The sequence below is a fragment of the Pseudomonas putida genome (genome assembly GCF_028682455.1).
GTDB lineage: Bacteria > Pseudomonadota > Gammaproteobacteria > Pseudomonadales > Pseudomonadaceae > Aquipseudomonas > Aquipseudomonas putida_AA.
This window is the reverse complement of record NZ_JANHLD010000001.1, coordinates 1,239,594-1,294,552: the sequence shown is the minus strand read 5'-3', so window position 1 is coordinate 1,294,552 and position 54,959 is coordinate 1,239,594. Positions and strand designations below refer to the sequence as shown.

61 protein-coding genes and 1 pseudogene (2 of these 62 cut by a window edge) are annotated in these 54,959 nt (G+C 64.8%); 54 read left to right on the top strand and 8 right to left on the bottom strand.

The window, feature by feature from the left end:
• Positions 1-273: the beginning of an aminodeoxychorismate/anthranilate synthase component II gene (locus NPS58_RS06310; RefSeq protein WP_274114470.1), read on the bottom strand. The gene continues 324 nt to the left of window position 1, outside the view; the window shows 273 of its 597 coding nt (coding positions 1-273); its start codon is at positions 271-273; the stop codon falls past the left edge of the window.
• 1,205 nt (positions 274-1,478) lie between these two features.
• Here NPS58_RS06310 and NPS58_RS06305 point away from each other — a divergent pair.
• From NPS58_RS06305 to NPS58_RS06045, 53 genes and pseudogenes are all read left to right on the top strand, one after another.
• A complete protein-coding gene (locus tag NPS58_RS06305) occupies positions 1,479-2,225 on the top strand; it encodes a hypothetical protein (RefSeq protein WP_247735662.1) in 747 nt (248 codons plus the stop codon).
• Positions 2,226-2,343: 118 nt separating this feature from the next.
• Complete coding sequence (locus tag NPS58_RS06300) at positions 2,344-2,556, top strand: AlpA family transcriptional regulator (protein ID WP_009876569.1); 213 nt, start codon at positions 2,344-2,346, stop codon at positions 2,554-2,556.
• Positions 2,557-2,598: 42 nt separating this feature from the next.
• Complete coding sequence (locus NPS58_RS06295) at positions 2,599-3,474, top strand: ParA family protein (protein WP_247735661.1); 876 nt, start codon at positions 2,599-2,601, stop codon at positions 3,472-3,474.
• On the top strand, positions 3,458-3,718 hold the full coding sequence (locus NPS58_RS06290) for a hypothetical protein (RefSeq protein ID WP_247735660.1): 261 nt from the start codon (positions 3,458-3,460) through the stop codon (positions 3,716-3,718). Before NPS58_RS06295 ends, NPS58_RS06290 begins: the two co-directional genes overlap by 17 nt.
• Positions 3,711-5,375 carry a ParB family protein gene (locus tag NPS58_RS06285; protein WP_247735659.1) on the top strand — a complete coding sequence of 555 codons (1,665 nt, stop codon included), beginning with the start codon at positions 3,711-3,713 and terminating at the stop codon, positions 5,373-5,375. Before NPS58_RS06290 ends, NPS58_RS06285 begins: the two co-directional genes overlap by 8 nt.
• Before the next feature lie 15 nt (positions 5,376-5,390).
• Positions 5,391-5,951, top strand: coding sequence for a DUF2857 domain-containing protein (locus NPS58_RS06280; RefSeq protein ID WP_073664028.1), 561 nt, complete (start codon positions 5,391-5,393; stop codon positions 5,949-5,951).
• A gap of 3 nt (positions 5,952-5,954) precedes the next feature.
• Positions 5,955-7,205, top strand: a complete 1,251-nt coding sequence (locus tag NPS58_RS06275) for an STY4528 family pathogenicity island replication protein (protein ID WP_247735658.1) — start codon at positions 5,955-5,957, stop codon at positions 7,203-7,205.
• A 331-nt stretch (positions 7,206-7,536) separates the two neighbouring features.
• On the top strand, positions 7,537-8,316 hold the full coding sequence (locus NPS58_RS06270) for a PFL_4669 family integrating conjugative element protein (protein WP_247735657.1): 780 nt from the start codon (positions 7,537-7,539) through the stop codon (positions 8,314-8,316).
• Positions 8,313-8,840 (top strand): DUF3158 family protein, encoded by a 528-nt coding sequence (locus NPS58_RS06265; RefSeq protein ID WP_247735656.1) that lies wholly within the window; start codon positions 8,313-8,315, stop codon positions 8,838-8,840. Before NPS58_RS06270 ends, NPS58_RS06265 begins: the two co-directional genes overlap by 4 nt.
• A gap of 73 nt (positions 8,841-8,913) precedes the next feature.
• A complete protein-coding gene (locus NPS58_RS06260; RefSeq protein WP_023106357.1) occupies positions 8,914-9,354 on the top strand; it encodes a single-stranded DNA-binding protein in 441 nt (146 codons plus the stop codon).
• A 278-nt stretch (positions 9,355-9,632) separates the two neighbouring features.
• Positions 9,633-11,654, top strand: a complete 2,022-nt coding sequence (locus NPS58_RS06255) for a DNA topoisomerase III (protein WP_247735655.1) — start codon at positions 9,633-9,635, stop codon at positions 11,652-11,654.
• 532 nt (positions 11,655-12,186) lie between these two features.
• Positions 12,187-13,767, top strand: a complete 1,581-nt coding sequence (locus tag NPS58_RS06250) for a DNA cytosine methyltransferase (protein WP_247735654.1) — start codon at positions 12,187-12,189, stop codon at positions 13,765-13,767.
• A 243-nt stretch (positions 13,768-14,010) separates the two neighbouring features.
• Positions 14,011-14,568 carry a hypothetical protein gene (locus NPS58_RS06245; RefSeq protein ID WP_247735653.1) on the top strand — a complete coding sequence of 186 codons (558 nt, stop codon included), beginning with the start codon at positions 14,011-14,013 and terminating at the stop codon, positions 14,566-14,568.
• A gap of 335 nt (positions 14,569-14,903) precedes the next feature.
• Positions 14,904-15,116 carry a hypothetical protein gene (locus NPS58_RS06240; protein WP_247735652.1) on the top strand — a complete coding sequence of 71 codons (213 nt, stop codon included), beginning with the start codon at positions 14,904-14,906 and terminating at the stop codon, positions 15,114-15,116.
• A 21-nt stretch (positions 15,117-15,137) separates the two neighbouring features.
• Positions 15,138-15,530, top strand: a complete 393-nt coding sequence (locus NPS58_RS06235) for a hypothetical protein (RefSeq protein WP_247735651.1) — start codon at positions 15,138-15,140, stop codon at positions 15,528-15,530.
• 214 nt (positions 15,531-15,744) lie between these two features.
• Entirely contained in the window at positions 15,745-16,482 is a 738-nt protein-coding gene (locus NPS58_RS06230; protein ID WP_247735650.1) for an ABC transporter substrate-binding protein, read from the top strand.
• Between the two features lie 96 nt (positions 16,483-16,578).
• Positions 16,579-16,857: a uridylate kinase gene (locus NPS58_RS06225; protein WP_247735649.1), complete on the top strand. Its 279-nt coding sequence runs from the start codon at positions 16,579-16,581 to the stop codon at positions 16,855-16,857.
• A gap of 289 nt (positions 16,858-17,146) precedes the next feature.
• On the top strand, positions 17,147-17,974 hold the full coding sequence (locus tag NPS58_RS06220; protein ID WP_247735648.1) for a GTPase: 828 nt from the start codon (positions 17,147-17,149) through the stop codon (positions 17,972-17,974).
• Between the two features lie 142 nt (positions 17,975-18,116).
• Entirely contained in the window at positions 18,117-18,470 is a 354-nt protein-coding gene (locus tag NPS58_RS06215) for a DUF3085 domain-containing protein (RefSeq protein ID WP_247735647.1), read from the top strand.
• Between the two features lie 365 nt (positions 18,471-18,835).
• Positions 18,836-19,765, top strand: a complete 930-nt coding sequence (locus NPS58_RS06210; protein WP_247735646.1) for a DUF3577 domain-containing protein — start codon at positions 18,836-18,838, stop codon at positions 19,763-19,765.
• A gap of 152 nt (positions 19,766-19,917) precedes the next feature.
• On the top strand, positions 19,918-20,745 hold the full coding sequence (locus NPS58_RS06205; protein WP_011871441.1) for a DUF932 domain-containing protein: 828 nt from the start codon (positions 19,918-19,920) through the stop codon (positions 20,743-20,745).
• A 95-nt stretch (positions 20,746-20,840) separates the two neighbouring features.
• A complete protein-coding gene (locus NPS58_RS06200; RefSeq protein WP_247735645.1) occupies positions 20,841-21,530 on the top strand; it encodes a DUF3275 family protein in 690 nt (229 codons plus the stop codon).
• A gap of 94 nt (positions 21,531-21,624) precedes the next feature.
• Positions 21,625-21,948 (top strand): hypothetical protein, encoded by a 324-nt coding sequence (locus tag NPS58_RS06195; RefSeq protein WP_247735644.1) that lies wholly within the window; start codon positions 21,625-21,627, stop codon positions 21,946-21,948.
• Positions 21,949-22,050: 102 nt separating this feature from the next.
• Complete coding sequence (locus NPS58_RS06190) at positions 22,051-22,458, top strand: hypothetical protein (protein WP_247735643.1); 408 nt, start codon at positions 22,051-22,053, stop codon at positions 22,456-22,458.
• Between the two features lie 16 nt (positions 22,459-22,474).
• Positions 22,475-22,735 carry a hypothetical protein gene (locus NPS58_RS06185; protein WP_100773603.1) on the top strand — a complete coding sequence of 87 codons (261 nt, stop codon included), beginning with the start codon at positions 22,475-22,477 and terminating at the stop codon, positions 22,733-22,735.
• 76 nt (positions 22,736-22,811) lie between these two features.
• Entirely contained in the window at positions 22,812-23,462 is a 651-nt protein-coding gene (locus NPS58_RS06180) for a hypothetical protein (RefSeq protein WP_009876587.1), read from the top strand.
• A gap of 64 nt (positions 23,463-23,526) precedes the next feature.
• Positions 23,527-24,636: a DUF6094 domain-containing protein gene (locus tag NPS58_RS06175; protein WP_247735642.1), complete on the top strand. Its 1,110-nt coding sequence runs from the start codon at positions 23,527-23,529 to the stop codon at positions 24,634-24,636.
• 50 nt (positions 24,637-24,686) lie between these two features.
• Positions 24,687-25,007, top strand: a complete 321-nt coding sequence (locus tag NPS58_RS06170; protein WP_100773606.1) for a methyltransferase — start codon at positions 24,687-24,689, stop codon at positions 25,005-25,007.
• 89 nt (positions 25,008-25,096) lie between these two features.
• Positions 25,097-25,402 (top strand): hypothetical protein, encoded by a 306-nt coding sequence (locus NPS58_RS06165; RefSeq protein WP_247735641.1) that lies wholly within the window; start codon positions 25,097-25,099, stop codon positions 25,400-25,402.
• A 138-nt stretch (positions 25,403-25,540) separates the two neighbouring features.
• Positions 25,541-27,820, top strand: coding sequence for a helicase-related protein (locus tag NPS58_RS06160; protein ID WP_247735640.1), 2,280 nt, complete (start codon positions 25,541-25,543; stop codon positions 27,818-27,820).
• A gap of 191 nt (positions 27,821-28,011) precedes the next feature.
• Positions 28,012-28,611, top strand: coding sequence for a PilL N-terminal domain-containing protein (locus NPS58_RS06155; protein ID WP_247735701.1), 600 nt, complete (start codon positions 28,012-28,014; stop codon positions 28,609-28,611).
• Positions 28,608-29,258, top strand: a pseudogene (locus NPS58_RS06150) (hypothetical protein). Before NPS58_RS06155 ends, NPS58_RS06150 begins: the two are co-directional and overlap by 4 nt.
• Positions 29,259-29,272: 14 nt before the next feature.
• Positions 29,273-29,998 carry a TIGR03759 family integrating conjugative element protein gene (locus NPS58_RS06145; RefSeq protein WP_066126875.1) on the top strand — a complete coding sequence of 242 codons (726 nt, stop codon included), beginning with the start codon at positions 29,273-29,275 and terminating at the stop codon, positions 29,996-29,998.
• A complete protein-coding gene (locus tag NPS58_RS06140) occupies positions 29,980-30,570 on the top strand; it encodes a transglycosylase SLT domain-containing protein (protein ID WP_247735638.1) in 591 nt (196 codons plus the stop codon). The genes NPS58_RS06145 and NPS58_RS06140 overlap by 19 nt, the downstream gene beginning before the upstream one ends.
• Positions 30,567-31,115, top strand: a complete 549-nt coding sequence (locus NPS58_RS06135; protein ID WP_247735637.1) for an integrating conjugative element protein — start codon at positions 30,567-30,569, stop codon at positions 31,113-31,115. Before NPS58_RS06140 ends, NPS58_RS06135 begins: the two co-directional genes overlap by 4 nt.
• Before the next feature lie 4 nt (positions 31,116-31,119).
• Positions 31,120-33,306 carry a type IV conjugative transfer system coupling protein TraD gene (traD, locus tag NPS58_RS06130; RefSeq protein WP_247735636.1) on the top strand — a complete coding sequence of 729 codons (2,187 nt, stop codon included), beginning with the start codon at positions 31,120-31,122 and terminating at the stop codon, positions 33,304-33,306.
• Entirely contained in the window at positions 33,303-34,052 is a 750-nt protein-coding gene (locus NPS58_RS06125) for a TIGR03747 family integrating conjugative element membrane protein (protein WP_247735635.1), read from the top strand. Before traD ends, NPS58_RS06125 begins: the two co-directional genes overlap by 4 nt.
• A gap of 461 nt (positions 34,053-34,513) precedes the next feature.
• Positions 34,514-34,894 carry an RAQPRD family integrative conjugative element protein gene (locus tag NPS58_RS06120; protein WP_247735634.1) on the top strand — a complete coding sequence of 127 codons (381 nt, stop codon included), beginning with the start codon at positions 34,514-34,516 and terminating at the stop codon, positions 34,892-34,894.
• Positions 34,891-35,124 (top strand): TIGR03758 family integrating conjugative element protein, encoded by a 234-nt coding sequence (locus NPS58_RS06115; protein WP_003050225.1) that lies wholly within the window; start codon positions 34,891-34,893, stop codon positions 35,122-35,124. Before NPS58_RS06120 ends, NPS58_RS06115 begins: the two co-directional genes overlap by 4 nt.
• 16 nt (positions 35,125-35,140) lie before the next feature.
• The gene (locus NPS58_RS06110) at positions 35,141-35,500 is read left to right on the top strand and encodes a TIGR03745 family integrating conjugative element membrane protein (RefSeq protein ID WP_009876604.1); all 360 of its coding nucleotides are present in this window, start codon (positions 35,141-35,143) and stop codon (positions 35,498-35,500) included.
• A 12-nt stretch (positions 35,501-35,512) separates the two neighbouring features.
• Entirely contained in the window at positions 35,513-35,923 is a 411-nt protein-coding gene (locus tag NPS58_RS06105; protein WP_003158639.1) for a TIGR03750 family conjugal transfer protein, read from the top strand.
• Positions 35,920-36,609: a PFL_4703 family integrating conjugative element protein gene (locus NPS58_RS06100; protein ID WP_009876605.1), complete on the top strand. Its 690-nt coding sequence runs from the start codon at positions 35,920-35,922 to the stop codon at positions 36,607-36,609. The genes NPS58_RS06105 and NPS58_RS06100 overlap by 4 nt, the downstream gene beginning before the upstream one ends.
• Positions 36,606-37,523, top strand: coding sequence for a TIGR03749 family integrating conjugative element protein (locus NPS58_RS06095; RefSeq protein WP_247735632.1), 918 nt, complete (start codon positions 36,606-36,608; stop codon positions 37,521-37,523). Before NPS58_RS06100 ends, NPS58_RS06095 begins: the two co-directional genes overlap by 4 nt.
• On the top strand, positions 37,513-38,943 hold the full coding sequence (locus NPS58_RS06090; protein WP_274114423.1) for a TIGR03752 family integrating conjugative element protein: 1,431 nt from the start codon (positions 37,513-37,515) through the stop codon (positions 38,941-38,943). Before NPS58_RS06095 ends, NPS58_RS06090 begins: the two co-directional genes overlap by 11 nt.
• Positions 38,924-39,364, top strand: a complete 441-nt coding sequence (locus NPS58_RS06085) for a TIGR03751 family conjugal transfer lipoprotein (protein WP_003158644.1) — start codon at positions 38,924-38,926, stop codon at positions 39,362-39,364. Before NPS58_RS06090 ends, NPS58_RS06085 begins: the two co-directional genes overlap by 20 nt.
• Positions 39,364-42,246 (top strand): conjugative transfer ATPase, encoded by a 2,883-nt coding sequence (locus tag NPS58_RS06080; RefSeq protein WP_247735630.1) that lies wholly within the window; start codon positions 39,364-39,366, stop codon positions 42,244-42,246. The genes NPS58_RS06085 and NPS58_RS06080 overlap by 1 nt, the downstream gene beginning before the upstream one ends.
• A 24-nt stretch (positions 42,247-42,270) precedes the next feature.
• The gene (locus NPS58_RS06075; protein ID WP_003050104.1) at positions 42,271-43,035 is read left to right on the top strand and encodes a DsbA family protein; all 765 of its coding nucleotides are present in this window, start codon (positions 42,271-42,273) and stop codon (positions 43,033-43,035) included.
• A 176-nt stretch (positions 43,036-43,211) separates the two neighbouring features.
• Positions 43,212-43,706, top strand: coding sequence for a JAB domain-containing protein (locus NPS58_RS06070; RefSeq protein WP_003050103.1), 495 nt, complete (start codon positions 43,212-43,214; stop codon positions 43,704-43,706).
• 163 nt (positions 43,707-43,869) lie between these two features.
• Positions 43,870-44,316: a TIGR03757 family integrating conjugative element protein gene (locus tag NPS58_RS06065; protein WP_087747799.1), complete on the top strand. Its 447-nt coding sequence runs from the start codon at positions 43,870-43,872 to the stop codon at positions 44,314-44,316.
• Positions 44,317-44,342: 26 nt separating this feature from the next.
• A complete protein-coding gene (locus NPS58_RS06060) occupies positions 44,343-45,260 on the top strand; it encodes a TIGR03756 family integrating conjugative element protein (protein ID WP_199917180.1) in 918 nt (305 codons plus the stop codon).
• Between the two features lie 10 nt (positions 45,261-45,270).
• Positions 45,271-46,665: an integrating conjugative element protein gene (locus tag NPS58_RS06055; RefSeq protein WP_003050095.1), complete on the top strand. Its 1,395-nt coding sequence runs from the start codon at positions 45,271-45,273 to the stop codon at positions 46,663-46,665.
• Positions 46,662-47,009 carry a hypothetical protein gene (locus NPS58_RS06050; RefSeq protein ID WP_003050094.1) on the top strand — a complete coding sequence of 116 codons (348 nt, stop codon included), beginning with the start codon at positions 46,662-46,664 and terminating at the stop codon, positions 47,007-47,009. The genes NPS58_RS06055 and NPS58_RS06050 overlap by 4 nt, the downstream gene beginning before the upstream one ends.
• A gap of 15 nt (positions 47,010-47,024) precedes the next feature.
• On the top strand, positions 47,025-48,548 hold the full coding sequence (locus tag NPS58_RS06045) for a conjugal transfer protein TraG N-terminal domain-containing protein (RefSeq protein WP_087747801.1): 1,524 nt from the start codon (positions 47,025-47,027) through the stop codon (positions 48,546-48,548).
• A 6-nt stretch (positions 48,549-48,554) separates the two neighbouring features.
• Here the strand turns inward: NPS58_RS06045 and NPS58_RS06040 are convergent, their stop codons facing one another.
• The 3 genes from NPS58_RS06040 to NPS58_RS06030 all read right to left on the bottom strand — a co-directional run bounded on the left by NPS58_RS06040 (position 48,555) and on the right by NPS58_RS06030 (position 50,270).
• Positions 48,555-48,914 carry a DUF3742 family protein gene (locus NPS58_RS06040; RefSeq protein ID WP_003050090.1) on the bottom strand — a complete coding sequence of 120 codons (360 nt, stop codon included), beginning with the start codon at positions 48,912-48,914 and terminating at the stop codon, positions 48,555-48,557.
• 84 nt (positions 48,915-48,998) lie between these two features.
• Positions 48,999-49,631 (bottom strand): RES family NAD+ phosphorylase, encoded by a 633-nt coding sequence (locus NPS58_RS06035; protein ID WP_003050087.1) that lies wholly within the window; start codon positions 49,629-49,631, stop codon positions 48,999-49,001.
• A 12-nt stretch (positions 49,632-49,643) separates the two neighbouring features.
• Positions 49,644-50,270, bottom strand: coding sequence for a hypothetical protein (locus tag NPS58_RS06030; protein ID WP_003050085.1), 627 nt, complete (start codon positions 50,268-50,270; stop codon positions 49,644-49,646).
• A gap of 315 nt (positions 50,271-50,585) precedes the next feature.
• Between NPS58_RS06030 and mobH the strand changes: the two genes are divergently transcribed.
• Positions 50,586-52,448, top strand: a complete 1,863-nt coding sequence (gene mobH / locus NPS58_RS06025; RefSeq protein WP_003050081.1) for a MobH family relaxase — start codon at positions 50,586-50,588, stop codon at positions 52,446-52,448.
• A gap of 50 nt (positions 52,449-52,498) precedes the next feature.
• On the opposite strand, the gene NPS58_RS06020 is transcribed toward mobH, so the two are convergent.
• The 4 genes in view from NPS58_RS06020 to NPS58_RS06005 are tightly spaced (at most 55 nt apart) and all read right to left on the bottom strand, a layout consistent with a single transcriptional unit that may run on beyond the window.
• A complete protein-coding gene (locus tag NPS58_RS06020; RefSeq protein WP_013520789.1) occupies positions 52,499-52,981 on the bottom strand; it encodes an AAA family ATPase in 483 nt (160 codons plus the stop codon).
• Positions 52,982-53,028: 47 nt separating this feature from the next.
• Positions 53,029-53,298 carry a hypothetical protein gene (locus NPS58_RS06015; protein ID WP_003050070.1) on the bottom strand — a complete coding sequence of 90 codons (270 nt, stop codon included), beginning with the start codon at positions 53,296-53,298 and terminating at the stop codon, positions 53,029-53,031.
• Entirely contained in the window at positions 53,295-53,501 is a 207-nt protein-coding gene (locus tag NPS58_RS06010) for an IS66 family transposase (RefSeq protein ID WP_199917100.1), read from the bottom strand. Before NPS58_RS06010 ends, NPS58_RS06015 begins: the two co-directional genes overlap by 4 nt.
• A gap of 55 nt (positions 53,502-53,556) precedes the next feature.
• Positions 53,557-54,959 carry the 3' portion of an esterase/lipase family protein gene (locus NPS58_RS06005; RefSeq protein ID WP_018715741.1) on the bottom strand. The gene runs 538 nt beyond the window's last position, so only the last 1,403 of its 1,941 coding nucleotides appear in the window; its start codon lies beyond the right edge, outside the window; it ends in the stop codon at positions 53,557-53,559.

Genomic DNA, 54,959 nt, shown 5'->3' with positions numbered 1-54,959 from the left:
GCCAAAGGCCTGGCCGATGGACTGGTGGCCCAGGCACACGCCAAGAATCGGCAGCTTGCCAGCAAAGTGCAGGATAGCTTCGATGGAAACACCCGCCTCGGTCGGCGTGCACGGGCCGGGTGAGACCACAATGCGCTCGGGGTTCAGGGCTTCGATCTGGGCGATGGTCAGTTCGTCGTTGCGAATGACCTTGACCTCTGCACCCAACTCGCCGAGGTACTGCACGACGTTGTAGGTGAAGGAGTCGTAGTTGTCGATCATCAGGAGTCTCATGATTTTAAGTCCTTGATTTTATTGAATATTTTCATTACACACGGACCCCATTACACACTTCATTACACACATCGGCGATCGATTGCGATGGAGGAAGCGCACGCAAGTGCTGGCACAGGGTAGCAACGGGTTTTGAGTGAAGCCGCAGAGTGCGCCAACGCGGTGTGCCGAGGAAGCGTTTGCGCCGGCATGGCTGGGACAAGTGCGCAGACAAGACGGGCAAGCTTGTACCCCACGGCGGCGCAGCGCGCGGGGCATCAGTTCGACGACGGGGTTGGGATGCTAAGGGCATCGGGCAATCTCCTCAAATCTTGGAGCCGCCGTGCCGGGAAGCCTTCTTGAAACCTTGCCTGCCGGTACGGCGGCAAGGTGCGGTCAAGACCGCAACGACATGCCGCTTCCTATTGGAAGCGCCACCACAGAGCGATGTTGGTCGAAGCAGTACGGGTCATGGTCAGACCAAAGTATTGAATTAAAAAGCTAGAACCCAGTCCGAGCGCACAGGAACGGAATTCCAATAAAACCTTCGGTATTTTACCACGAGCATGGCAGGCAAAGTCCACTTCTTAACAGAACGGCGAGATCACCTTGGACGTCGCCAAGTCAGCGCACTAAAAAAGGGACGAGCGGAAGAGGACCTGGGTATTCGACCTGCGCTGGACAAAGCCGACATAGCCCCCGTCGCTGGCTGTGGGCGTCGTAAGCGCCCCGCCTGCTTGATGGAACTGAAATGCATCCCGAGAAGCGATGCGAGGACGGCTGTCCCACAGTGGAAGCCAGCCGCGTGGCTTAGCCCGTAGATGCTATGTCGATATATCAGGATGCCGAAACAAGCATGACATGCGCGGATTTCTCCAAGTCCCTCTAGACGTGGAGCAGCGGATGCAATCCCGTGCGCCTTGTGAAACCGTGGGGATTATCAGACCATATCGAATCGGTCTTGATGGGCTTGACGCACCCCATGACGCTGGCACCGTGAGCGCCATTGTCGAGCGTGCTTCTTCCTTGTTACTCGACGGGCCGGCAACTGGTCAATTCTTGCACATCGAGCAAGAGAGAACCACCTGTGACGGGTGCCATGATCTCTTCTGTCCATGTTCCAGGGCATCGCCCCAGGCATCAACCACAGGCATAACGACACAACAGCCCCTTGGCGGGGCAAGAAAGGAGCCGGTGACGTAGCGCTTCCGAAAGGAGACGAAAACATGCACAAGGAGCCACCACTATCAAAGGTGTTCTATCGTCCCATCGAAGCTGCCATACGGTGGGCTGGGTTGTTGCGGTACGAGGCGGTGATCGTCGCATCGATCGCATCACCGCGTTGTCTGCCGCAGATGTTGGACTGCCCGCGATGGAACGAGTGTCGGCTGTACTCGGAACGCATCTACGACGGTATCCTCAACGCCGAACTGCCCTTCGGCAAGAACGGGATCACGCTTAATGACCCAGATCTGGTGAGTTCACCCGATCTGACCGTCCGCCATGTCGATCTGAAGCGGTGGATGCGCACCCACTATCCCGAGCATCGGCCGGGATTTCTGTTCAGTCGGGGCGAGCGCATGGTGCATCCCTTCATCACCATCGAAACAGGACAGGCAATCCTGCTGGAACGGCTGGCTCTGCAGGCCGCGCTGGACCATAGCCGACGCGAGATGCGCGAACTGCAACAGCAACACGAAGTCTTGCTAAAGCAGTCCGCCGTACTGCTGGCTCCCAAGCAGTGCGTGATCAGTGATCGGGCGGAAACTACATACCTGAACATCATCGGCGGCATGCTGACGCTGATGCTGAGCCAATCCCCATCCGGCGTGCCGTACTCCAGCTTCAAGACGCAGGAGGCCATCGTCACCGCATTGCTCGCCCACTATGGCGGCACCATGGGCATCACGGAGCGAACCTTGAACGGCAAGTTCGCCAATGCCAGGAAGAATGTCCGTAGCGCAGCCGCGTGAATTCTTCCATCTTGTATGTGCAGTCGCGGAGATTGCATTTGCAATGTTTTTCCGCAGCCATGTCTATTGAATAGAGGTCACGCCAACAAACGCCACTGAGCGTTCAGGAGTGACCGCCATGTCGCAAATACCTGTACTGCCACCGCACGAGCGCCGCATCCTGCGGCTCGATGAAGTTGAAGCGAAGTCCGGCTTCAAACGCGCCCACATCTACAACCTGATGAAGAAGCGCCAGTTTCCGCAGGCGTTGCGCCTGGGCGTGCGCGCCGTGGGCTGGGATTCGGTCGAGATCGACCAGTGGATCGCCGAACGCCTCAACAACCGGACCTGACCCGCTCCCCCTCGATTTTCCCATCGCCAAACGGAGAGCGCCATGCAGGTCGTATCCATCATTTCAACGAAAGGCGGCGTAGGCAAGACGACTACGGCCGCCAACCTCGGCGGCCTCGCCGCGGACGCGGGGCTGCGTGTGCTGCTGCTCGATCTCGACGTGCAGCCGACCTTGTCGTCCTATTACGAGCTGGCACACCGCGCTGCCGGCGGTATCTATGAGTTGCTGGCGTTCAACGAACGCGCCCTCGATCAGTTGGTGTCCCGCACCATCATCGCGGGCCTGGACCTGGTGCTCTCGAACGATCACCGGGGTGAACTGAACACGTTGCTACTGCACGCGCCAGACGGACGCCTGAGACTGCGGCACCTGCTGCCGGCGCTGGCGCCGCTTTATGACCTGGTGCTGATCGACACCCAGGGTGCACGCTCGGTGCTGTTGGAGATGGCGGTGCTCGCCTCTGACCTGGCGCTGTCGCCCGTGACCCCGGAAATTCTCGCTGCCCGCGAACTGCGACGCGGCACCATGCAGTTGCTGGAGGACATCGCGCCATACCGGCACCTCGGCATCGAACCGCCATCCCTGCACCTGCTCATCAATCGCGTCCACCCCGTGTCCGCGAATGCACGGATGATCCAGCAGGCGCTGCGCGACCTGTTCCAGGACCATGCCGGCATATGCGTGCTGGGCACCGACGTGCCGGCCATCGAGGCCTATCCGCGCGCCGCAACCCGCGGCCTGCCGGTGCATCGCGTCGAGCATCGCCAGCCGCCGGGCAGAGTTGCGCCCGCCGCGCTCGACACCATGCGCGCGCTCGCTGGCGAATTGTTCCCTCAATGGCAAGACAGATTTGCCCACGTTTCCGGCCGTCCTCCACGTTCTATTGAAACCGGGAGGTCGCATGGCGAACGCACATGAATTGGCCCGTGGCCACAAGCGGCTGCGCGCCCTGATCGAGTTTGCTGTGAGCGAAGGTTGGCACGTCAAGCGCACACGTGGCGGACACCTCAAGTTCACCAAGGCCGGCTGCGCCACCATCTACACCAGCTCAACAGCGAGCGACTACCGGGCGGATCTCAACGCCCGTGCACAGATCCGCCGCGCCGAGCGCGAGGCCCGCATGGCCCGGGCCGTCAACGCCGAGGGATGTGGTCATGGCTGAGATGACCTCCCAGGACATGGCCGGCAAGCTGCTTGCCGCCGGGTTCGAGCGCAGTGGGCCATCGGCCACGGCCTTGAGCGACCCGATCGCCGACACGCCGATGGTCGTGACGCTGGACCAGTTGCGGCCCTACGACCACGACCCCCGCAAAAAGCGCAACTCGGCCTACGATGAAATCAAGGCCTCCATCCGAGAGCGCGGCCTGGACGCGGCGCCAGCGATCACACGCCGTCCTGGCGAGGCGCACTACATCATCCGCAACGGCGGCAACACCAGGCTGGCGATCCTGCGTGAACTCTGGGCGGAGACCAAGGACGAACGCTTCTTCCGCATATCGTGCCTGTTCCGGCCGTGGCCTGCGCGCGGAGAGATCGTCGCCCTGACCGGGCACCTCGCCGAGAACGAACTACGCGGCGGCCTCACGTTCATCGAGCGCGCCCTGGGCGTCGAGAAAGCCCGCGAGTTCTATGAAGCTGAAAGCGGCACCACCCTGAGCCAGTCCGAGCTGGCCCGCCGCCTGGCCGCCGACGGCTTCCCAGTCCAGCAGTCGCACATCAGCCGCATGGCTGACGCGGTGCGCTACCTGCTGCCCGCGATCCCGACCGTCCTATACGGGGGCCTCGGCCGCCACCAGGTCGAGCGGCTGTCGGTCATGCGCAAAGCCAGCGAACGCACGTGGGAGCACTATGCCAAAGGCCGCTCCCTGCCGCTGGACTTCGACAGCTTCTTTCTGGAGGCGCTGTCGCAATTTGATGTCCAGCCCGACGAGTTCTCGCCGCCGCGTGTGCAGGACGAGTTGATCGGTCAGATGTCCGAGCTGCTGGGCATCGACTACGACGTGCTCGCCTTGGACCTGACCGAATCCGAGAGCCGCCACCGCGCCCTGGTCAGCGACCCAACCCCGCCATCGGCGCCGCCGGCATTGCCCGAGCCTGGGGCCATCGCACGGCCGCCGATCGAACCGGCACCGCCCCCCACTACAACTGCACCTTCTGCGGGCCACTCTGCCGACGCGCCGACAAGGCCCCGGGACGATGGGGCCCCGAGCGAGGCATCCGCAGCCAGCCCTGCGGCAGCGAATGGCGGTCTGCTTGACGAGCACATCATCTCTCCGGCACCCACGACGGAGCGGCTCCAGTCCATCCAGCGCATGGTCGCCGACCAGTTGGGCGATGCGCTGCCGCCCGACTTCTCGGCCAACGTCTTGCAGTCGATTCCCGTGCAGGCCGGTGGCCTCTATCCCATCTCGGACATCTGGTATATCGACCCTGGCCTCGACACACCCGACCGCCTGCGCATCCACATCGCGCAGTTCGCGCGCGAGATCGCGGGCGAGGCCGACCTGGACGCGTGTGTCGAGGATCGTTCTGATGGCATCGGGTTCACGTGTCGTGCCCCAGCCCAGGCTTCGTCGCCGCTCGCACGCGCCGTGCTCGCACTACTGGTTTCCCTGGCCGGTCAGCAGCCAGCCGGCGTCGGCTTGGACAGCGGGCAACTCATCACAGACCTGCCAGCGCTGTTGCACGGCCAGGGTCAACGTCGTGACGGCGGGGCCCGGCGATTGAGCGACACCGCGCTGGTCAAGCTGTTTCGTCTGCTGCGGCTGGCCCGGCGCCTGCTGGATCTGGAAGCCGGCGCTGTCGGTCCTGGGATCTGAGCGAGGGAGGCCTGCATGTCCGCACCGAACCCACTCAACCAGGCCGTCATCGCGCAGGCACTCTACGACCTACGCAACGGGCAACTGCGTCGCTGCAAGGCGATGGGGTTCGGCGAGGAAGAGCTGGATGCGCTCAAGCATCCGGCGCTGATCAGCGTGCTGGCCAATGCCAACGTCTCCTGGTGCTCTGTCTCGGTGAACCGGGAAGTGCTCCGGCGATTGCTCAAACAGGCGCAGGACGTGGAGAAGGAGATCGCCACCGTCGATCGCATGCTGCGCCTGGGTGCCAGTACCGAAATGGTGAGCCGCTTCTACGGGCTGACACATCAGGAAGTCGCACTTCGGCGCGAAGTTCTCGGCCTGCCCAAACGCAAGGGGCGCCATCCGGTTCTGGACGAGGAGCAGGACACCGAGCTGTGGCGGCGCTGGAAGGCCGTGACCAGCAGCAGGAACGTCGAGCTGGAGGATGAGACCTCGGTTCTTGATGCGGCAATGGACCTCGCCGAAGGCATGGAGCTGCCGCTGTCGGTGGTCTGGGCTGCGATCAAGAACTGGATCGATCAGGGACTGGGTTGAATCATGGCCGTGGACGACGCTGCACCACGAGCACCACGCCAAGGCCCCGTCGCCCTCGCTGATCTGTTCGACAGCGCACTGAACGACCTTGCGCCGAAACCTCGCCCGCCCGCGCCCGAGCCGGCTCCCGCATCCGCAACGTCTCCTGTGCCCGCAACTGGCGACGGTTTTCTGTTCAGTGGCAATCGGCACGAGAGCGTGCCGCGACGGCTGTTCCTCGACCGACGCCTGACGCCACTTGAACGCAATGCCTGGCAAGTCTTCCGGATGATGCTCAACGAGGATGGCGTCACTGCGTTTCCGACGTATGAGCAACTTCGCCCGTGGCTCGCGTCAACGCCCTGCGCCGGACAAGCCTCCCACGAGACCGTGGCACGGGCGCTGACGCTGTTGCGCCTGACGCGCTGGTTGAGTCTCGTGCGCCGCAGGCGCGACCCCAAGAGCGGACGCATCCTCGGCAACCTCTACGTCCTGCACGACGAGCCCCTGACCCCGTTCGAGGCGATGCAGCTCGACCCGGACTACTTGCAGCTCGTCAGCCACACCCTGGGCCATTCGGCGAGGGCCGTTCAGGTCGTGGGCTTGCACACGCTCAAGGAGATCGCCGAAGACCCGTTGCTGTCTGGCCGCATGCTGCCCTCGCGGCTGCAGGTCCTTGCCGAACGCCTCGCAAGCCAGGGCATCGGGTCGCAGGAGAGTTATCCACAGGAGGACACGGTTCACGATTCCGAAGAAGGGGCGCCGAGCCTTCTTCGGAATTCTGATCAGCCCTCTTCGGATTCCGAAGCAGGGCCGAAACCCGCGTCAGACGGCGCTCTTCGGAATCCGAAGCAGGACCGTACTGTACGTAGTAGTCGTATTAATGAAGTACGTACTACCGCGCGTGAGCGTGGGCAGGTGCGCGCAATGCCGGGAGTTCGTCTGCCTGATCGCTTCCTCAACTTGAAGGAAGAGCAGCAGGCCGGCGCCATGGTGGCATTGCAGCAGGTCGATGCCCCGCTACGCCAGGCAGTGCTGGACGAATGGGCGGATCGCTGTCGTGGCAGCACCATCCGCAACCCGGCAGGCTACCTGTTCGGCATCATCCAACGTGCCATCCGTGGCGAGTTCAACGCATGGGCCAGGCAAGCTGGGTCAGCACCGCCACCTGCCCCTGCACGAGATGCACCGCCTGAGCCACCGCGCAATGTAGTTCCGCCCGAGGTAGCCCGGCAGCACATCGACCGGCTGCGCGACCTTCTGCGCAGTAGCTGAGCGCGACGAGCGACAAGGGCGTGAAGCAGACGCCCGTGGCCGTCAGTAGAGCTATCCCCTGGGGATAGATGTGATGCAAGGCGTAACACCGAAAGACACAGGCTGGGTGCTTCTGTCCACGGTGCTGCAGTAGCGTCCGGTTCCTGAGCGCACCCACCATCTGCGCGAGCAGCGCTCTGTGGCGTTTGATGGAGCTATCCCCTGGGGATAGCTCGCATTGCGGGCCGCCACCACCACGACAACCGGGGACCAGTTCATTTCGGTTTGTTGACTGACTGCCTTCCGCTGCATGCCGATCCTGACCGCTCCTTTTCCCAAGCGAGCGGACACCATGGCAACCAACGAACCTTTGCAACTCAATCTCGGCTCTTTGCGCAGCGCGATGTCGCTGACGCTTCACACCCACCACGCCTCGCGCATCTGGCATGGCCGCGCCGCCACCGAAGGGCGACCCGGCATCGTCGGCCTGAACGGCTACATCGCCGTGATGAACAAGATGAAGCGCGGCTCGGAGCAGGACGACCCCTACAGCGACTGGTGGATGTTGCGCATCGAGGAAAAGCTCGACCAGGCCAAGACCACGTTGCAATCGCTGCGCGAGCAGGTGGACCAGGCATTGGCCGGCGTGCCTGCGGCGTTGAGCCTGGGCGAGAACCTCAACGTGCAACCGGTGAAGCTCCCCTTGTTCGTGAACGCGCAACTTGGCTTTGCCGCGGTCTATCTCCTGGCCGACTATGACGACATCGCCCGCAAGCTGATCCTCGCCCATCACACCGCGCTGATCGATCGCTCGACATTGGAGCGCTGGCTCAACGAAGGTGCCCACACGCTGCGCAGCCTGTTCAGCCTGGCCCAGCAGTACCGCTACTCGGGATGCACCCGCGACGACTTCGCGGCCAAGAACGCCGCAGCGCGGGCGGCGCTGGAGAAGTTCGGCGACCTGCCGCAGGACGTGCTCGAAGGCACTCGCCGCTCGAAGTTTGCGCCGCCCGTCGTGCGCCGCGGCCTACAACAGCGCAGTGATAGCGCTTCCGCAGCCGCACCTCCCAGCGACGAAGGCACTGCCGCCGATCCGGCCGAGGCCAGCACCGGCGAGGACGAACAGGCATGAGCGACCCGAACCGCGAACCTCGCTACTTCCGTGGTCTGGAACAGCCAGCCTTCATGCGGCTGGAACACGCGGCCTCTCTAAAAGGCCTTTTAAAGCCTTTTAAAGGTAAGGGGGACTTCGAGACCTGGGCCAGCCAGTGCTTCGCCATGCGCGACGAGTTGATTGCCCTGGCGCAGCGACAGGTGCTGCCACAGGCGTGCGGGCATCCCTTCCACCTGCTTCCCGTCGAGCTGGCCCAGCAGACCACTGGCGCAGGCACGGCCTTTCTTCGCTGGCGCAAGCATGATCGATCGGCCATGGGCGTGGCCCTGTGGCGGCAACTGATCGCCAGCCCCAGCACGCCGGTCAACCTGCTGCACGACCTGCACACAATCGAATTGCAGCGCATCACGCTGAACATGCAGATCAGCCTGCTGCACACCCTGGGCAGGCAAGCACAGGAATGCGCCAGCAAGGCCGCGCAGGCGGACAACACCTACCTGCGCCGGCTCGCGTCCGTTCCTGTCGCAGTGCGTGATCGGTGATTGCGCCAGCCAGCCGAGCACGCGCCCGAGTCCAACCAGGCACGGGTATTTCAACCACCACGGAGATATCAACATGAGCACACAATTCATCGGCGAGGGCAACATCGGCTCGCCTCCCGAGTACCGCGAATTCCCCAACGGCAACGACGATCCTCGCCGGTTGCTCCGGCTGAACGTGTACTTCGACAACCCCGTTCCCACCAAAGGCGGCGAGTTCGAGGACCGCGGCGGCTTCTGGGCGCCGGTGGAACTCTGGCACCACGACGCCGACCGCTGGCAGCAGCTCTACCAGAAGGGCATGCGGGTGCTGGTCGTCGGCCGCATGGAGCGCGACCCCTGGACGGACAACGAAGATCAGCCGCGTGAGACTTGGCAGGTCAACGCGCGCAGTGTCGGCATCCTGCCGTACCGCATCGAGTCCGTGACCCTCAGCCCGAAGCCACAGGAGGCAGAGCCGAAGCCCCAGGCCACCCAGGAACCAGCGGCACCGAAGGAAACGAAGCGCAGGAAGTGACCCTACATGGAGGGCGGCTGCTGCAGTGCTTCGCCGCCCTCCATGCGCTGCGAATTATCCCCAGGGGATAGCTCCACCAACGTCCACCGAGTTCCACGCGCTCCCGGAAATCGCGGCTCCCGACCCGCACACTTCCGGCCACGCGTCGTCCCCGCACACGCCATTTCATCCCGTGAAAGCGGTCGCCACCGCATGCGGCTTGTTTGCTGCTGCCCTCAGTGGTGCTCGGCATCCTCGATTCCAGCAACTCATGAACCACGGGAATCGGATGGACGGATATGCGGCTGTTCTTGTGCGAGAAGCCCTCCCAGGGCAAAGACATTGGCCGGATTCTTGGCGCCACGCAACGCGGTGAAGGCTGCCTCAACGGTTCCGGCGTCACGGTCACCTGGTGCATCGGCCATCTCGTAGAGGCTGCAGCACCGGAAGCCTACGACGAACAGTTGAAGCGCTGGTCCATCGAGCAGTTGCCCATCATTCCCCAGCATTGGCGGGTCGAGGTCAAACCGAAGACCGCCACGCAATTCAAGGTCGTCAAAGCGCTCCTGGCGAAGGCGACCCAACTAGTCATCGCCACCGATGCCGACCGCGAGGGCGAGTTGATCGCTCGCGAAATCATCGACCTGTGCGGCTACCGCGGGCCAATCGAGCGGCTGTGGTTGTCGGCGCTGAACGATGCGTCGATCCGCGCCGCCCTCGGCAAGCTGCGGTCCTCGGCCGAGACGCTGCCGATGTACCACTCGGCGCTGGCGCGATCTCGTGCGGATTGGCTGGTGGGCATGAACCTCAGTAGGTTGTTCACGGTGCTGGGGCGGCAGGCCGGCTACGACGGCGTGCTGTCAGTCGGCCGCGTCCAGACCCCGACGCTCAAGCTCGTCGTGGACCGCGACCGCGAGATCGCAGCCTTCGTGTCCGTGCCGTACTGGGCCATCGTCGTGTCCCTGTCCGCAGGTGTCCAGGCTTTCAACGCGCAATGGGTGCCACCCGATGCCTGCACCGACGACGCAGGCCACTGCCTGCAGCAGCCGGTCGCACAGCAGGCCATGCAGCAGATCCGCGCCGCCGGCAGCGCCCAGGTCGTATCGGTCGAGACCGAGCGCGTGCGCGAAGGCCCGCCGCTGCCGTTCGACCTGGGCACCTTGCAGGAAGTGTGTTCCAAGCAACTTGGGCTGGACGTGCAGGAAACCTTGGAGATCGCCCAAGCCCTGTACGAGACGCATAAGGCCACGACGTACCCGCGCTCGGATTCCGGCTATCTGCCCGAGAGCATGTTTGCCGAAGTGCCCACCGTTCTCGACAGCCTGCTCAAAACCGATCCCTCGCTGCACCCGATCATGGGCCAGCTCGACCGTTCGCAGCGCTCGCGCGCCTGGAACGATGGCAAGGTCACGGCCCACCACGGCATCATTCCGACGCTTGAACCGGCGAACCTCTCCGCCATGAGTGACAAGGAACTGGCCGTGTACAGGCTCATCCGGTCGCATTACCTGGCGCAGTTCCTCCCTCACCACGAGTTCGACCGCACCGTGGCCAAGCTGTCATGCGGCGGGCAGAATCTGGCGGCTACCGGCAAGCAGGTTGTCATCCCGGGCTGGCGCCAGGTACTGACCGAGCCGCAGACCGACGACGCTGATGGCGAGAGCGACACTGCGGCCCGCGCCCAGGTGCTACCGGCGCTGCGCGAGGGCCTGGCATGCCAGGTGGCCGACCTCGATCTGAAGGCACTCAAGACGCTGCCGCCCAAACCGTACACGCAAGGCGAGTTGGTCAAGTCCATGAAAGGCGTCGCCAAGCTGGTGTCCGATCCCCGCCTGAAGCAGAAGCTCAAGGATACGGTTGGCATCGGCACCGAAGCGACGCGGGCCAACATCATCGGCGGCCTGATCGCCCGCGGCTACCTTGTGAAGAAGGGGCGCGCCATCCGCGCCTCGGACGCGGCTTTCACCTTGATCGATGCCGTGCCTGCGGCGATTGCCGACCCTGGCACCACCGCCATCTGGGAACAGGCGCTCGACATGATCGAAGCCGGCCAGCTCACCTTGGACGTGTTCATCGGCAAGCAGGCCGCATGGATTTCGCAATTGATCGCGCAGTACGGCAGCGCGTCCCTGTCCATCAAGGTTCCCCAAGGGCCGGCATGCCCGCAGTGCGGCGCACCCACGCGCCAGCGCAGCGGCAAGAGCGGCCCGTTCTGGTCATGCAGCCGCTACCCGGACTGCAAAGGCACGCTGCCGGTCGAATCCGGCAGCTCCAAGCGCGGCGCCTCGCGCCCGCGCCGTAGCGGCCGCAAAGGCTCCTGACCGACCCCGTTCCCCGTGAGCCGTGCCCGCCTTCGGCGGCGTGGCCCGTGTCCCGCATGCCCTGCGGGACGCCCAGCGCGCAACGCCTTCTTGATCCGTGTGCGCGTCCCGCCTGGCCGTCCCCGGCCGCGGGACCTGAAGGTAGCTTCTCCGCGAGCCGCACCACGCGCGTTCTGTTGATCTGCGTTTCTTCCGCCCTCTGCGAAGGGTCTCCCGGTGGCTTGCCAGCCTACACGAGCCACCGGGAGACCCTTCGTGGTCAGCGGTAATCGGTGCCGGTGCCCGCCGGTGCAAAAACGGGCTCCCTTTGTGCGCGGATGTGCGCCAGACGATGCCGGCCCCAGCCACGACATGGGTCGGGTGTGATTGCTGAGAGCAGACGGTTCTAGCGACGACCGGGCCTGCCAATCAGCCCACGGGTGGTTCCTCTTTCCTCCCGAGCCGAAGGCCGCAGGGCCTTCGGCGCCTTTCTCCTGCCCATCAACGTCCCGGTCCGGCCATTGGCCTGGGCCACACGAACAGGAGAGACGACATGCACCCTCAACCTTGCGCGCCGCTGCTGTACGGCAGTGTGTGCAGCGGCATCGAGGCAGTGAGCCTGGCATGGCAGCCGCTCGGCCTCGAAGCCGCGTGGTTCGCCGAGATCGAACCGTTCCCGAGCGCCGTGCTCGCCCACCACTATCCGCGCGTGCCCAACCTGGGCGACATGACCTCGATCGCCCACCAGGTTCGCGCCGGCACTGTGCCGGCCCCCGACATCCTGGTCGGCGGCACGCCGTGCCAGTCGTTCAGCGTTGCCGGTGCACGCAGGGGACTGGATGACCCGCGCGGAGCCTTGACCCTTGCTTATGTGGAGTTAGCTAATGCCATCGACCAAACCCGCTACCAAGACGGCCGCACGTCGGCCACGCTCGTCTGGGAAAACGTCCCCGGCGTCCTCAACGACCGCAGCAACGCCTTCGGGCATTTCCTGGGAGCACTGGCCGGAGAAAGCCGTGCGCTCGAACCGCCAGGGCAAAAATGGGCGCACGCAGGTTGTGTGTCTGGACCCCGGCGCCGCATCGCCTGGCGCGTGCTCGACGCTCAATATTTCGGCGTCGCCCAACGCCGCAAGCGTGTGTTTCTTGTGGCAAGTGGTGGAGATGGCCTCGATCCCGTCGAAGTACTTTTTGAGCGCGCAGGCCTGCACGGGGATTCTTCTGCGGGCAGCGCGCCGTGGCAAGAAGCTGCCCGTGTTGCTGGATCTGGTACTGAAGCAGCAGGCGGATACGCAGGATTTGCTGGACTGAAGCAGCCCTACGGCAAGGTCACGACGACGTTCGGATTCAGCGGAGGCATCGGCCCTGTCGATGTGGCTGCATGCCTGATGGCGGCTGGCCCCAAGCATGACATCCGCACGGAGACGTTCATGGTGCAGTCGTTCGCCGGCAGCATCAGCCACACCCTCGACACCGCCAACGGCGGCAAGGGCAGCAGCGAGGACGGTACGGGCAAAGGTGTGCCGATCATCGCCTTCACCGCCCAGGGCAGCGGCGCGGATGCCACGATGGATCTGACGCCGACGCTACGTGCTGGTGGGCATCGCAACAGCCATGCGAACGCCGGTGTCGTGCCGGCTATCGCCTTCGCGCAGAACAATCGCGGCGAAGTGCGCTTCGAGTCGGGCCATGGGCAGGTGGCTTGCACCGTCCTGTCCAACGGCAAGCCGGGCTATGGGGTGCCGACGGTGGCCTGCATTGCCCTGCGGGGTCGGCAGGGTCTTGCCGCCGAGCTTGGCGGCGGCGTCGCGGCGGCGTTGCGCACTTGCGACGGCGGCGCGAACAAGCCCTATGTGCTGGCTCCCGACTGCGAGGCGCATTTCCGCTACGACTGGAATGAACCCGGCCCGGGGGATTGGTCGCAGTGGCGGGTGCGGCGGTTGATGCCCGTGGAATGCGAACGTCTGCAAGGCATGTCCGACAACTACACCCTGGTCCCTTATCGCGGCAAGCCCGCCGCAGACGCCCCGCGCTACAAGGCGATCGGCAATTCCATGGCCGTGCCCTGCGTCGCGTGGCTGGGTCAGCGGCTGGTGCAGTGCCTGCAAAAGACGGGATCGAGCGCATCGGATTGATGCACGACGCAGCCAACCGGCCACGCCATTCTTCCTTCTGCATTGCCGACGTGTCGGCAGCAGCCAGCAGCCAGGGTGTCCAGGCTGCCGTGGGTTCCACCCGCGCCACCCGCCAGTTCGCCCCGGCATCCACCGGCGAACGCTGCCCACCGGGGCATCGATGCCTCCTTTCTCCAACCCACGGGACGAATGCCGCGTCCCGTCAGGGGCGTGTCGTCACCCGGTCGATACTCAGGACTTCCCATGGAAACCATTACCCAACAAGACCGCATCACGCTGAATAATCTCAAGGTGGCCGATTTCGCCAGCGAGGAAACGCTGTGCTTCACCGCCATTGTCGAATTCGACGGCATTCCCATTGCCGAGGCCCGCAACGACGGACATGGCGGATCGACATTCGTGCGTGCGCTACAAGGCCAGATCGCGCTTCTGGCCCAGGCGGAGGAATTCACCAGGAGCCTTCCGCCGGCCTCGCTCGACCTCGAACGAGAGGACGAAGAGCCGCTGATCATCGACATTACGTTGGACTTCCTCGTCGATCAACTGGCCGGTGCCATGTACGCCGAGCGCAAGCTGCGCACCGCATTCAACCGCGACGTCGGCAACAAGGTGCTGTTCATCAAAGACGGCAAGCTGCTGTTCCTCAAGGGCATCAAGCTCAAGGCCATCGCAGACAGGCCGGCGTATTTCGCATCGCTGCGCGCCCGTCAGGGCCAGCCCATCGTCATCCTTGCAGAGCTAGCACCGGATGAAGCATTCGCCCTATGGAAGCAGCATGTGCTGGGCGACAAGCCTCGCTGATCCAGCATCGCCTGCCCGTCCTGATAGCCCCGCACTTGCTGCGGGGCTTTCTTTTTTCCACGTTCGCCAATAGGGGCTGTAGCAGGTGCCGATTTCCGGCTGACGTGGCTCGACTCGCTCACGAAGCTGCGTGCATGTGTCGCTGATCCGTCAGCACCATGCCAGCAGCCAGGGTTTCCAGGCTGCCGCGGATTCTCTCCGCGCCACCCGCCAGTCCGCTATCGCATCGAGTCTGCGGACGCGCGTCCTCGTGACGCCGATGCTTTTTCTCAACCGCATGCGGGAGCTGCCATCCCGTGAGGGACAAGGCCCCCGCTTCTCCAAGGAGCCCATCCATGTCCCAGCAAGCCTCTTTCGGCCAGTTGGCCTTGATCCATTGCGGCAAGTTCCTGCCGCTCGAAGTCCTGCATAGCGCCGCCGGCCACTACATCGGCACGCACGATACCGAAGGTCCCGTTTCGCGGGAATCCAGCGAGTACTTCCGCAGCTATGTCGCGGCTCAACGTGCCCTCGAAAGAGGCGGCTGGTCCCAGCTCGCCACGCCCTGATCCAACTGGAGGAATCACGTCATGAACCAGCTTTTGCCACAGGAAGTCGTCGATCAGATCATGTGGGAAGAGCAGCATTTCGCCGCCGCGCCCCAAGCCTTCTTCGAGGCCTGGAAGCGCGGTGTCGAGATCGCTGGCCCGCAATGGTTTGGCGACGGCACACGCGAAGGCCTGAACCAGGCCAAGAGCAAGTGGGATCTGCGTCCCGACATGCTGCGTGCCAACGACGCTCTCGGCGTCCTGAGCAGCGGAGAACGCATGTTCCTGTCCGCCATGTTCAGCTTCTACAACGCGCGCGAGGGCGGTGCCATGCTCAAGCGCTGCCACTTCCAAGGACTGTCGGACTTCGACGGTCTCGATCTGCAACGCCGCAAGGTCATCGCCGACCTGCTGGTGAACTACAGCGGTTGGTGAGCCGGCTTCCGGAATATCACCACCTTGTCGTTCGCCACCCCATGAGGGACATGCGCCCACCAGGCCATGTCCCTCAATTTTCCCTCCGTCAGCCAGCGCCGATTGGTCCAAAGCCATCGATCAGTGCCGCCTGACGCTTTTTCGACTTTCAACCCACCGGGGTCCAGTTCCCGGTGGCGGGGATTGGCTCCATTATTCAATCTGGAGAAATCCTATGACCCAGAATCCCAACCCCTTTGTACGCGGCTACTGGAATCTGAAAATCGTCCGAACGCTGTGCATCAGCTACGAAGACGGAAGCCCGCATGTGTGGCGAAACATCCACGCGAGCCAACAGCACCTCTCCGAGGAGGAGCTGGTTTCTTCCCCCTGCATCGTCACCAGCGACTTCGCGGTGGTCAGGAATGGCACTGTGCCTGTCAGTGCCGAACTGATGGCCGAATGCGATGCCATTGAAGGCGTCAGCGGCGAAGGCGTGGTGGGTGCGGTGGTTTATGCCATCCATGGCGACGACCTGGACGGTCGCCCGGTCCACGTCGGTGATACCTATTCGGCCGAGGCCGCGCGAGACGTGGTGCAGCGGTTGAGTTTCGAGACCGGCTATTACAGCCGATGCTGGGAAATCAGCAGCGCGCACATCAGCCAGGAAACCGGCCAGTACCTGGCCAGCCTAGCGGACCTTGCGACGCCGGAGGCCTTTCTGTTCATCGCCTTCCGGGTTCCATACAGCCCGGCGATCGGCGTCAAGCTGATTTCCACGCCCTGGACAGACAAGAACCTGGAGTATGCCGAGGGCATCAGTGCGGAGCAGCTTCGGCAGGAGCACCGGGACAAGGGCATGCCTGACGACCTGGCGAACATCCTTGAATTGGCCGGCCAGGCCGATGTACGCATCCTCATCCTAGATGCTGACGCACCCGCGCTACTGGGCCTGCCACTGGCCGAGATCTAGCAGACGCGCGACGCGCAAGCCTTCCCCTTTATCCCCCACATGCCAGCCCGCCTCCCACCAGGAGCTGGGCCGGTTCAATTCCATAGGAGCAATCTCATGTTCCCCGATCTCATCTCGCCTACGCCTGACTTCGAGAATCAGCTTGGAGCCTGCGTTAACGCCATGAGCCAGAACGACGCCATCGGCCAGATTCTGGTGTTCGAGCGCATGAGCGGCACGCTGCACATGCGCCATATCGACAGCGCCGATCTGGCGGACACCGACATTGACGACTACGAAATGGTCGTGTTCGACGGTGGCAACACAAGCGGCGACACGTGGAAGCACGTGTTTTTCCCGCGTCAGCGCGAACACTACTTCGTGTACGAAGCCTGACATCTCCAGCCCCTTTCGAGGGGCTTTTTCTTGCCCGGAGCGCTGTAAAGCGGGTACGGCGGGGTGCCGTTTCCTGCGGGCGGGCCGCTTACTCCCGGGCCATTCTTCCCCCATGTTCGTCGGCGTTGCCGACACATGCCCAGGCAGCCGAGACCTTCAAGGCTGCAAGCACGGGAAACCGTGCTGGTCGATGTTTTCCACGGACGTACCGCGTCCATCCACGCCACCCACAAGGGACCTCTCCCTTGCGGGCGGGGAATCCCTTGTTTCTTTCTCAAGGAGATTCTCCATGGACCGTTCCCTCATCAAATCCATGATGCCTTCGCTTGTCGCAGGCCACGTGCCCCGCAACGTGCGGTCGTTCAAGTACCGCGTGTTCGACGATCAGCCGCAGTCTTCGACATGGGGCTTCGCCATCGACCCCCAGTCCTTCGACGGGAAGGTAGTCGCAATCACTGACGACGCCATCGTCGTCAAGCTCAAGCCCAGCGAATTCGCTGTGCTCGATTCCAAGCTGGTGACCACCGTCCCCGACGAAGGTGCCAAGGTGCATGTCCAACCCTACGCACGGCGCCGTTTCGATGGGCTGCGCGCGGACACCCCGGAAGAGCGCACCGAGATGACGTCCGACGGGGTTCCCTACACCGTCAAGACGCACATCCTCGGCTCTGCGCCGGCCAAGCTGCCCATCCCCGAGCCGCAGTGCATGGAACTGGGCCAGCTCATCCAGCAGTTGGAGGAAATGCCGGCGCCCGATGGCTTCCGGCGCATCACCCACATGCTGGTCGATGCGGGAGCCCGGGACTTCACCTGGGTCGATCCCAAGCCTTCCAAGATCGTCGAGACACCTCCTGCGATCAGCTTTACGGTCTCGACCGCGAAGTTCGAGGGCCGGGTGACGGTGCTGTACGAGCGAGGCGGCGACACCTATGTGGTGGAGCTACACCGCGACGGCGATTTGCTCGATCGGCATGACGAGGTGTATTTCGACATGCTCGGCGAAGTGCTGGAGCGACTCGTCGACGACGGACGTTGGCGCCTGATCGATGTGAGCGTGATCGATGTGAGCGTGATCGACGCCAAGGCTACCCGGCAGCGCCAGGCGGTACCGGCATGACCCTGGGAACCGAATCCTGGGGGTTCTTCGGCTGACACGAGGCTCCCTCACGTCGTTTCAGCCCATTGGCCATGTGCCCCACAGGCTCTCTATCCATCCGGGTGGAGGGCCTTTTCTCTATTCCACACAGGAGATTTCAACCATGTCACTGCGATTCAAAGGCTCCGACCTGCGGCCTGTGCTGACCGAGGCGATCGCTGGTCAATGCCGCGTCATCCTGGTCAAGGACCAGGGCGTGTACTTCCTCGCCGAGCAGGGAGAGCGACGCCCGGATGGGCGTGTGAAGCTGCTGGCCTATGCCGTCGGCTGCAACCCGGATACCGACCCGTTCGACGACTGGTGGGAACTGGCGCGCGCCGAACTGGGCGGCGACGACTTCGCGGAGTACTTCGACCCGAAGGACGGCGTATTCACGCGCATTCTGCACACCGCAGACGACCTGATGCTGTCGGCCACCGCCACACATTTGTCACTGGAGGTGGTTCCTCCCGCATAGAGCGGCAACTGACGCTCGCCCCTCGCAGCCCCCGCACCGGGGGCTTTCTTTTGCGCTGAACCGGGCTGCGTGGACAAAGGGAAACACCCGGATGCCAATTGATTGCTGCCGCGCGCGCAAGGGCCGCCCATGCTGACCCCATGCCTGCTGACGTTGTCAGCGACATGCCAGGCAACCATCGGTCTTCGAGGTTGCGGCGCAGTTTCCACTGCGTGACCGAGCCAGCTCGCACCGCATCCATACGCGAGCGGCCACCAGTCTCTGGTGGTGGATGCTTTCGCCTTATCAACCCACCGCGGGGTTACGCACCTTTCCCCGCATGCGTGGGCTCGGTGTGTCTCCGCTTTTCCCAATGGAGATTCACCATGAACACCACGTCCAACGAGAAATCGTATTTCGACCTCCACACATCGGGCATCGGCTACATCCAGCGTGTCCGTGAAGTGCCCGTCAGGGGCGGCCGCCGTGCGCAGCCCTTCCTGGCATGCACCATCGCCGCATTGGTCGGCCCCGCCAGGGACCCCAGCTACCGCTACTTCGATGTCAAGGTCTCGGGTGCCGAGGCCAAGAAGCTCGTTCAGCGCTACATCGGCGTTGACGATCCCAAGCAGCGCCCGCTGGTGCGCTTCCGCCTTGGCGACCTCTGGGGCGATGCGTACATCCGCGACAAGGGCGAAAACCAGGGCAAGGCCGCCGCGTCCCTCAAGGCGCGACTGCTCAAGGCCGAGCCGATCGAGCGGGCCGAACTGGCTTCAATCGAGCAGCATGAGCTGATTACCCGTGGCATCGGCTACCTCAACCGTCCGAAGGACGTCACCCCCAAGGATGGCGATCCGTTCCTGTCGTGCTCCATCGCCGCATTGGCCGGACCTGTCGATGAACCGGAATATCGGTACTTCGACACGATCGTCGCCACCCCCGGGGCCGAGCATCTGGTTCGCCGATGCGTGCAGGCCATCGAAGGGGATCGCAAGGTGCTGATCGCCTTCCGTCTCAACGATATGAAGATCGATCCGTACATCCGTACCAAGGGCGAGCACGCTGGGGCACCGGCCGCAAGCCTGGAGTCGACGCTGATCCACATCGGTCTGATCAAGATCGATGGCACCCAGGTCTATCCGATGAGCCAAGCGCAAGCCGAGGCGCCAACGGTGGAGGACGCACCCGCGCCCGAAGCCGACAACGCCATCGACACTGCCGCCGACGCCGTTTCCGACCTACCCGTCGAGTCCGCCGAGCGCGAGCCCGAGGGTGAAGTCGAGGAGCAGGAGCCGGCCTTGGTCGCTTCGTTTTGATCCGGCATGGCCCCTCATGGGGCCTTGTCGCTTCTCCTCCCCAGCATCCGCCGCGTCCCCAAGACGCCAAAGGTGCTTGCGTCTTTTCATCCCCCGAGTCCCGCGTGGTCACACGACCGCGCGGTTACCGCATTTCTCAAAGGAGATCAGCCATGTCTCTGGCATCCCGTTTTGCTCCGCAATCCCCGATCCTGCGCTCCGATCGCCCACTCTCGGACGACCGTATTCGTGCCGTTGTTCCCTCGATCTTTGCCGACGCTCCACATGGGAGCCGGTCCGATCGGTATGCCTACATACCGACCTCGGTCGTGCTGACCAGGTTGCGCCAGGAGGGTTTCGAGCCCTTCATGGTGTGCCAGACGCGCGTGCGCAACGAGGATCGGCGCGAGTACACCAAGCATCTCATCCGACTTCGCCATGCAAGCCAGATCAACGGCGATGAGGCGAACGAGATCATCCTGCTCAACAGCCACGACGGCACGAGCAGCTACCAGATGCTTGCCGGCATGTTCCGGTTCGTCTGCCACAACGGCCTGGTCTGCGGTGACACCACCGCCGACATCCGCGTTCCTCACAAGGGCGACGTGGCAAGCCAGGTGATCGAAGGCGCCTACGAGGTTCTCGAAGGCTTCGAGCGCGTGCAGGACGCGCGCGATGCGATGCGCACCATCACCCTCGATGAGGGCGAAGCGGAAATCTTTGCGAATTCCGCGCTCGCACTCAAGTACGACGACCCGGCCAAGTCCACCCCTGTCACGGAGAGCCAACTTCTGGCGCCCAGGCGCTGGGACGATCGCAAGAACGACCTGTGGGCCGTCTTCAACCGCGTCCAGGAGAACCTCGTCAAAGGGGGACTGAATGGACGCTCGGCCAATGGCCGCAATCAACGCACCCGTCCGGTGCAAGGAATCGACCAGAACCTGCGCCTGAACCGGGCGTTGTGGCTGCTGGCCGAAGGCATGCGCCAGCTCAAGGCGTGATGCCAAGCGGACCTCGCCCAGCTCGGGTGAGGTCCATTTCCTCTCATCCACCGGGCGCCGTCGGCGGCCCGCTATTCGTCATCAGGAGAACCAACATGGCAACCACATCGGCGCCCGAGCAATCGGTATCGCCCATCATTGTTCCGGGCCAGCTCACGCTGCGCACCATACGCGGCAAGAACGGCCCGTTCACCGTTGGCCGCCTTGTCACCCCCATCGGCAAGTTCGCGGTCAAGGATGCGGAGCTGGAGCAGTACCCCGAAGGAAAATACGACGGGGAATTCATCATCCGCTACATCTTTCCGAAGTCCTATCCGGTCGGCGACGGCATGCGGTTCGAGATCCGCGCCAACCTGGACGGAATGACGCTCAACGGCATCGACAAACTGAGCCGCGACGAAGCCCGCAGCTTCGCCACCCAGGACGTCGATCCACTCGATGAAGAGCTGGGGGCGCAGCCTGCGGCAACGCCGGCCAAGCCCGCCAGAACGTCCAGGCCCGCCAAACCTGCACCCGTACAGGCGTCCGCTGACCCGCTGGTCGATACCACGCCCTTCGGCGTGGATGCGCCACCGCCCGCCGCGACCGCTGCCCCTGGCAGCATCGAAGACGGCGACGCCGCGCTGTTCGGCCTGCTGTGGCCGCTGGGCGAGTCCGTGAAATTGGATTCAACCATCGACCGCCGCGCCCTGCGCACACAGATCGCCCGCCTGGGCGAACTGGGCTACGCGCTGGACTTCAAGACGCAGGAATGGAGCCGCCAGGCCGAACTGCAACCTGCGTGATCGCAGACGCCGCATCCGCGGTGTTCTTCATCCACCCGCCGGGGTTCCTTCCCCATGCGGGGGAGGCCCCGGCTTTCTTCTGGAGGTCTTCATCATGTCCACCATCGCTTGCGATACCCCCCGTTCAACGCTGGATGAAACCGTGTGGCGGGCTCTTTGCAGGACGGCTGCTGAACACGCCCAGCGTGGCTGCGGCCTGTCCTACGACCACTACGTGACGCTCTTCAGTTCGGAGATCGACACGCACGCCAGCCGATTGCCGGATGACCAGCGCGTTCAAGCGCTAGAAATCGCAGCTCAGGAATGGGATTACGCAACGCCTGCCGAACGGCAGGAAACCCAGGACTGGAATGCCGCAAACGGCTATTGCTCGCATGGCATCGAACTGGGCTGCTGCCCGGCCGGATGCGGTTCATAGGCCGCACTGGGTTTGATCGCCGCACACGCGGCATTCCACCACTCGCTGGGGGTTCTTCCCCGCGGGGGAGGCCTCCGGCTCTACTTTTTCAGGAGGCCTCTCATGGGCTGGTATTTCTCTCACCAATCGCGGTCCGAGCTGATCGCGGAACTGACCGCACCGCAAGAGACCGAGCGCGCAAGCGCGAAGGTCATCGCCCACACACTGCGCGGCAACGTGCTGTGGTCCGTGGTCGAAATGACCGCCAAAGTCGAAGGCGTGCATCGTGATCTTGCGCCCGGCCAGTCCCTGCGCTACATCCGCTGCGATCTGCTTGAACGCAACGGCGCCCAGTGGGGTTACAAGCCGCTGGACGAGTCCATGCACCCGTACTACTACTCGTGCCCGCTGTCCTATCTGGACCTTGCACCGGAGCAGTCTGCCGAATGGCGTGCAGGCGTTCGCGCCTACCACGCTCGGCGACGCACACCCACGGCTGTCACGGCACCCGCCGCAACGCTGATGGTCTGAGCCAGGAGGAACCGACATGGACCTGATCCTGGCTGCGCTCTCCCCCTCGCTGCTGGCACTCGTTGAAGGGAGTTTGTCCAACGACGAAGTGTCCTCCGACGAGGAGATGCTGGAGTACTTCATCAGCAACGGCCTCACCGAGGAACAGGCGCGGCAGGCACTGACCTACCGCGACCAGTACCTCAACAACATCTACCTGGACGGCTTCACGCCGATCACCGCGGTGGACGAGGCGCTTCACTTCAACCCGCACACCCGGCAGTTCGAGCCGGACTGAGCGGTTTTCTTCCACCCCCAGGGGCAGCACTTGCCCCAGCGGGCGGTGCTGTTCCCGTTCATCCGAGGACACCACCATGCCCGCACACACTTCTTCCACCACGCTGTACCGCATCGACGAATGCCCGGATGTGATGGCCGACGCCTGCGTCGGCGACGACCAGGGCAACCTGATCTTCCTGTCGATCTGGGCGCGGGACACCGCCGTCCAGCAGTTCCTCGCTCGCCTGACCCTCGGGCGCGACGAGCAGGGACTGGACCAGTTTCACGTCATCACCGACCAAGGCGGCAGCGTCCCGGTGTTCATCGGCAACGTCGATCGCCTGGAAAAGCGCATCACGCGCGCCTACCGGCGAACGCTGTTCGGTTCGCTGTCCAACGTGTGGCTGTTCGACCGGCGCTGCGTCAAGCCCGACAAGGCCAACGCCAGCGCGCTGGCATTGCTGCCACGCGACAGCGCCCACCGGCTCGACCGCCTGTGGACGCTGGTACGGGACACGTGCCCGTTGCCGCTGCTCGACCACTGGCGCGAGACCGTGCTGGAACTGCTGCAAAGCCGCGAGATGCTGGGCCGCCTTCCGTTCGCCCTCGGGCCGCTGGAAGGCCATCGGCTCGCCATCGACGTGCCGACGCTGACCCTGGCGCTGGGCTCTCTGATCCGCAGTGACGTGCTCACCGCCTATCCATACCCGGCCAAGATCTGGACGCCGGAAGTGGTAGCGGCCTGACCCACCCTCGGAGGCACGCCTTGGCGTGCTTCCGTCTTTCATCCCCGCCAACCAGGAGACTTCCATGGCCCTCATGTTCCCGCGGCTTGCCCGCAATTTCGTGAAGAACGGGTATTTCCCGACTGATGAACCCACGCTCGAAAGAGCCCTCAACGCACTGATGCCCAGCGACGGGCCGATGTGCATCCTCGATCCCTGCGCCGGCGAAGGCGTGGCGATCGCCGAAGCCGCCCACGCCCTCGGGCGCGAGCAGGCCAAGGCGTTCGCCGTCGAGTTCGACGCGGAGCGGGCACGCCATGCCCGCGGCCTGGTCGATCACTGCCTGCACGCGGACCTGATGGACACGATGGTCTCCAAGCAGTCGTTCGGACTGCTCTGGCTCAACCCGCCGTATGGCGACCTGTCCAAGGACGTCAACGGCAACATCGGCTATCAGGGCCAGGGTCGTGCCCGCCTCGAAAAACTGTTCTACCAGCGCAGTTTGTCGTTGCTGCAATACGGCGGCGTGCTGGTCTTCATCGTCCCCGGCTACGTGCTCGACGCGGAGCTGGTCGGCTGGCTGACGCGCCACTACACCGACCTGCGCATCTACCGAGCGGTGGAGACGCAGTTCAAGCAAGTGGTGATCTTCGGCCGGCGGGTGCGCCAGCGCGAGCAGGCCTCGGATGGCGTCAAGGCCGTGCGCAATCTGCTGCTGCAGGTTGGGCAAGGCGAGATCGAAGCCGACGAACTGCCGAGCGAATGGCCGTTCCTGCCGTACATCGTCCCCGCCAGTCCGGCCGAGCCGGAGCATTTCTTCCGCGTGACGATGGAGCCCAAGCAGTTCGCCGACGAGGTTGGCAGGCTGCAAGGCCTCTGGCCGTCGCGGGACACGCACCTGGGGGCCGCGCAGCAGTCGCTGCGTCCACCGGCGCGGGCCTTGTCCCACTGGCATCTCGCCCTGGCTCTGGCCGCAGGCGCGATCTCGGGGGTTGTGCGCTCCAAGACGGGGCGCGTGCTCGTCGTCAAAGGTGACACCCACAAGGACAAGACGCTCCAGCGGGAATTCACCGAACGCGAAGACGGCTCCATCGCCGAGACCCGCATCCTCACCGACAAGTTCGTACCTGTCATCCGCGCGTGGGACATGACGCCTGGCTCCCCGACACGGGGCGACGTCTTGACCATTCGTTAATCCACCGGACGCGCTGCTGTCCTGCTGTACCACATCGAAGGAGAAACACCATGTTCCCAAATCTGTTCAAGCGGCCCGCGCCGCAGAAGCAACCGTTGTTCGCACCGGGCTCGCTGAAGTTGAGCGAGAAGGTGCATTGGTTGGCCCGCAAAGGCCTGATCGACCCCTTGACCTATGTCCAGCGCCATGTACGCGGTGACTGGGGCGAGATCGACAAAGCCACCCGCCAGGCCAACGACGTCGCACTCCAACAGGACAACCTGATGATCTCCTATTACCGGATCACGCCCGAGCTGGTTCTGATCGTCAAGACCAGCGAAGACCACCAGACCACGGTGGTCCAGCTTCCCGAAGAGCGCGACATGATCTGAAGTCACCCATCGTCATCCCAGTCACCTGACGGAGCCACTTCACTCCGCTAGGGGCGTCGTGGCTCAATGAATCCATCAAGGAGGACTCCATGGCATCCCGACATATCGAAACCTACTGCCAGGACCTGCTGTTTCCGGTAGGTGCACTCATCCTCAGCGAAGGTATCGACCGCCTGGTCCGCGCCGGTCGTCTTGACCCGATTCCGTACTTCCGTCGCCATGTCCGTGGCGACTGGGGTGACGTCAGCGACAGGCAGTGGCAAGCCAACGGCATCGCACTTCAATCGGGTGCTTTGCTGGAATCGCACTACGTGATTCATCGTGCGCTGTGCATTCGCATCGTCACCGATGCGGAACGCCATCTCACATCCATCGTGCTGCCGTCCGAAGACTGAGCACGTTTCACCAGTAGGCCGCCAGCGCCTGCGTTTTCCATCCACCGTCGGCCGTGTGCCGATTGATCTTCCCACCCTGGGGCATGCCATTGCCCTGTTGGGGGTGGTGCATGCCCCATTTTTCTTTGGAGCATCACCATGTCCCTCGATCTCGACACCACTGCCGCTGACGCGACGCCCGTGCAGGGCGAACTGCTCGATGCGGAATCATCCCCTCTGACCCTGAGCCTTCAGGATTTCGTTGGTGAGTTCGGCGACGAACTGCTCGACTCGCTCAACCGCGCCAACCCACCGGTCTATGCCGGCCAACCGCAGGCGCATCGCCAACTCGTCGTCGCCAGCCTCAAGCGCAAGCTGTTCCAAGCTCAGGCCGAAGTCGTCCATGCCGCCGCAGAGCTGCTGATCGACCGTGGCGAACGCGCCGCGATCGTCAATGGCGAAATGGGCTGCGGCAAGACGACCGTCGGTATTGCCACGGCCGCAGTCCTCAACGCCGAAGGCTACCGCCGAACCTTAGTTCTCTCGCCACCCCATTTGGTTTACAAGTGGCGGCGCGAGATCCAGGAGACGGTGGCGGGCGCAAAGGTCTGGGTGCTCAACGGCCCGGACACGCTGGTCAAGCTCATCAAGCTGCGCGAGCAGTTGGGTGTGCAGCCCACAGGCCAGGAGTTCTTTGTCCTGGGGCGCGTCAGGATGCGGATGGGATTCCACTGGAAGCCCGTCTTCACCACGCGACGCACCCGCCATGGCGACGTGGCAGCGTGCCCTGACTGCGGCACGGTCATCACCGACCTCGACGGCGAGCCGGTCAACCCAGTCGCGCTCGAAGCCGAGGAGTATCGCAGGAAGTGCAGCCATTGCGCCGCGCCCCTGTGGACGCTGATCCGCCCGAGAAGTCTGTCCGGCAGCGATCAGTCCTCGGCCGTTCTCAAAGCCTTGAAGCGCATCCCGACGATCGGCGAAGTCACCGCGCAGAAGCTCATGAAACGCTTCGGTGATGGTTTCCTCGCCTCCATGTTGGGAGACAACGTGCATGAGTTCATCAACCTCATGGACGGCAGCGGCGAGCTGGTATTTTCCGACCGTCAAGCCACGCGCATGGAACGTGCGATGGCCAACATGGAGTTCGGCTTTGGCGAGGGCGGCTATCAGCCGTCCGAATTCATCAAGCGCTACCTGCCGCAAGGCATGTTCGACCTGCTCATCGCCGACGAGGCGCACGAGTACAAGAACGGCGGCAGCGCCCAGGGCCAGGCCATGGGCGTGCTGGCAGCGAAGGCTCGCAAGACCTTGTTGCTGACAGGCACGTTGATGGGCGGCTACGGCGACGATCTGTTCTACCTGCTGTTCCGAGCCCTTCCCGGGCGGATGATCGAAGACGGCTACCGCCCGACCACGAGCGGCAGCATGACCTCGGCCGCGATGGCGTTCATGCGCGATCACGGGGTCTTGAAGGACATTTATTCCGAGAGCACCGGCACGGCGCACAAGACCGCGAAAGGCACGAAAGTCAGTGTCAGAACGGTCAAGGCCCCAGGCTTCGGCCCCAAGGGCGTGTTGCGCTGCATCCTGCCGTTCACGATCTTCCTGAAGCTCAGAGACATCGGCGGCAACGTGCTTCCGCCGTATGACGAAGAGTTCCGTGAAGTCGCAATGGACACGGCGCAAGCCGCGGCCTACCGCGACCTGGCGGGTCGGCTGACCGCGGAGTTGAAACAGGCTCTGGCGCGACGCGATACGACCCTGCTGGGCGTGGTCCTCAACGTGCTGCTGGCCTGGCCGGATTGCTGCTTCCGGTCGGAGACCGTGGTGCATCCACGCACGCGCAACACGTTGGCGTTCGTTCCGGCTCAGTTCAACGAGTTCGAGGTGACGCCGAAAGAGCGCGAGCTGATCGACATCTGCAAAGAGGAGAAGGCGCAGGGCCGCAAGGTCCTGGCCTACACGGTCTATACCGGCACGCGCGACACCACGTCGCGCCTGAAGGTGCTGCTGGAGCAGGAAGGCTTCAAGGTGGCGGTGCTGCGCGCGAGCGTGGACGCCAGCCGCCGCGAGGACTGGATCGCCGAGCAGCTGGACCGTGGCATCGACGTGCTCATCACCAACCCCGAGCTTGTCAAGACGGGATTGGACCTGTTGGAGTTTCCGACGATCGTGTTCATGCAGTCGGGCTACAACGTGTACTCGCTCCAACAGGCAGCACGCCGCTCCTGGCGTATCGGGCAGAAGCTGTCCGTGCGCGTGATCTACCTCGGCTACGCCGGCTCCTCGCAGATGACCTGCCTTGAGCTGATGGCCAAGAAGATCATGGTCTCGCAGTCCACCTCGGGCGATGTGCCCGAATCCGGGCTGGATGTGCTCAATCAGGACGGTGATTCCGTCGAAGTCGCCCTGGCCCGACAACTGGTCGCCGCCTGATCCCTACGCCATCGCCGGCCTAGCGCCGCCGGCTTTCTGTTGTTCCCACCTAGCAGCCACGCCCACGGTTTCCGTGGACGTGGCTGTTTTTTTATGTCGGCAAATCGGACGCAGCGTGGTTCGCATTGTTTGCTGCTGCCCCCGGCCTTAGCGGCGATGGTGAGGGCTCGATGTTTCAGGACGCCGAGCTTATGTGCCCCTCTCCACCTTGGTTTCACCATCCCGAACGCCGCCTGCTGGCGGGAGTCCTCGGCCTGCTCTGGTCGGTGCTGGCTGGCGGCTGCGCGACGACGACTGCGCCGCCCGCGCCTGATGCCATCGAGGAAGTCTCGGCCGCGCCCGAACCCGAGACGCCCGAGTACATCCCCGTTGTGCGCTACGGTCGCTACACGCTGGTCGAGCTAGCGCCCACGGCGGCGCAGCGGGACCTGCTGTTGCAGACCATCGACGTATCCATGCCCGAAGATGCCCGCGCCACCGTCGGCGATGGGCTGCGGCATGTACTCAAGCGCAGCGGTTACGGCCTGTGCCAGACGGCGCACGCGGTAATCGAGCTGTATGCGCTGCCGCTGCCGGCGGCGCACCTGCACCTCGGCCCCATGACCTTGCGCGATGCGCTGCTCACACTGGCTGGCCCGGCCTGGGAACTGCACGCGGATGATCGCGCACGGCAGATTTGCTTCGAGCGCCCCGGCGACAGCGCGGCTATCGAACCCGCATCCGAGCCACCCGCCGCCGAGGCGGTGCAGACGTTCCCGCTGGAGCCTTCGGTTTCGGGAGGCCAGCCATGAACGCCCCGCAGGCTTCCCGGCGCCCGGCCGCCGCCGTGGTGGTGCAGAGCCTTCTATGGCTCTGGCTGATCGGCCTCAGCGTCTTCGTAGCCTTGGGCTACCAGACCATGAACGACCAGGCCGACCAGGAACGGCTCGATTCCCGCCTGCAACGCCTGGAAGCCCGGTCGGCGGGCCTGGTCGAGTCGATCGAGGCCATCCAGCAGCGTCCGGCCGTCGCAACGGCGGCAGACCTCAAAGACACCCGCCAAGTCTTGGAAGCACGCGCAGCCCAGGTTGAGAAAACGCTGAGCGGCTATGCCGCTGCCGACGACCTTCAGGCGCTGCGCGCGGAGGTCTAGCAGATCAAGGCGCGCCAGACCGCTGCGCCCGTTCCGCGCGCCGCCGCACCCGCCCAGCCGCGCGCATCGGGCAAGGCCGCCGCCAAGCCCGAACCGCCGCCGCTTCCGTTCCGCGTCGTCGGCGCCGAATTGCGCGCTGGCCAGCGCAGCGTGTCCGTCGCGCCGAGCAGCGCGGACTTCACGCCCGACCAGCTTCAGGTGCTGCTGCCAGGTGATGCGCTCGGCCCGTGGCGCTTACAGGCGATTGAGGGCAACACCGCCGTGTTCCAGGCCGGCGACCAGACCCGTCGCGTGGCGATTCCCTGACCGGAGCACACCACATGAAGCCGTCGATCATCCTTTCCGCGCTCCTGCTGGCATCCGCCCAGTTGCCCGCCTGGGCGCAGCAGCCGGCCACCGCCCCGGCCCGCAATGCGCAGAGCCAGGAGCGTCCGCTGGTCACCCGAACCCCGGGCGACCAGGTAGCAAGCGGGTGGGGCCTGCAACCGCAGGAATGGACGCGCTATCGCGAGTTGATGGACGGGCCGCTAGGCATCTACTCGCCCAACTTGGACCCGCTGTCCGCCCTGGGTATCGAGGCCCGCACCGACGAGGAACGGCGGCGCTACGCAGAACTGCAGGTGCAAATCGAAGCGCGCCGCGTCGAGAAGCTGCTTGCCTATCAACGTGCCTATGACGAAGCCTGGCAGCGCCTGAACCCCGACATGCAACGGGTGAACCTGCCTGACGACAAGCCCAGCGCCGGCGCAGTGCGCGGCAGCGGCCGCATGGCAGTGTTCGTCAAGGACGGCTGCGTGGCCTGCGGACAGCTCGTGCAGCGCCTGCAATCCTCGGGTACCGAGTTCGACCTGTACATGGTCGGCAGCCGCCAGGACGACGCGCGCATCCGCGACTGGGCCAAGCGCGCACAGATCGACGCGGCACGGGTGCGTAGCGGCAGCATCACGCTCAACCACGACGGCGGCCGCTGGCTGTCGCTGGGCCTGCCCGGCGATTTGCCTGCGGTCGTGCGCGAAGTGAACGGCCAATGGCAGCGCCAACCCTGACGGCGCCGTTGCGCGCTCTGGTGCTCGCTGCTGGCCTCTGCGCCTGCGCCGCCCAGGCGCAGGAGGTTCCGCCACCGGCCTACCAGCTTGCCGCCCAGCGCGCGGGCATTCCCTCGACGGTGCTCTACGCCGTGGCCTTGCAGGAGAGCGGCATCCGGCGCAACGAGCGCATCGTCCCGTGGCCGTGGTCCCTCAACGTCGCCGGCCAATCGCGCCGCTATGCGACCCGCGCCGACGCCTGCGCCGGTTTGCAGCAGGCCATGCGCTCCACGCCGAACACGCGCATCGACGCGGGTCTGGGCCAGATCAACCTCGGCTACCACCAGCAGCGCTACGCCAGCGCATGCGATCTGCTCGACCCGTACCGCAATCTCGCCATCGCCGCCGAGATCCTGAAAGAACAGCACACCCCCGGCGAGGACTGGCTGGTGGCGATCGGCCGTTACCACCGCCCCGCGGGTGGCGAGCCCGCCGCCCGCTATCGGCGCAGCGTGTCCCGCCACCTCGCGCGCGTGCAGGGCGCGCGCGCAACCGCCGCGGTCCTCGCCGCGCGCCAGGAGACCTCCCCATGACGAAATCCCATCTGGCCCATCTCGCGGCAAAGGGCCTGCTCGTGCTGCTGGCGGGTCTGCCGCTGGTCTCGCGTGCCGGCGAGCCGCTGATCGTGGTCGAAGACCGTGGCGGCACGTCGGCGCTACCGTACTACGAATCCCTGAACCTCCAGCCGCGCGCCAACGCTCCGGCCCGGTCGCCGATCCCGACGCCTCAGATCCCGGCCACGCCGGCGGACGAGGCCGCGATGCTGCCGGTGCGCAGCACCAAGCTCACGCCCGGCACCGTCACGCGGCGGGTGATCGAAGCCCCGGGCCTGCGTCCCTTCGTGGTCGTGGGCGACGACGAGGCTTCCCAGGCCTGGTTGCACCGCCATGCAGCCTCATTGCGCGAGCGCGGCGCGGTCGGTCTGGTGGTCAACGTCGAGACCGTTCAGGGCCTGGCGCGGCTGCGCACACGGGTGCCCGGCGTCCCCCTCGCACCCGTGTCCGGCGACGACTTGGCCGAGCGCTTGGGCCTGCGGCACTACCCGGCGCTAGTCACGGCCACCGGCATCGAGCAATGAAGCCATGTCGGGGAAACAGCCGGTCGAGGTTCTGCTTCGCCCAGCGGTGGAGCTATATACCGTCGCGGCGTGTGCAGGCGCCGCGTTTCTGTCCCTGGTGGCCCCGTGGTCGCTCGCGCTGAGCCCCGCCATGGGTGTCGGCAGCGCGCTGGCGTTCGGAGCCTATGGCGCGATCCGCTACCGCGATGCCCGCGTCATCCTGCGCTACCGGCGCAACATCCGTCGCCTGCCGCGCTACGTGATGACCAGCAAGGACGTGCCGGTCAGCCAGCAACGTCTGTTTGTGGGACGCGGCTTTCTGTGGGAGCAGAAACACACCCATAGGCTCATGCAGACGTACCGGCCAGAGTTTCGGCGCTACGTCGAGCCGACGCCGGCCTATCGGCTGGCCCGGCGCCTGGAGGAACGGCTGGAGTTCGCGCCGTTCCCGCTGTCCCGGCTATCGAAACTCACCGGCTGGGACGTGCCTTTCAATCCGGTGCGGCCGCTGCCGCCAGTGGGCGGCCTGCCGCGCCTGCACGGCATCGAACCCGACGAGGTGGACGTCAGCCTGCCGCTGGGTGAGCGCGTGGGCCACTCCTTGGTTTTGGGAACGACAAGGGTGGGCAAAACACGTTTGGCCGAACTCTTCGTCACTCAAGACATCCGCCGGAGGAACGCCGCGGGCGAACACGAGGTCGTGATCGTCATCGACCCCAAAGGAGATGCTGATCTCCTGAAGCGGATGTATGTCGAGGCCAAGCGCGCGGGCCGCGAAGGCGAGTTCTATGTCTTCCATTTGGGGTGGCCGGACATTTCGGCACGCTACAACGCCGTAGGCCGATTCGGTCGCATCTCGGAAGTCGCCACCCGCATCGCGGGGCAGCTCTCCGGCGAAGGCAACAGCGCAGCCTTCAGGGAATTCGCGTGGCGCTTCGTCAACATCATTGCCCGCGCCTTGGTGGAACTGGGGCAGCGCCCGGACTACATGCTGATCCAGCGGCACGTCATCAACATCGACGCGCTGTTCATCGAGTACGCCCAGCACTACTTCGCCAAGACCGAGCCCAAAGCCTGGGAGGTGATCGTCCAGATCGAGGCCAAGCTCAACGAGAAGAACATCCCGCGCAACATGATTGGGCGCGAGAAGCGCGTGGTGGCGCTGGAGCAGTACCTGTCACAAGCCCGCAACTACGACCCTGTGCTGGACGGTTTGCGCTCTGCCGTGCGGTACGACAAGACGTATTTCGACAAGATCGTCGCCAGCCTCTTGCCTCTGCTGGAAAAGCTCACGAGCGGCAAGATCGCGCAGCTCCTGGCCCCGAACTATTCCGACCTGGCCGACCCGCGCCCGATCTTCGATTGGATGCAGGTCATCCGAAAGCGCGCAGTCGTCTATGTGGGCCTGGACGCGCTATCCGATGCCGAGGTCGCCGCAGCGGTCGGCAACTCGATGTTCAGCGATCTCGTTTCGGTGGCAGGCCATATCTACAAGCACGGGATCGATGACGGCCTGCCGGGCGCATCGGCTGGCACGCGCGTGCCGATCAACGTCCACGCGGATGAATTCAATGAACTGATGGGTGACGAGTTCGTGCCGCTGATCAACAAAGGCGGCGGCGCCGGTCTGCAGGTCACCGCGTACACGCAGACGCTTTCGGACATCGAGGCCCGTATCGGGAACCGCGCCAAAGCGGGTCAAGTGATTGGCAATTTCAACAATCTGTTCATGCTGAGGGTCAGGGAGACGGCCACCGCCGAACTGCTGACCCGGCAATTGCCGAAGGTCGAGGTCTATACGACCACCATCGTCTCCGGCGCGACCGACAGCTCGGACATCCGCGGCGCGACGGACTTCACCAGCAACACGCAGGACCGCATCAGCATGTCCAGCGTGCCGATGATCGAGCCGTCGCACGTCGTCGCCTTACCCAAGGGCCAATGTTTCGCATTGTTGCAGGGCGGCCAGCTTTGGAAGGTTCGCATGCCGCTGCCGGCACCGGACCCCGATGAGGTCATGCCGCAGGATCTGCAACAACTGGCGGGCTACATGCGCCAGAGCTACAGCGAGGCCACGCAGTGGTGGGAGTTCACCAGTTCCCCGGCGTTGCAGGACGGGGCCTTGCCCGACGACCTGCTGGATGATGCCGCTGCGGCCGAACCTGGCCCGGTGGCCACCGACGACAGCGCCGGCAATGAGGCCTCGCCATGAAGGATGCCGCCTCGACCGCGCAGCGGGAGCAGAACCAGCGCCAAGGCCTGATCGTCGGCACCATCACCTTGCCGTTCCGGCTGCTGGGGGTGCTGATCGGCTCGCTGCTGTTCTCCATTGTCGTGGAGTGCGTCGGAATGCACCTGTTCTGGAAGGACGAGGGCTGGCGACACTCCCAGCAGATGTTGCAGTACGAGTTGGGGCACCTGTCCAACCACTTCACGCGCAGCGTGGTCGTGCAGGAACCGGGGCGCACGGCGCACGAGCTGGTGGATACCGGATACGAATGGGTGTTCGTGCGCTCGGGCTTGCTGGAGCGCATGAGCCAGACCGCCGAGCGCGCCCGTGCACCCAGCCACGGGCAGACACGCAACTTTCGCTACTACATCAGCCAGGCCTATGTCTGGACCGAGAGCTACCTGATCGCCGCAGCCTTCACGACGCTGACCTTCCTTGTGCGCCTGCTGGTCCTGGTGCTCACGTTGCCGCTGATCTTCACTGCGGCGTTCGTCGGCCTGATCGACGGCCTAGTGCGGAGGGACGTGCGGCGCTTCGGTGCGGGCCGGGAATCGGGCTTCATCTACCACCGCGCGAAAGCCAGCCTGATGCCGCTGGCTGTGCTGCCCTGGGTCACGTACCTGGCGCTGCCGATCTCGGTGCATCCGCTGGTGATCCTGCTGCCGAGCGCCGCCTTGCTGGGACTGGCCGTGAGCCTGACCGCAGGCAGTTTCAAGAAGTACCTGTAACCCCTTCGGGTCTGCCAACGGCGTCAGCATGAATTACATCAACGCACTGCGCTGGCGCCCACTCAGTTTACGAACCCCGTAGTGCAAGCGTAGCTGCTCTGCCTGGCGCCTTTGTCCTTGCCAAGAAAAGTCGCTGTTGGGCAGTGGAGAAAGAAGGACCTCCGTAGGCATCTCGATGCCTTGCACCATCGCATCGTCAAAGACCCATGCGATCGGATGTCGCCAGTAGTAGCACCGCTCGGACAGGAGCCAGAAATACGTTGGCGCGAATAGCGCCAAGACTGCGAGTGCTGTGAGCGTCAGAAGGAACATAGGGCTTGCGAGTATTGAGTGAGTCACTTCCCGATCGGGGAGTCTATATCTCCCATAAATCCGGTCATCCGCGGGTTCCTATTGTTTGCGGCCTAAAGCAGCCCTGATCTCCACGATCGAGCCATTGCTGATCACACAGGAATGGCGCGATGGTGGCTTCAACCTGGCTGCGTGCCGCGCATCGCGGCGTGCCCACTTTTCTCGTGACGGCCCTCCTGCTGGGCCAGTCCCCGATGGCGTTGGCCGAGCCCCCCGCGCAGCGCCAGGAATTGGTCGCGGCGCTGCGCCAACTCGACGCGCTGGAGCGCACCGTCGCCGACAGCGCCGCGCATGCTCCCGTCCAGCCGGGCGAGCGCTACCACTTCGATTACCCGCGGCTGCTGGCTGACCTAGCGCGCGTGCGCGCCGGCATCCAGGCGCACCTCTTTCCTTCGCGTGCTCAGCCGCGCGACCCCGCCGAACTGGCCGGCGACTACCGCACCGAGCGGGCCGTCGAGCCATCGCCGACGACCGCGGAGGCCAAGCCATGAACGGCGCCCAGGTCTCGGCATTTCAAGCCAACAGCGGCATCGCGCCTTCCGCGATGGCGACCGTCTTGGTCGGCGTCGTGTTCGCGGTCCTGCTCGTCTGGGGCGTCTGGGCCATCCGAACGGCCTACGTGGGGTGGTCCGAGAGCCGCCTCAACCAGCGCCAGTTCCTCGGCGTCTGCATCCGCTTCGTCGCGATGTACCTCGTCCTGAGTTTCTTCCTCCTCTCCTGACCTGAAAGGCCTGACCATGCAAAACCGCATCCTCACTTCCCGTTTTGTCCAGCGCGCCACCGTGGCTCTGGGCGCCGCCGCGCTGCCCGCGCTGTCGTTCGCGCAGGGGTTGCCGCAACTGGAGAACCCGACCCGCGGCACGGGCAACGGCATCATGGAAACGATCAGGAACTACGGCTACGACATCATCATGCTCGTGGCCCTGCTGGTTGTGGCGTCGATGTTCATTGGCGTGTGCTACCACGCCTACGGCACCTACGCGGAAATCCACACTGGTCGCAAAACCTGGGGCCAATTCGGCCTCACGGTCGCCATCGGCGCGGTGCTGCTCGTGATCGGCATCTGGCTGCTCACCGAAGCCACCGGCATCCTGTAAGGCGAGGCCGGTATGTCCGAGCAGCAGCACGTCCGTGCTGACGGGACGGTCACGTTCCTTCCGCACCGGCTCAACCGCCATCCCGTTGTCGTGCGCGGCCTCACCGCCGACGAGCTGTGGATCTGCTGCGGCCTGTCCGGCGCCGCCGGCCTGCTGGTCGGTGCGCCGCTGTCTTGGGTGTTCCGCACGATCGCGCTCGCGCCCACGTTCGTCGTGCTGGGCGTGGCCTTCGGCGTGTTCATCGGGGGCGGCATCCTGCGTCGCCTCAAGCGTGGGCGTCCCGACACCTGGCTGTATCGGCAACTCCAGTGGCGCATCGCCACGCGCTATCCGCTGGTGGCGGGCTGGGTGGGCGGCCATGTGCTGATCTCACGCTCCGGCTTCTGGACCACCCGAAGGTCTGCTGCAAGGGGGGCACGATGAGCCGCTTCAAGAACGAGATCACCCATCTGCAGGCGCACATCAAGACGCTTCGCCTGGGTGCTGGCGCGCTGGTCATCGTCGCCCTGGTCATGGGCGGCGGCTGGTGGAGCGCTCCGCGCGACCTGACCATCCACGTCCCGCCTGATCTGCGCTCCGGCAGTACCCGCAAGTGGTGGGAAGTGCCGCCCGAATCGGTCTATGCGTTCACGTTCTACGTGTTTCAGACCCTCAACCGCTGGCCAACGAATGGCGAAGAGGACTATGCGCGTAATCTCCACACGCTCTCGCCGTACCTCACCCCATCCTGCCAGGCCTTCCTGCGGGCGGACTACGACTATCGCCGCTCCACGGGCGAGCTGCGTCAGCGCGTGCGCGGCATCTACGAAATCCCCGGTCGCGGCTACGGTGACGACCCCACGGCGCGCGTGCGCGTGGTGTCCGACCGCGACTGGGTGGTGACGCTGGACATCACCGCAGACGAGTACTACGGGGCGGAACAAGTCAAGCGGGCTTTGGTGCGCTACCCCGTGAAAGTCACGCGAGTGGACATCGATCCCGCTCGCAATCCGTTTGGCCTGGCGCTCGACTGCTACGAGGGTGCGCCCCAGCGCATCAGCACACCGGAGCCGTCGCGCCCGGCACCTGGCGGCCTGTCTCCGCAAGCGCCTCAAGGAGAAACCCCATGAAACACCTTGTACTCGCACTGCTGGGGCTGCTGGCCGTCGCCTCGGCTCCTTTTGCCCAGGCCGTGGAGATCCTTCGCTGGGAACGCATGCCCCTGGCCGTGCCCCTGCGTGTCGGGCAGGAGCGCGTCGTGTTTATCAACCGGAACGTCCGCGTGGGCGTGCCCGCGGGCGTCGGCGAGCGCTTGCGGGTGCAGAGTGCGGGCGGCGCGGTGTACCTGCGCGCGAGCGAGCCGATCGAGCCCACACGGCTGCAATTGCAGGATGCCGACACGGGCGCGCTGATTCTGCTCGATATCGCGGCCGAGCCGGCCAAGGTCGGCGAAGCCGAGTTGGAGCCGGTGCGCATCGTCGAGGGCGACAGCGCCCCGACGCGCTATGGCGATCAAGCCGACGGAGCAGACGACGCCCCGGCGCGCGCCCAGGACCAGGCAGGCGCGCGGGCAGCGCGGCGTGAAACCCCGGTTCCGGTCGTGCTGACGCGCTTCGCCGCGCAGAACCTCTACGCACCGCTGCGCACCGTGGAGCCGCTGCCGGGCGTCATGCGGGTGAACCTGCGCCGCGATCTCGACCTCGGCACGCTGGCGCCGACGCTGCCGGTGCGCGCAGTTGCGCTCGCCTCGTGGCGTCTGGAAGACCAGTGGGTCACAGCCGTGCGCCTCACCAATAGCAGCGGCGGCTGGATCACCCTCGACCCGCGCGTGTTGCAGGGCGATTTCCTCACCGCCACCTTCCAGCACGAAGCACTCGGCCCGCGCGGGACGCCAGAGGACACGACCGTCCTGTACTTGGTGACGCGGGGGCACGGCCTCGCGCAATCGCTGCTGCCGGCGATCAACCGCTTCGACCCAGCCGTGCATCTGCCGCAGCCCGAAGCCGAGGCCACCGACGACAAGGAGGCCCGCCATGCGCAGTAACGGACTCCTGAAGTGGTTAATGATCCCCGTGGCCCTGCTGGTGCTGTTCGTCGCCATCCGGCTGTTTTCGGGTGGAGGCTCGTCGGCGCCGCCCGCTGCGGATGCCGGCGCCAAGCTCACGCCGGAGGAGATGAAGGCGCTGGGCATCGAGGGCGATACCCCCCGCGATACCGTGGCGACGCTCGTGGCGCAAGTGAAGCAGTTGCGCACCGAACTGCAGACGGCGCTGTCCGACAACAAGTCCCAGCGCGAAGAGAACCAGCGCCTGCGCCAACGCGAGAACTCGATCGACCAGCGCATCAATTCGGCGCTGGAGACCGAGCGCTCCAACCTGCGCCGCGACCAGCAGCAGGCAGCCAGCGAACGCCAGCAGACCGAGGGACTGCTCGCCGACCTGCAGCGGCGCCTGGAAGGCATCGGCGGGCGCGGCGGCGGCCACGCCGATCTACCCGTGGGCCTGGGGCTGCGTAACGGCGACGAGGCAGGCATGGAAGGCGGCGTGCGCTGGGTCGAGCCGGACGACGCGAAGCCCGCTGATGGGCGTAACGGCAGTCGCGGCACGGGTGGCGGCATGAGCTTTCCGACGAGCTTCGGCCCCGCGCAGAGCACGCTGGAAACCACGGCACAAACCGTGGCGAACGCGGGCGCCCGCGCCGCAGGCGTCAAGAGCGCCAAGCCGGTCTATACGGTGCCGACCAACTCGACGCTGATGGGATCGGTGGCAATGACGGCGCTGATCGGCCGCGTGCCGATCGACGGTACGGTCAACGATCCGTATCCGTTCAAAGTCCTGGTCGGTCCCGACAATCTCACGGCAAACGGTATCGACATTCCCGACGTGGCGGGCGCCGTGTTTTCCGGCACGGCCTCGGGCGACTGGACGCTCTCTTGCGTGCGCGGCCAGGTGCGCAGCATCACCTTTGTGTTCCATGACGGGACCATTCGGACGATTCCCGAAGACCGCGACGGCAACCAGCAGAACAACCAGCAGCAGAACTCTCAAAGTGGGGGCCTGGGCTGGATCAGCGACCCGTATGGCATTCCTTGCGTCAGCGGAGAGCGGCGCAGCAACGCCCATCAGTACCTCGGCTCACAGGCGCTGATCACCGCGGCGGGTGCCGGCGTCGCCTCGCTCATCGACAGCGACAGCGGTCAGATGTCCTACGTGGGCGCCGATGGCTCCATCGGAAGCGTCGGCATCTCGGGCAACGAAGCCGTGGGCCGCATCCTGGCCGGCGGCGTTCGGGACATGGCCGATTGGGTGAACAAGTTGTACGGCCAGGCCTTCGCCGCCGTCTATGTCCAACCCGGCGCAAAGGTCGCCGTCCACCTCGAAAAGCCGCTCGCCATCGATTTCGATCCCGAAGGTCGCAAGGTCGATCACCGTGCAGGAGAAAGCCATGCTCTCGAACTTGAATAAGGGCCTGGCGCTGGCCCTTGCCGTCGCGGTGCTCGGCGGCTGCGCCACCAGCAAGGAAAAGCTGCTGCCCCACGGCGACAGCACGATGATGGACATCTGGCAGCAGAACGCCGGTGACGGCGGCGGTGGCGCCGGCCAGGTGGCACGCAGGCAATTGCTCGACGCGCGCCAGAGCCTGCGCCGGCCGCTGACCGAGATGGATGTACAGGCCGCGCCCGCCGAGCAGATGCGCTACACGCGCACAGCGCGCAACGAGGTCTATCGCCAGTTCCAGCGCCTGCCGAATCCCGACCTGGTGATGTACGTGTACCCGCACCTGGCAGGCACGGACCCGGTGCCCGTGCCGGGCTATACGACGGTTTTTCCCTTGTACCAGCGCGTGCAGTACGCCATGCCGGGCGAGCGCGTGGAGGACTACTGATGCGCTGGAAACTCCCCTGGCACAAGTCGGCCGCGCCGAAGCTGGCCGCATCCGGCGCAGGCGATGACGAGCGGCCGGAGGGCTGGCAACGCCACGTCGAGGCCTTGCGCCAGGCCGGCATCCCAGAACCCGGCACGGCGGTCCATGGCCGCAGGCCGGCGACCGTGGCCGACGAGCAGGCGCTGTACGACGTCGCGCCGTCGTTCGCGGAATTCCTGCCCTGGGTGGAGTTCCTGCCCGATTCGAAGTCCATGCTGCTGGAAGACGGGCAATCGGTCGCGGCATTCTACGAGCTGGTGCCGCTGGGCACCGAGGGCCGGGAACCCGGCTGGCTCGCGCATGCCCGCGACGCCTTGGAGAACGCGCTCCAGGACTCGTTCGATGAACTGGACGAGAACCCCTGGGTACTCCAGCTCTACGCCCAGGACGAACCCAGCTTCGACCAGTACATGCAGACCCTGCGCGACTACGTGCAGCCGCGCGCCCGCAATACGGCTTTCACCGAGTTCTACCTTCGCTTCTTCGGACACCACCTGCGCGCGGTAGCGAAGCCGGGCGGGCTGTTCGAGGACACGGTGGTCACGCGGCTGCGTTGGCGCGGCCAGACGCGGCGCGTGCGCATGGTCGTCTATCGCCGGGCCACCGGGCAGGCGAGCCGCCGCGGCCAGACGCCCGAGCAGATGCTGAACATCGTCTGTGATCGCCTGTGTGGCGGGCTGGCGAACGCCGGCATCCAGGCCCGGCGCATGGTCGCGGCCGACGTCCATGACTGGCTACTGCGGTGGTTTAACCCGCGTCCCACGCTGCTCGGCCCTGGGGTCGAGGATCGCGAACGCTTCTATGCGCTGGCACGCTACCCCGACGAGACAGAAGACGGTGAGATCGAGCTGGCGAGCGGACGGGATTTCAGCCAGCGGCTTTTCTTCAGCCAGCCACGTTCGGACGCGGAGCACGGCACCTGGCACTTCGACGGCATGCCGCACCGTGTGCTGATCACCGACCGGCTGCGCATGCCGCCCGGCACGGGACATCTAACCGGCGAGACCCGCAAGGGCGATGCGATCAACACGCTGTTCGACCAGATGCCGGAAGACACCTTGCTTTGTCTCACGATGGTTGCCACGCCCCAGGATGTCCTGGAATCGGATCTGAACCACCTGGCGAAGAAGGCCGTGGGCGAGACGCTGGCGTCGGAGCAGACGCTCAAGGACGTGCATGAAGCCCGCTCGCTGATCGGCAGCGCGCACAAGCTCTACCGGGGCACGCTGGCGTTCTACCTGCGCGGGCGCGACGAGGCGGAACTGGATCGGCGCGGCCTGGACCTGGCGAACGTGATGCTCAACGCTGGTTTGCAGCCGGTGCGAGAGGATGATGAGGTGGCGCCGCTCAACAGCTACCTGCGCTGGCTGCCGTGCTGCTACAACCCCGGCAAGGATCGGCGCCGGTGGTACACGCAACTGATGTTCGCCCAGCACGCGGCAAACCTGTCGCCGGTGTGGGGCCGTGCCCAGGGTACGGGGCATCCAGGCATCACGATGTTCAACCGCGGCGGCGGGCCGATCACCTTCGATCCGCTCAATCGCCTGGACCGGCAGATGAACGCCCACCTGTTCCTGTTCGGCCCGACGGGTTCCGGCAAATCGGCCACGCTCAACAATCTGCTGAACCAGGTCACGGCCATTTATCGGCCGCGCCTCTTCATCGTGGAAGCCGGCAATAGCTTCGGCTTGTTCAGCGACTTCGCCAGGCGCCTGGGCCTGACCGTGAATCGGGTCAAGCTGGCCCCCGGATCGGGCATCAGCCTAGCGCCGTTCGCCGACGCGCGCCGGCTGATCGAAACGCCCAGCGATGTGCAAACGCTCGATGCCGATGCGCTGGACGAAGACCTGCCACCCGATGCCTCAGCCATGGAGGCGGACGAACAGCGCGACGTGCTGGGCGAACTGGAGATCACGGCGCGGCTGATGATCACTGGCGGCGAGGACAAGGAGGAAGCCAGGATGACGCGCGCCGACCGCTCGCTGATCCGCCAGTGCATCCTCGACGCCGCCGAGCACTGCGTGGCCGAGAAGCGCACGGTGCTCACGCGCGACGTGCGCAATGCGCTGCGCACCCGCGGCCAGGACCCGACGTTGCCCGAGATGCGGCGCGTGCGGCTGCTGGAGATGGCGGACGCGATGGACATGTTCTGCCAAGGCACGGACGGCGAGATGTTCGACCGCGACGGCACGCCGTGGCCCGAGGCCGACATCACGCTGGTGGATCTCGCGACCTATGCCCGTGAGGGCTACAACGCGCAGCTCTCGATCGCGTACATCAGCCTCATCAGCACGGTGAACAACATCGCGGAGCGTGACCAGTATCTCGGCCGCCCGATCATCAACGTGACCGACGAAGGCCACATCATCACGAAGAACCCGCTGCTCGCGCCGTATGTCGTGAAAATTACAAAAATGTGGCGCAAGTTGGGCGCCTGGTTCTGGCTGGCGACGCAAAACATCGACGATCTGCCGCGCGCCGCAGAGCCCATGCTCAACATGATCGAGTGGTGGATCTGCCTGTCGATGCCGCCGGACGAGGTGGAGAAGATCGCACGATTCCGCGAACTCTCGCCGGCGCAGAAGGCGCTGATGCTTTCGGCACGCAAGGAAGCGGGCAAGTTCACCGAGGGCGTCATCCTCTCCAAGAGCATGGAGGTGCTCTTCCGCGCCGTGCCGCCGAGCCTGTATCTCGCGCTCGCGCAGACCGAACCCGAAGAGAAGGCCGAGCGCTACCAGCTCATGCAGCAGCACGGCGTCAGCGAGTTGGATGCCGCCTTCAAGGTGGCCGAGAAGATCGACCGGGCACGCGGCATCGAGTCGCCGGCCCTGGCCCTGCCCTGAATCTGCCGTGCACCGGAGAACGCCATGGAACAGAAACGCTCATCCATTCCGATGCAGGTCCAGGCGTTCCGCCGTCGGCGCTGGCGGGCCCGCTGGCCATGGGCGTTAGGCGCAGTGCTGGTTGCGCTGCTGCTGATCTGGCTCGTGTCCCGTTCGCCAGGCGAGTCCACGCCCCAAACCTCGGCGCCTGTCAGCGAGACGCAGGTGGCCGGGCCTCCTTGGCAGATGGGCAACCCGGCAGGTCGTTTCACGCTGACGCTCTACGCGGACCTCGAATGCCCGTTCTGCCGGTCCTATTTCCCTGTCCTCAAGCGTTGGGTAGCCGGCAATGCGGACGTGGCCTTGCAATGGCACCACCTGCCGTTGGCCGCGCATGAGCCGGCCGCGTCCGCCGAAGCGCGCTTGGTGGAATGCGCGGGCGAAGCCGGCGGCCATCCCGCCTTCTGGCAGGCTGTCGAGTGGGTCTATGTCCACACACACAGCGACGGCCAGGGCTTGCCCGAAGACCTGCGCCACCCCGCCCTGACGCCAGCCATCGAACAGTGCATTGCGAGCGAGCGGCCCGACGCGGCGATTCGTACCCAAACTGCGGAAGCCACGAACAGCGGCGTGACCGCCACGCCGTCGCTGCGGCTGCACGATCGCGAAACCGGCAAGGCGATCCTGCTGCAGGGCCCGATCGAGGGCGATGCCTTGCTGTCGGCCATGGACATGCTCGCGGCCGGCGATCCCGCCGCCACACCCACATCGGAAATGCCTGCCGACGTCGTCGGCGACATGCCCAGGTAGCCCCGGTCTTCAAGGCTACGGCGCAGTCCGCTGCGCTGACCACAACCCCGTTCGCCTCGCATCCTGGCCGCGAACGATCACCGCTGCCGCGGTGATGGATGCACCTTGTTCGTTCCCCAGGAGGGCTTGCCCTCCCAGGGCGAGTGCCCTCCGATCTCACCGTCTGGAGGTTCGCCATGTCTTTCGCCGTCAATGACTCCTGCCTGGAGTCGCTTTCCGCCATCGCTGCCCAACACGAGGACTGGATCATCCAGCAAGCCATCGTGCTGCTGGAGAGACGGGTCTTCAAAGCTGGACCGTGCCTCAGCCAACCGGCCGCTGTACGGGACTACCTGCGTCTGAAACTGGTCGCTGAGCCCAATGAGATATTCGCCGCTGTGTTCCTGGACAGCCTGCACCAGGTGCTGGCCTACGAGCCGCTGTTCAGGGGCACGATCAACGCGACTTCGGTCTATCCGCGTGTCGTCGTGCAGCGTGTGCTGGAGTTGAATGCCGCCGCGGTGGTCTTCGCCCACCAGCATCCTTCGGGCGTCTCCGAGCCGTCCAGCGCGGATCGCATGCTGACCCAGCAACTGCAAGCCGCGCTGGCGCTCATCGATGTGCGGGTACTGGACCACATCATCGTCGGCCAGGGTGCCCCGTTCTCCTTTGCGGAATCCGGCCTGCTGTAGCAATGGCACCGGCTCCTTGATCCACGCGGAGGCTTCGGCCTCCGCTTTTCATTGGCGCAAGACAAGCAGGTATGCGGGCAGTCCGCGATGCGCATTGTTTGTTGGGGCCGCATGGCGTTCGGCGTTTGACTATGGCCCTTGACAACTCTTGGGGGCGCTCGACATGCCAGCATCTTCATCCAGGTTCGCATCGGGCTGGCGAACCCTTGGCCTGGCCGTTGCGCTGCCGGCTTCCCTGGCCGTGTTCAGCCCGGCCAGCTTCGCCGCCGATGTGGTGGTCATCACCGACAGCCGTCACCCGGTCAGGACCATGGGTGGCGAGCAGCTGATCGAGCTGGATGAAGCGCCCCGGATCGAAGCGGAGCTTTCTGCGGCGCTGCCCGCCGATCCCGGACAGGCAACAGCCATCGTGAAGCGCCGGCTGAGCCAGGGGGGCGCTGACCTCCAGCGTCGCATCGCCACCGCATACCAGGGCGTTGCCGACGCATGGAGCCTGGGCATCACCACCATTCCGGCTGTCGTGGTGGATCAGCGCTACGTGGTCTATGGCGAGCCTGACGTGGCCCGCGCCATCGCGCGCATCGAACAGCACCGGAGGGCCGAACCGTGATCCGCTCATTCGACCTTCTGCGCCGCATGCGGGCTGCCGTCACCTCCGTGCTGCTGCTCAGCGCCACGGGCAGCTACGCCCTGAACACGGCGACCATCGTGGGTTCAGTGGCTTCGCCCGATTGCCTGGAGTACCGGGTGGTGGGTATCTGCTACTGGCTCTACTGCACCTGGACCGGCTGCACGGTGCGCACGTCCGTCAAGGTCAGGCACTACATCCCCGATGCGGTGGTTTCGTCCTACTCGAACACCGGCGAGAACCCCTGGGTCGAAGTGCGCGCCATGAGCACGCCCAACCCTTCGGCCCAGGCCGGCGGGGACGGCACCACCAATGAAGATCACGAAAACAATCTCGCGAAGTTCAAGAACGCGGACGTCATCGGCCACCCCGGCGTCGAGGTGTTCAACCAGTTCGTCTCGTCCTCGGGCTATTTCTGCGAGGGCGCAGGCACGGCCTTCATGCCGTACCTGCTCAGTACGCTGGACACGCCGGCCTGGCGCTACAACGTACCGGAGATGGTGTACCCGGAGGCATTGATCCCGGGCATGCGCGAGGTCGGCGCGCGCTCGACCCTGAACCTCTGGGGCAACGTCTATCCGCGCGGCGGCTTCCTGCACCAGACGGACGACCACAAGGCCGGTGCCGTGGTGGCCCAACGGGCCGGCGATGTGGTCACGCGCCGCGGGCAGATCCACGTCTATCAGCCGCTGCTCGCCAACTCCCGCGATGGCTACTGGCCGGCCGGCGCGCTGATGGAGGGCGATGCCTCGACCGGCAAGTGGCAGGAACTCACGCCCGTCCTGTCCTCGTCCTGCACGGTCTTCCCGCGCAACGGCTTCCTGACACAGGCCCAACAAGGCGACTACGCCTGGGCGTTGTGGCGGCCCTATGCGTGCTGCGAACGCCGGGGCCAGGTGTTCCTCGGCAGCGTCGATTTCTATTGAGGGTACGGCGATGAAGCGTCCTGAACTGATGAACCCATCCGCCAAGGTTCGCCGCCCGCTGCGCCCCACGGCGCTAGCCGGCGCGCTCGCCCTGGTCTGTGGCCTCGCGTGGGCGCAGGCCGGCTTCCAGACCAGCGGCCCCGTCATCGGCGATGAGGTCATGTACTCGATCGGCGGTGGCAGTGCGGTGTCCATGGGCCGCGCCGCTGGCATGCGTTCGATCGGGGTCGGCCTGGGTTGGAACAGCAACCTCATCTGCGGCGACATGAGCATCCAGACCACGCTGCGCAATCAGCTCAATGGGATCACGAATGGGTTCCAGCAGATCATGAGCAACGTGATCCAGAGCGCGACCAGTGCCGTGGCATCGCTGCCGGCGCTGATCATCCAGCGTGCCGATCCGGGGCTGTACAACCTGCTGACCAATGGTGTGCTGCAGGCGAGGCTGGATTTCGACCGCTCCAAGCTGACGTGTCGCGCGATGGCCGAGAAGATGGCCGAGACGGCGGGCGGCCAGCTCGGATGGAGCCAGATGGCGGAAGGCATGGCGCTGCGCGATGCGGTGTCGAGCACGGATGCCGTATCGGCGATCGAGCAGGCCGAGACGCGCCGCGGCAACGACGGCGTGCCCTGGGTGGGCGGCAGCAATGCCGGCGGCGCGGGCCAGTCGGCCATCCGGGTGGTCGGTGACGTGACGCGGGCGGGCTACAACCTGGTCAACGGGCGCAGCGTGACTGACACGTCCTCCATCGCGCCCGCCAGTTGCGCGAGCCTGTCCTGCCAGACCTGGACGTCGCCGCAGCAGGCGACCGAATGGGCGACGCGGGTTCTCGGGGAACAGGTACAGCGCACGTGTGATTCCTGCACCAAGACCGAGACCGTGCCTGGCGTCGGGCTGACGCCGCTGATCCAGGAGGAGTACGAGACCAAGCTGGAGGCCTTGCAGGAACTGGTCTCTGGGACGCGCAACACGACGTTCGAGAACCTGCATGCAGCCGGCAGCACCTCGCTGCCCATTACACGCGGCGTCATCGAGGCGCTGCGCGACGAGCCAGACCAAGACCTGCTGGCGCGACGTCTCGCGTCCGAGGTCGCGTTGTCGTCCGTGCTGGAGAAGGCATTGCTGCTCCAGCGGACCCTGCTGACCGGCAAGAAGGAACCCAACGTGGCGGCCAACCAGTTGGCGGTCGAGGCCGTGAACCACGAGAGCGACACGCTCGATCAGGAGATCCGCAACCTCAAGACCGAACTTGAACTGCGGCGCGAACTGGCGAACAACTCGCCCATGGCCATCATCCAGCGCCACGGGACGCGCGCGGCCGGCTCGCGCGGCATCTACGAAGGCGACCCGGTGCCCGACCGCCTCGATCGGTTGCAGCGGGGCAACCCGGGAGGCACGCCATGAACGCGGCCTGGCTGCGCCCGCGCTGGCTTTTCAGCCGGCGCGCGGCAAAGGCGCTGCTCCTGGCGGTGGTCATCATCGCCGCGGCCGTGGGCGCCAATCTCGTCGGCATCTACCTCGTCGGCAGCGTTGCCGGCTGGGAGCGGTGGCTGGCTGCCAGCGCGGGCTACTTCCTGGTGTGGCGGCTGTGCCTGTACGGCGCGACGGTCTATGGCTGGGTCTGGATGCGCCGCCGGCTGCTGGCCCGCGAGGAAGACGCGCAAGCGCGGCGACGCCTGGTGCGCAGCGAGATCGCCGGCGTCGTCGCCATCGTGGCGCTGGAAGCCAGCCTGCTGATGCAGAGCTGAAGAGGGAGCCGCGCCATGACGCTTTTTACGACCGACTACCTGGAGTACTACCTGACGCTGGTGTCCTGGATCGTCAACAACGGCATCTGGGCGGTGCTGGTGTCGAGCGGAGTATTCGCGCTGCCGTTCGTCGCCATCATCGTGCAGGAGTGGTTGAAGGCCCGTGCGGAAGGTGCCGACGAAGGCAACAAGGGCGTGCTCTCGGCTGCGCGCATCGAGAACCGGGTCTTCGTCGCCATCGTGGTGGTGATGTTCGCTGGCATCCCGTTCATCGACGTGGACCTCAACACCATCCAGTACGACAGCTCGCGCTCGGCCCAGTGCCAGGTCAGCGTGCCGCAGCCCACGGATACCGGCTGGTCGCAGTCCTTCAGCACCATCAACAACCAGTCGGCGAAGGTGCCGGTCTGGTGGGCTTTCATGCACGCGCTCTCGCGCGCCGTCACGAGCGCCTCGGTGGCGGCGATCCCATGCGGCACGGACCTGCGGCAGATGCGCATGGAGATCGACGCGACCCGCATTGACGACCCGGTACTGGCTCAGGAAGTAGCGGATTTCTCGCGGGATTGCTATGGGCCTGCGCGGGCCAAATTGTTCATGCAGCGCCCTCAGCTTGATGAGCAGCAGATGCACGACGTGACCTGGATAGGGTCGAGGTTTTTCACGGGCACGGGCGGCTACTACGACACCTACCGCTCAAGCACGCCGCGCGACGACTGGCCCTACGACAGCACCCGCGATGCGGGGCTTGCACAGGTGGGCAGCGGTGGCGGCTACCCGACCTGCAGGCAGTGGTGGGCCGATGGCGGAAATGGCCTGCGGGCACGCCTGCTGGGACAGGTGGACCCGAACCTGTTGAATCGCCTGGCAGGCTGGGCCGGGTTCCTGAGCAGGGCCGAGGTGGACGACTCGGTGATCCGCGCCATCGCGTCACCGCGGCAACAGAAATTGAACCAGGGTAGCGTCTATACGGACTATGGCGGCCAGATCGACAAGACCTTGCCGAACATCGTGACGCGGGCCACGGGAGACGTTGGGATGGCCGTCGGCGCGATTGCCGCGTTTCCCGCCATGGACGTCGTGAGACAGTCTCTGCCCATGGTCCTCGCCTTGCTCAAGATGGCGCTGGTCATCTGCATCCCGCTTGTGCTGGTCGTAGGCACCTACGATCTGAAGACGGTCGTTACCGTCAGCGTCGTGCAGTTCGCGCTCTTCTTCACGGACTTCTGGTTTCAGCTTGCGCGCTGGATCGATTCGACGATCCTGGATGCGCTCTATGGCTGGGGGTTCGGCTGGAATCGGCCGCACACCAACTTCGACCCGCTGGTGGGGCTGAACAACGCCTTCGGAGACATGCTCCTGATGTTTGTCACGGGCACGATGTTCATCGTACTGCCTACGTTCTGGATCATGGCCTTGGCTTGGGCGGGCGTTCGTGCCGGCAACGTGTTGCAAGGCCTCGCAGGAGCCACCGGAGATGCCAAGGCTGCTGGCGGAAGGGGAGGAAGCATTGCGATCAATGCAGTGTCGAAGAAGTGATCGCTGCTAGTCGTCCTCGACATGAGGATCAATGCGGAAACCGTCGTAGGTGTATAGGCCGAATCCTGCTGGTCCGTTTCGCCACTCTGGCTCGGGCAACTCCTCGCCCAAGTCGGTGTTGCGGGCCATCCAGGCAACCACCATGACGCACACCATCACCAGGGCCAGCCAGAAGGTGGTGTACAGCAGCACCCCGAGCGCAGCCAGCTTAACCATCCACACGAGCGCGGTGGCTCCAGCCGTCGGCATGCCCTTGGAAACCAACCAGTTCGACGCCCGCCGTTCACAGCGCGCGTAGGCACGCCATCCGCGGCCAAAGGCGCGGCCGAGGCGTTCTGCGGTGCTGGTGCGAGTCGTGGTGTTCATGGTCGTCTCCTACTGCTGAGGGATGCCTATTTCAGTTTGGTCCATTTCATTCTGTTTAGGGCTTCAATGTGTTCTCTTGCTGCTTCAGGACGCTTCGTCATCCGGTTCCAACGGGCCAGGGTCGGGCTCCACGCCGATGCGGTATGTAGCAACGAAACGCGGCCAGTCCACATGGTCAACGAGATCGATGTCCTCGATGACACTGACCTTCGCGCTGGCACGCTCGAACAGCGCGATGCTCTTGGCGGGATAGTTGTTGCGCGACGGATAGAGCACCCCGTCGAACAGCACCTGGCCGTCATCTCCAAGCATCGCATGCACCTGGGCCGACACCTGCTGCGTGTGCGTGTAGTCGCGGCTGGCCAACTGCTCCAGGTTCAGGCCGAAGTAGCCCGCCATGACGCCCGGCGCCGTGAGGTCGGCCAGAAGCACGTCGTCCATCACGCCCACTGCGCGCACCATCCGGCTCTGGACTTCTTTCAGCGCGATCGAGCGCTTCGTGTCCGCAAGCCACTGGTGCTTATGAAACACCGACTCCATCAGCGCCGTGGGCAGGTCGCGCCCCAGGTAGAGCACCCCGTAGGCCTGGGCCGGGTCATCGTAGCGATTGGTGCTGCTGCGGCCATAGTACAGCGGGCTGCCCCGATAGACGACGCGGCTCACATGCTGGAGCAGCTCACCGGCATCGATCAGGAACGAAGGCAGCTCGTGGCTCATGGCGATCTCGCTTCAATGCACCTGAACGCCCAGCACGTTGAACACGGCCTCGGCCACGTCGTCGATCGTGCCATGCGTCACCGCATCCACTGGCGAGCGGCCGCCCAAACCTTCGAGCGGTTCGGACAGTGCGCGGTAGATCGTCCAAGGGTCGATGCCCTCGACCTCCTGAAGCACGGTTTGGGTCAACTGCTGCTTCACCGGGTCGAGCTGCCAGTCGGGCAGTTTCTGGCCTCGCGGCCCCACGTTCAGCGCCAGCAGCCGACGGGCGAGGATGTCCTTGTAGATCTGCTGGCGCGACTTGTCCGCCAGCTTGGCGTACTCCGCGGGCGGCAGGTTGTGCGGCTGGTTGAAGGTTTCCAGCAGCACGGCGCGGCCTCGCTGGACGTCGGTTTCAGTCGGCGCCCAGCGCGTCTCAGCGCGCAGCGCAGCCGTCTTACGCTTCAAGGCGTGCTCCACCGTTTCACCTTCGAGGTTGGCTGGCAGCTTTACCGCCTCCACGCGCTCGTGAATGAACGCCTGCAACTCGGCCGCGAAAGCCGGCGCATCCCGGATTTCGACGGTATCCGCGAAGCGGCGCACATCCTCCACGGTGACACGCGGCAGACGGTCGGCAATGAATTCAATGGCGGTGGGCATGGTCATCTCCCAGGTAGGTTTGAGACAGGACTTACTCTAGTCGCCTTTGTCGCATTTGTCAACTTTGACGCCTAGAGAGCAACCTACCTGGCGAAAACAGCGTCTCCGCAGCATAGGCCGAGGCCAGCGGCTGGTCGCCGCGCAATCCATTCGTGCGGGTTCCACATTGACGCTGGAACCGCAACCCAGGCCCCGCTATACCGAAACGGTTAAAGGCCAAAGGGCCGAAACGGCAAGGGAATGGGGTGCAAGGGGAAAGGCCCTACCTCGAAAAGGCAAAAAGGCCTCCCGGTCGGCCCGCCACAGGACACCCGCATGCTCTCCCTGTTCCAGCGAAAACGGCCCCCGGTCGCCGGCGCGCCACCGCCAGCACCCGCCACCGTCCTCCCGAAAGGGTTGATGCGGCCCGAGTCGGCCGCATCGCTGCTGGCCACCCCGCGCCGGCAGAAGCTGCTGGAGCACATTTGGCAGCGCACCTCGCTGTCGCGCAGGCAATTCGCCACGCTGTACCGAGCGCCCCTGGAACGCTACGCCGAGCTGGTCCAGGCCTTCCCGGCCTCCGAGGCGCATCACCATGCCTATCTGGGCGGCATGCTCGACCACGGCCTCGAAATCGTCGCCTACAGTCTGAAACTGCGGCAGTCCCATCTGCTGCCCATCGGCGCCAGCCCCGAAGACCAAGCGGCACAGTCCGAAGCCTGGACCGCCGCCGTCGCCTACGCCGCGCTGCTGCACGACATCGGCAAGATCGCCGTCGATCTGCACGTCGAGCTGGCCGACGGCAGCATCTGGCACCCTTGGCACGGCCCGCTGCGCCAGCCATACCGATTCCGCTACCGCGACGATCGCGAGTACCGCCTGCACAGCGCCGCGACAGGTTTGCTCTACCACCAACTGCTCGACCGTGAGGCCCTGGACTGGCTCAGCGGCTATCCGTCCCTGTGGGCACCACTGCTCTACGTCCTGGCCGGGCAGTACGAGCACGCCGGCGTACTGGGCGAACTTGTCGTGCAGGCAGACCGGGCCTCGGTGGCCCAGGAGCTGGGCGGCGATCCGGCCCGCGCCATGGCTGCGCCCAAGCACGCGCTGCAGCGCAAGCTGCTCGACGGGTTGCGCTACCTGCTCAAGGAACAGTTGAAACTGAACCAGCCGGAAGCCTCCGATGGCTGGCTCACCGACGATGCCCTGTGGCTGGTGAGCAAAACGGTCTCGGACAAACTGCGTGCGCACCTGCTGTCCCAAGGCGTCGATGGCATCCCTGCGAACAACACCGCGGTGTTCAACGTCCTCCAGGATCACGGCATGTTGCAGCCGGCGCCCGACGGCAAGGCTATTTGGCGCGCGACCATAACCAGTTCCACCGGCTGGTCCCACTCGTTCACCCTGTTGCGCCTCGCTCCTGCGCTGATCTGGGAATCTGGCGAGCGACCGACGCCTTTTGCAGGCACGGTAGCGATCGACGCGGCAGTCGCCGAAAACGACGCCGAGGCGCCGAAAATGCCGCCTGCGGCCATGGCGAAGGCAGCCCCGAACGGTCAGAAACTTCCATCTTGGGAAGGCAGTAGTACCGTCACCGCCTCACCGCCTAAGGCCCAGCCCGTGTCCGATGTCATGGAGGACATGCTGGCAATGGTGAGCACGAGCGGCTCGCCTGGTGCCGAGCAGGATGTGGAGCCGGTCGCACAGAGAAGCTACCCCGCAGACCCCAGCACTCCTATGCCAGCGACTGCCGCAGTGCTTCCTTCGCCACCACCATCTACTGCTAAACCACCCCTAACAGCAGCGCCCCCGTCAGGCGAACATTTCATGATGTGGCTGAAACAGGGAATTGCTTCGCGCCGGCTCATCATCAACGACGCAAAAGCGCTCGTGCATTCCGTGAATGACACGGCCTACTTGGTCAGCCCAGGTGTGTTCCAGCGCTACGTCCAGGAGCACCCTCATGTCGGCACGCTGGCACGGCAGGACAAGATGCCGGATTGGCAGTGGGTGCAGAAGCGCTTTGAGAAACTGGGGTTGCATCGAAAGCACGACAGCGGCTTGAACATCTGGATCTGTGAAGTCACCGGGCCGCGCAAGTCCCGGAAGCTGCATGGGTATTTGCTGATCGATGCGAATTGGTTGTTCGATGCAGTACCACCCAACAATCCTTATCTCAGAGTTACGCAAGAGATTTGAGCATGGAGTCCTACGTGGCGGTGAGATACGGTAGAGTTCGCCTTGGTAGGTTAGCGGCTAGCCAAGGTGTCCAGCACAAAGTCAGCGCGTTGCGCCACTCTGATCTTGGGCAACCGCGATACCGCATAGCCCAGCGCTGGATAGGTGCGCTGAAGCCGCTCGAATTCAGCCCGCGCTTCATCCATGCTGTGACGGCGTTCTTCGTCCTGCACATAGATTTCAGGCCACGGCGGGGCCAGAAAGATGCGCGAGTGGTAGCGATGCGACTGGGCAATCGTGTCCAGAATAGTAGTGCCGTCCAGTGCCTGGGGTGCTGCCGCCGCGTCGATCAGGCCACGGTCGAAGAACACCCATTGCGTATTGCTGCGTGGCGCATTGGCATGGTTGTCTAGCGCAAGGTCGATGGCCCCGCGCAGGAAGGCCGTCATGTCGAGCCACGGCAGGGCCTGGCCGCCCGTGCGTGTTTGTTCCTGAACGATACGCCGTCCAGGCTCCTCAATTACGGCATCCCTGGATTTCCATTCAACCCCCACAAACGAGAACGACGATCAACTATCTCCTGAAAGGCCATCAGCATCCATCAAGGCCAGCATGCCAACAATGAGTGCGTGCATGCCCTGTTGAGTTCGGCCTCCATCTCGGCTTCCTCCGTCGCACGGTCTGCATCCACGACGGGTTCCCGTTCGGCGACCGAGTACACCGTGTCGGCCACGGCAAGGCAGTGGAACGCCACGGTGGTCAACAGCCAGCGCGCATGCTCCATCGATATGCCGTAGGCCTGAGCGATGTGGCGTTGGTGGCCGACGATTTTGTCGAGCATGGGCTGGGTCGCCGCCAGACGGCGGATCACGTTGGGTACGCCTTGCCGTCGCCAAGATGCTTGGGCTTGAGCATCGGCGTCTCGTGGGCGTGCAGCACCACGTGGCGACGCAGTTCGTCATCCAGCGCCTTTACCATCGGCTGCAGTTGCGCGCCGCACGCACCGACCCACTGTGCCAGCGTCGAGCGGGCAACAGTAAGTCTGATGCTCTTTGCGCATTCAGATGAATGCATTACGCCCATACGAAATCCGAAATCAGCTCGGCCGCGCACAGCAGATGGCAGTTGTCTATGGCTGTAAATGCGCTTCCCGCAGAGCCATGTCCTCTCTCAGAATACGCTGGATCTCCAGTATCGCGGCCGCGCTCTGTTGCACGCTGTGCCCCGAAATAATGACTTTCTCGGACTGTGCGCCGGGAAGATGTGCGCTGCGATAAGGCACAAGACCGTCATCGGAATCATCGAGGGCCACTTCGGAATTGGCTTGGGCCACGATCGAGTGATAGCGCACCTGGGATGAGATGGGAAAGCCCGCCGCCGTACGCACGAACGGATCGTTTTCGTCGAGATTGTTCACGCTATTGGGAATGGTTGCCAGGCTTTCACGGCTGCTGGCGGCCGCATTGGGTGCCAGTGTATGGGCGAGTTCTTCGAGCACCGTAATGGGAAAGCGGATAAATCCCGCCATCCAGCGCCCCAGGCGTCCACCCGCGACCGATGTGCCCCGATGAGGCGCCGCGATGAAGATGGCACTGCTGACATTCGGGAAGGGCTCGAAGCGCAACATGGGATCAATGCGCCTGATCTGCTGCGGCGTCAACCGACTGTGATCCGCAGCCAATTGCACCAGCGATTGATCGGTTGACGACACCATCAACCGCGCGATGACCCCGCCCATGCTATGCCCCACCAGCACGAGGTCGGACGACGCCGGCGCTTGGCCGGATGGGTCGAAATGCGTCAGCGTATCCCCGAGCGCCCTGCGAATCATGGCGTGGTTCAACGCGACTGGCATGTTGGTCGGGTAGTAGACCTGCCAGATCTGGTAATGCTGGCGCAGGGCCTCATCGCCCAGGATTTCGTTGGCGAGTTCCACCCAGGCTTCAGGGCTGCTGGCCAGTCCGTGCAGCATGACGATGATCCGCCTGTTCGGATCGTAGGGCTGCATCAAGTAGACGTGCGGGCGGTCGATGCCACCCTCGCGCCCGAGCAGGCTGCGCAGCGACTGGCGGTTGAAATTGGCACGGGCCAGCCATACGCCATAGCCGGCCGTGAAATTGGCCGCCAGCGGCACACGTTGGCCGCGCAGCATAATGGCCGATTCCACATAGGGGTCATGCACCGTCAGACGGGCTGTACGAGCATGCAGCACGCTGTCCAAGTTGTCTCCGTCGGGATGCAGCAGAACCGTCATGGACGGCGCGGGCATCTCGCTCCAGGGCAGCGGTTGCTGATCATGTTTTGCCGCTGGGCGACCACCCCGAGTTGGGGCGGCGCTCAGGGACTCGTCCGGAATGACCGCCACAAGCTCGGCGCCAAAGCCGTCGCGCCGGTAGAGGCTACGCAATCCACGGAAAGACAGGGACGAGGCTGGCAGGAGTTCGGCTGGCACCGCCGTACTGCCCGGTAAGCGCGCGCCGCGCATATCCAGCTTCAGTTCCCAGCCTGCAATGTTCCAACTGGTCTGGTCGG

What these genes read in the sequence shown, in the direction of transcription:
- NPS58_RS06045 (WP_087747801.1), top strand. Translation starts at nt 47,025, where the DNA reads ATGACGCTTTTTACGACCGACTACCTGGAGTACTACCTGACGCTGGTG.
- NPS58_RS06250 (WP_247735654.1), top strand. Translation starts at nt 12,187, where the DNA reads ATGCACCCTCAACCTTGCGCGCCGCTGCTGTACGGCAGTGTGTGCAGC.
- NPS58_RS06175 (WP_247735642.1), top strand. Translation starts at nt 23,527, where the DNA reads ATGGCCCTCATGTTCCCGCGGCTTGCCCGCAATTTCGTGAAGAACGGG.
- NPS58_RS06285 (WP_247735659.1), top strand. Translation starts at nt 3,711, where the DNA reads ATGGCTGAGATGACCTCCCAGGACATGGCCGGCAAGCTGCTTGCCGCC.
- NPS58_RS06095 (WP_247735632.1), top strand. Translation starts at nt 36,606, where the DNA reads ATGAAACACCTTGTACTCGCACTGCTGGGGCTGCTGGCCGTCGCCTCG.
- NPS58_RS06080 (WP_247735630.1), top strand. Translation starts at nt 39,364, where the DNA reads ATGCGCTGGAAACTCCCCTGGCACAAGTCGGCCGCGCCGAAGCTGGCC.
- NPS58_RS06040 (WP_003050090.1), bottom strand. Translation starts at nt 48,914, where the DNA reads ATGAACACCACGACTCGCACCAGCACCGCAGAACGCCTCGGCCGCGCC.
- NPS58_RS06155 (WP_247735701.1), top strand. Translation starts at nt 28,012, where the DNA reads ATGTGCCCCTCTCCACCTTGGTTTCACCATCCCGAACGCCGCCTGCTG.
- NPS58_RS06030 (WP_003050085.1), bottom strand. Translation starts at nt 50,270, where the DNA reads ATGCCCACCGCCATTGAATTCATTGCCGACCGTCTGCCGCGTGTCACC.
- NPS58_RS06170 (WP_100773606.1), top strand. Translation starts at nt 24,687, where the DNA reads ATGTTCCCAAATCTGTTCAAGCGGCCCGCGCCGCAGAAGCAACCGTTG.
- NPS58_RS06125 (WP_247735635.1), top strand. Translation starts at nt 33,303, where the DNA reads ATGAAGGATGCCGCCTCGACCGCGCAGCGGGAGCAGAACCAGCGCCAA.
- NPS58_RS06230 (WP_247735650.1), top strand. Translation starts at nt 15,745, where the DNA reads ATGACCCAGAATCCCAACCCCTTTGTACGCGGCTACTGGAATCTGAAA.
- NPS58_RS06195 (WP_247735644.1), top strand. Translation starts at nt 21,625, where the DNA reads ATGTCCACCATCGCTTGCGATACCCCCCGTTCAACGCTGGATGAAACC.
- NPS58_RS06115 (WP_003050225.1), top strand. Translation starts at nt 34,891, where the DNA reads ATGAACGGCGCCCAGGTCTCGGCATTTCAAGCCAACAGCGGCATCGCG.
- NPS58_RS06220 (WP_247735648.1), top strand. Translation starts at nt 17,147, where the DNA reads ATGGACCGTTCCCTCATCAAATCCATGATGCCTTCGCTTGTCGCAGGC.
- NPS58_RS06070 (WP_003050103.1), top strand. Translation starts at nt 43,212, where the DNA reads ATGTCTTTCGCCGTCAATGACTCCTGCCTGGAGTCGCTTTCCGCCATC.
- NPS58_RS06290 (WP_247735660.1), top strand. Translation starts at nt 3,458, where the DNA reads ATGGCGAACGCACATGAATTGGCCCGTGGCCACAAGCGGCTGCGCGCC.
- NPS58_RS06210 (WP_247735646.1), top strand. Translation starts at nt 18,836, where the DNA reads ATGAACACCACGTCCAACGAGAAATCGTATTTCGACCTCCACACATCG.
- NPS58_RS06060 (WP_199917180.1), top strand. Translation starts at nt 44,343, where the DNA reads ATGCGGGCTGCCGTCACCTCCGTGCTGCTGCTCAGCGCCACGGGCAGC.
- NPS58_RS06215 (WP_247735647.1), top strand. Translation starts at nt 18,117, where the DNA reads ATGTCACTGCGATTCAAAGGCTCCGACCTGCGGCCTGTGCTGACCGAG.
- NPS58_RS06185 (WP_100773603.1), top strand. Translation starts at nt 22,475, where the DNA reads ATGGACCTGATCCTGGCTGCGCTCTCCCCCTCGCTGCTGGCACTCGTT.
- NPS58_RS06255 (WP_247735655.1), top strand. Translation starts at nt 9,633, where the DNA reads ATGCGGCTGTTCTTGTGCGAGAAGCCCTCCCAGGGCAAAGACATTGGC.
- NPS58_RS06275 (WP_247735658.1), top strand. Translation starts at nt 5,955, where the DNA reads ATGGCCGTGGACGACGCTGCACCACGAGCACCACGCCAAGGCCCCGTC.
- traD (WP_247735636.1), top strand. Translation starts at nt 31,120, where the DNA reads ATGTCGGGGAAACAGCCGGTCGAGGTTCTGCTTCGCCCAGCGGTGGAG.
- NPS58_RS06120 (WP_247735634.1), top strand. Translation starts at nt 34,514, where the DNA reads ATGGTGGCTTCAACCTGGCTGCGTGCCGCGCATCGCGGCGTGCCCACT.
- NPS58_RS06100 (WP_009876605.1), top strand. Translation starts at nt 35,920, where the DNA reads ATGAGCCGCTTCAAGAACGAGATCACCCATCTGCAGGCGCACATCAAG.
- NPS58_RS06160 (WP_247735640.1), top strand. Translation starts at nt 25,541, where the DNA reads ATGTCCCTCGATCTCGACACCACTGCCGCTGACGCGACGCCCGTGCAG.
- NPS58_RS06085 (WP_003158644.1), top strand. Translation starts at nt 38,924, where the DNA reads ATGCTCTCGAACTTGAATAAGGGCCTGGCGCTGGCCCTTGCCGTCGCG.
- NPS58_RS06200 (WP_247735645.1), top strand. Translation starts at nt 20,841, where the DNA reads ATGGCAACCACATCGGCGCCCGAGCAATCGGTATCGCCCATCATTGTT.
- NPS58_RS06050 (WP_003050094.1), top strand. Translation starts at nt 46,662, where the DNA reads ATGAACGCGGCCTGGCTGCGCCCGCGCTGGCTTTTCAGCCGGCGCGCG.
- NPS58_RS06300 (WP_009876569.1), top strand. Translation starts at nt 2,344, where the DNA reads ATGTCGCAAATACCTGTACTGCCACCGCACGAGCGCCGCATCCTGCGG.
- NPS58_RS06305 (WP_247735662.1), top strand. Translation starts at nt 1,479, where the DNA reads ATGCACAAGGAGCCACCACTATCAAAGGTGTTCTATCGTCCCATCGAA.
- NPS58_RS06035 (WP_003050087.1), bottom strand. Translation starts at nt 49,631, where the DNA reads ATGAGCCACGAGCTGCCTTCGTTCCTGATCGATGCCGGTGAGCTGCTC.
- NPS58_RS06240 (WP_247735652.1), top strand. Translation starts at nt 14,904, where the DNA reads ATGTCCCAGCAAGCCTCTTTCGGCCAGTTGGCCTTGATCCATTGCGGC.
- NPS58_RS06190 (WP_247735643.1), top strand. Translation starts at nt 22,051, where the DNA reads ATGGGCTGGTATTTCTCTCACCAATCGCGGTCCGAGCTGATCGCGGAA.
- NPS58_RS06265 (WP_247735656.1), top strand. Translation starts at nt 8,313, where the DNA reads ATGAGCGACCCGAACCGCGAACCTCGCTACTTCCGTGGTCTGGAACAG.
- NPS58_RS06280 (WP_073664028.1), top strand. Translation starts at nt 5,391, where the DNA reads ATGTCCGCACCGAACCCACTCAACCAGGCCGTCATCGCGCAGGCACTC.
- NPS58_RS06270 (WP_247735657.1), top strand. Translation starts at nt 7,537, where the DNA reads ATGGCAACCAACGAACCTTTGCAACTCAATCTCGGCTCTTTGCGCAGC.
- NPS58_RS06075 (WP_003050104.1), top strand. Translation starts at nt 42,271, where the DNA reads ATGGAACAGAAACGCTCATCCATTCCGATGCAGGTCCAGGCGTTCCGC.
- NPS58_RS06010 (WP_199917100.1), bottom strand. Translation starts at nt 53,501, where the DNA reads ATGCATTCATCTGAATGCGCAAAGAGCATCAGACTTACTGTTGCCCGC.
- mobH (WP_003050081.1), top strand. Translation starts at nt 50,586, where the DNA reads ATGCTCTCCCTGTTCCAGCGAAAACGGCCCCCGGTCGCCGGCGCGCCA.
- NPS58_RS06110 (WP_009876604.1), top strand. Translation starts at nt 35,141, where the DNA reads ATGCAAAACCGCATCCTCACTTCCCGTTTTGTCCAGCGCGCCACCGTG.
- NPS58_RS06295 (WP_247735661.1), top strand. Translation starts at nt 2,599, where the DNA reads ATGCAGGTCGTATCCATCATTTCAACGAAAGGCGGCGTAGGCAAGACG.
- NPS58_RS06055 (WP_003050095.1), top strand. Translation starts at nt 45,271, where the DNA reads ATGAAGCGTCCTGAACTGATGAACCCATCCGCCAAGGTTCGCCGCCCG.
- NPS58_RS06225 (WP_247735649.1), top strand. Translation starts at nt 16,579, where the DNA reads ATGTTCCCCGATCTCATCTCGCCTACGCCTGACTTCGAGAATCAGCTT.
- NPS58_RS06165 (WP_247735641.1), top strand. Translation starts at nt 25,097, where the DNA reads ATGGCATCCCGACATATCGAAACCTACTGCCAGGACCTGCTGTTTCCG.
- NPS58_RS06205 (WP_011871441.1), top strand. Translation starts at nt 19,918, where the DNA reads ATGTCTCTGGCATCCCGTTTTGCTCCGCAATCCCCGATCCTGCGCTCC.
- NPS58_RS06105 (WP_003158639.1), top strand. Translation starts at nt 35,513, where the DNA reads ATGTCCGAGCAGCAGCACGTCCGTGCTGACGGGACGGTCACGTTCCTT.
- NPS58_RS06235 (WP_247735651.1), top strand. Translation starts at nt 15,138, where the DNA reads ATGAACCAGCTTTTGCCACAGGAAGTCGTCGATCAGATCATGTGGGAA.
- NPS58_RS06065 (WP_087747799.1), top strand. Translation starts at nt 43,870, where the DNA reads ATGCCAGCATCTTCATCCAGGTTCGCATCGGGCTGGCGAACCCTTGGC.
- NPS58_RS06090 (WP_274114423.1), top strand. Translation starts at nt 37,513, where the DNA reads ATGCGCAGTAACGGACTCCTGAAGTGGTTAATGATCCCCGTGGCCCTG.
- NPS58_RS06140 (WP_247735638.1), top strand. Translation starts at nt 29,980, where the DNA reads ATGGCAGCGCCAACCCTGACGGCGCCGTTGCGCGCTCTGGTGCTCGCT.
- NPS58_RS06145 (WP_066126875.1), top strand. Translation starts at nt 29,273, where the DNA reads ATGAAGCCGTCGATCATCCTTTCCGCGCTCCTGCTGGCATCCGCCCAG.
- NPS58_RS06260 (WP_023106357.1), top strand. Translation starts at nt 8,914, where the DNA reads ATGAGCACACAATTCATCGGCGAGGGCAACATCGGCTCGCCTCCCGAG.
- NPS58_RS06135 (WP_247735637.1), top strand. Translation starts at nt 30,567, where the DNA reads ATGACGAAATCCCATCTGGCCCATCTCGCGGCAAAGGGCCTGCTCGTG.
- NPS58_RS06180 (WP_009876587.1), top strand. Translation starts at nt 22,812, where the DNA reads ATGCCCGCACACACTTCTTCCACCACGCTGTACCGCATCGACGAATGC.
- NPS58_RS06245 (WP_247735653.1), top strand. Translation starts at nt 14,011, where the DNA reads ATGGAAACCATTACCCAACAAGACCGCATCACGCTGAATAATCTCAAG.